Below are 55807 nucleotides of genomic sequence, written 5' to 3'. Positions count from 1 at the left end.
AGGTCGCGCGCGGCACCATCCACGGCATCGTCGGCGAGAACGGTGCCGGCAAGTCGACGCTGATGTCGATCCTCTACGGCTTCTACCAGGCCGACAGCGGCGAGATCCGAGTCGGCGGCCAGCCGGCGTCGATCAAGACGCCGAACGACGCCATCGCGCTCGGCATCGGCATGGTGCACCAGCATTTCATGCTGGTCGACAATTTCTCGGTGCTGGAGAACGTCATCCTTGGCGCCGAGAGCGATGCGCTCTTGAAGCGCAGCATCGCCAAGGCGCGTTCCGAGCTGGAACGGCTGGAGCGCGAATACGGACTGGAGGTCGATCCCGACGCGATCATCGAAGAACTGCCCGTCGGCCTGCAGCAGCGCGTCGAAATCCTCAAGGCGCTCTATCGCGGCGCCGAGATCCTGATCCTCGACGAGCCGACCGGCGTCTTGACGCCAGCGGAGGCCGACCACCTGTTCCGCATCCTCAAGCAGCTGAAGGAGCAGGGCAAGACGGTGGTGCTGATCACCCACAAGCTGCGCGAGATCATGGCCATCACCGACACCGTCTCGGTGATGCGCCAGGGCACGATGGTGGCGACCAGGGTGACGAAGGAGACCACGGTCGGCGAACTCGCCGAACTGATGGTCGGACGCCGCGTGCTGCTCAGGGTCGAGAAGGGCGAAGCGGAAGCCGGCGCCGTGAAGCTCGCGGTCAAGAACCTGACGGTGAAGGACCAGCGCGGCGTCACCATGGTCGACGACATTTCCTTCGACCTGCGCGCCGGCGAGATCGTCGGCATCGCCGGCGTGGCCGGCAATGGCCAATCCGAACTGCTCGAGGCGATTTCCGGCATCCGCCATGCCGTCTCCGGCTCGGTCATGCTCGACGGCAAGCCGATCGATCTCACCGGCAAGGCCGATCCCGGCGAACTGCGCGACCGCGGCCTCGCCCACGTGCCGGAGGACCGCCACCATGTCGGGCTGGTGCTCGCCTTCGAGGAGAACGAGAACTCGATCCTCGGCTACCACGACGACGAACGCTATCTGAAGGGGCCGCTGCTCGACATCGACGCCATCCGCAACGACGCCAAGGACAAGATCGCCAAATACGACATCCGTCCCGCCGACTGCCGGCTGAAGACGGCCAATTTCTCCGGCGGCAACCAGCAGAAGATCGTGCTGGCCAGGGAGATGGAGCAGGATCCGGGCGTGCTGATCGTCGGCCAGCCGACGCGCGGCGTCGATGTCGGCGCCATCGAATTCATCCACAAGCGGCTGATCGCCATGCGCGACCAGGGCAAGGCGGTGCTGGTGGTGTCGGTCGAGCTCGACGAGATCCGTTCGCTGTCCGACCGCATCCTGGTGATGTTCGCCGGCCGCATCGTCGGCGAGCGCGGTCCGGAAGCGACAGAAGGGGAACTCGGCCTGCTGATGGCCGGCGTCGAGCAGCGGGAGGCCGCGCAATGAGCACGCCTTACGCAAAACTTCCGGCCTGGGCCGACTACGGCCTGATCCCGGTGATCAACCTGTTCGTTGCCTTCGTCGTCGCCGGCTTCGTGGTGGTCCTGGTTGGGGAGAATCCGTTCCGCGCCGCGGTCATCCTGGTGCAAGGCGCCTTCGGCAAGGGGACGGGTATCGCGTTCACGCTGTTCTACGCCACCACCTTCATCTTCAGCGGGCTGTCGGTGGCGGTCGCGGCGCATTGCGGCCTGTTCAACATCGGCGGCGAGGGCCAGGGCTACATTGCCGGGCTCGGCATCGGCGTCGTGTGCCTCGCCTTCGACAGCGTGCTGCCATGGTGGCTGACCTTTCCGCTGGCGATCGTTGCCGCCGCGGCGATGGGGGCGCTGTGGGCGCTGATCCCGGCCTATCTGCAGGCCAGGCGCGGCTCGCACATCGTCATCACCACCATCATGTTCAACTTCATCGCCGCCAGCGTCATGGTCTATGCCCTGGTCGGCTTCCTTAAGCCGCTCGGCTCGATGGCGCCGCAGACGCGCACCTTCCTCGACGGCGCGCAATTGCCGAAGCTCAACTGGGTGATCGAGCTGGTCGGCGCCAAGATCCGCTCGGCGCCGCTCAACGTCTGCTTCCTCCTGGCGCTGCTGATGGCATTTTTGGTCTGGCTGCTGATCTGGCGCACCAGGCTCGGCTACGAGATGCGCACCTATGGCCACAGCGCCAAGGCGGCACGCTATGCCGGCATCTCGGAAACGCGCATCGTCATCATCGCGATGATGATCTCGGGCGCGCTGGCCGGCATGATGGCGCTCAACCCGACGATGGGCGACCAGCACAATGTCGCGCTCGATTTCGTCTCCGGCGCCGGTTTCGTCGGCATCGCGGTGGCGCTGATGGGGCGCCTGCATCCGGTCGGCATCGTGCTGGCGGCGATCCTGTTCGGCATGCTCTACCAGGGCGGCGCCGAACTTGCCTTCGAGATGCCGGCGATTTCCCGCGACATGATCGTCATCATCCAGGGCCTGGTCATCCTGTTCGCCGGCGCGCTCGAACACATGTTCCGGCCCTACATCCAGGCGCTGTTCGCGTCGATCAGTCCGAAGACGGTCGGCATCGAAGCGGTCAAGGGGAAGGGCGCCTGAGATGGATTTCTTCATCGCCATTGTGCAGATACTCGACTCGACCATCCGCCTGTCGGTGCCGCTGTTGCTGGCCTGCCTCGCCGGCCTCTATTCGGAGCGCGCCGGCGTCTTCGATATCGGGCTCGAGGGCAAGATGCTGGTCGGCGCCTTCGCTGGTGCTGCCGCCGCCTCGGTGCTGCATTCGGCCCTGCTCGGTCTCGGCACGGCCATCCTGATCTCGGTCGCCTTCGCCATGGTGCACGGCTTTGCCTCGATCACCCATCGCGGCAACCAGATCGTGTCCGGCGTGGCGATCAATTTCATCGCCGCCGGCTCCACCATCATGCTCGGCCAGCACTGGTTCCAGCAGGGCGGGCGGACGCCGGCGCTGGCGCCGGGTGAACGTTTCGAGGCGATCACCTGGCCCGGCGCCGACGCGCTGCGTGACGTGCCGATCATCGGGCCGATCTATTCGGAACTGATCTCCGGCCACTCGATACTGGTCTATTTCGCGTTCCTGATGGTGCCGTTCGCCTGGTGGGTGCTCTACCGCACCCGCTTCGGCCTCAGGCTGCGCGCCGTCGGCGAGAACCCGGCCGCCGTCGACACGGCCGGCATCTCGGTCGCCTGGCTGCGCTACCGGGCGCTGATCTGCACCGGCATCCTCACCGGGGTTGCCGGCGCCTATCTGTCGATGGTGCAGAATGGCGGCTTCGTGAAGGACATGACCGCCGGCAAGGGCTACATCGCCTTGGCGGCATTGATCTTCGCCAAATGGAAGCCGGTCAACGCCATGTTCGCCTGCCTTTTGTTCGGCTTCCTCGATGCGCTGTCGATCCGCCTGCAAGGGACGCCGCTGCCGGTCATCGGCAAGGTGCCGGTGCAATTCATGCAGGCGCTGCCCTATGTGCTCACCGTGATCCTGCTTGCCGGCTTCATCGGCAAGGCGATCCCGCCGCGCGCCGGCGGCGTGCCCTATGTCAAGGAACGCTGAGGCAAACGCGGAAGCGAACCGGCTTTTGGACAAGATCGTGGGAGAGAAGAACTGAATGTCGCATGATCTGTTCGAGGCGGCCAAGGCTGCGATGGCCAAGGCCTATGCGCCCTATTCGAAATTTCCGGTGGGCGCCGCATTGCGCACCGAGGACGGGCGTATCTTTGCCGGCGCCAACATCGAGGTGGCCTCCTATCCCGAGGGCTGGTGCGCCGAAACAACGGCGCTCGGCCACTACATCATGGGCGGCGGCGGCAGGATCACCGAGATCGCAGTCCTTGCCGAGCGGATGGCCAAATGCTCGCCCTGCGGCGGCTGCCGGCAGCGGCTGGCGGAGTTCTGCCGGCCGGAGACGAAACTCTATCTTTGCGACAATGGCGGCGTGGTCGAGACGGTGACCATGGGCGACATGCTGCCTTACGGCTTCAGGGGCGACATACTGAAATGATGGAAAAGGCGCTCGATCATCTCGTCGAACGGCTGGACGGGCTGGCGCCCACGGTCGCGCTGGTGCTGGGTTCGGGCCTTGGCGGCCTCGTCGACAAGGTCGAGGACGCCAGGCGCATTTCCTATGCCGAACTGCCGGGCTTCCCGAGAAGCGGCGTCAGCGGCCATGCGGGTGAGGTGGTGGCGGGGCATTTCGCCGGCACGCCGGTGCTGATGCTGTCCGGCCGCGCGCATTATTACGAGCACGGCGTTGCCGCGGCGATGCGCCCGGCGCTGGAGGTGCTGGCCGGCATCGGCATCTCGCAGCTCATCCTGACCAATGCCGCCGGCTCGGTCGATCCGGAGATGGGGCCGGGTTCGGTGATGCTGATCACCGACCACATCAATTTCTCGGGCTCCAATCCGCTGATCGGAGAGCCCAGCGATCGCCGCTTCGTCGGCCTCACCGAGGCTTATGATGCGGGCCTGCGCAAGGCGATCGAGAAGGCGGCCAAGGCGACCGGCACCAAGCTGCATCAGGGCGTCTATATGTGGTTCTCCGGCCCTTGCTTCGAGACGCCGGCGGAGATCCGCATGGCGCGCATCATGGGCGCCAATGCGGTCGGCATGTCGACGGTGCCGGAGGTCATCCTCGCCCGCTTCCTGGGCTTGCGCGTCGCCGCCTGCTCGGTCGTCACCAACCTCGCCGCCGGCATGACAGGTGCGGAGCTCTCGCATCAGGAGACCAAGGACATGGCGCCCATCGGCGGGGCGCGGCTGGCGGCGATCCTCGAACGCGTGTTCCGCGACGGGCTGCCGGAGAGCTGATGCTTCCGCAGGAAATCATCCGCCGCAAGCGTGACGGCCACCGGCTTTCGGCACCTGAGATCGCGGCCTTCATCGAAGGGCTGACCGCTGGTACCGTCACGGAAGGCCAGGTCGGCGCCTTCGCCATGGCGGTGTTCTTCAACGGCATGAGCCGCGAGGAAGCGGTGGCGCTGACCGTCGCCATGCGCGATTCCGGCGACGTGCTCGACTGGTCCGACCTGCCCGGCCCGGTCACCGACAAGCATTCGACGGGCGGCGTCGGCGACAATGTCTCGCTGATGCTGGCGCCGATCGTCTCCGCCTGCGGCGCCTATGTGCCGATGATCTCCGGCCGCGGCCTCGGCCATACCGGCGGCACGCTGGACAAGATGGACGCCATCCCCGGCTACATCAGCCAGCCGGACGTGGCGCGCCTGCGCAAGACGGTGCTCGAGACCGGCTGCGCCATTATCGGCCAGACCGCCGACCTGGCGCCCGCCGACCGCCGCTTCTACGCCATCCGCGACGTCACCGGCACGGTGGAATCGGTGCCGCTGATCACCGCCTCGATCCTGTCGAAGAAGCTCGCCGCCGGACTTGGCTCGCTGGTGCTCGACGTCAAGGTCGGCAACGGCGCCTTCATGGAGAAGTCGCGCGATGCGACGGCGCTTGCCAGCAGCCTGGTCGAGGTCGCCAACGGCGCCGGGCTGAAGACCTCGGCGCTGGTCACCGGCATGAACGAGCCGCTGGCATCGGCCGCCGGCAACGCCGTCGAGGTGCGCAACGCGGTCGATTTCCTCACCGGTCGTTTCCGCGACAAGCGGCTGGAGGATGTGACGCTGGCGCTCGCCGCCGAGATGCTGCAGTCGGCCGGGCTGGCCGCGTCCAACCAGGACGGTATAAGGCGCGCCACCGAGACGCTTGCCGGCGGCCGCGCGGCTGCCGTCTTCCAGCGCATGGTGGCAGCGCTCGGCGGCCCCGCCGATTTCATCGACAGGCCGGAAAAATATCTGCCGAAAGCGCCGGTAGAACTCGCCGTGAAGGCGTCTGGAAACGGCTTCGTAAGCGGCATCGCGACGCGCGAGATCGGACTTGCGGTGGTCGGCCTCGGCGGCGGACGGACGCGGCCGGACGACAGGATCGACCACGCGGTCGGCATTACCAGGCTGTCGCCGGTCGGCGCGGAAGTGCGGGCGGGCGAGCCGCTGGCGCTGGTCCATGCGCGCACCGACGCGGATGCCGAGGCGGCGGCTGCGGCCGTGCTTGCGGCCTACACGATCGGAACGTCGAAGCCGGCGGCGGAAAAGACCGTCATCCGGCGCGTGCTGCCGCGCTGACCGTTCGGTCCCGCAGCCCTACTGGACCAGCAGCAGCGCCCCGTTCTCGACCTGGTATTTCTGCAGCCGCTGCAGGAAGCTCATGCCGATCAGGTTGGTCTGCAGCGCCCGGTCGTCGAGCACCACCGCCTGGATATTGTCGACCGAGATCTTGCCGATCTGCAAGCGGTCGACCGTCACCACGGCGGCCTTGATCGAGCCATTGGCAGTGTTGACCTCGTGGATGAAATCCGACGGGCTGAGCGAGATGCCGACGCGGCGCGCCGTGGACGTGTTGATGGCGACCAGCGTCGCGCCGGTGTCGATCATGCCGTCGACCTGGCGGCCGTTGACCTTGAACGCGGAGCTGAAGTGGCCGCGCGCGTCGGCGTTGACCACCACCTTGCGGCCGAGCGGCAGCGGCGCGGCGGGCTTGTCCGGGACCGAGGCCAGGTTAAAGGCGGGCTGCGGCTCGGTCGCCGGCCTGGAGGCTGCCGCCGGTTTGAACAGCCCATCGAGCATCTGCGGGTTCGACTGATAGACGATCGGGATCGATGCCGATGTTCCGGCAAAGACGCCAAGGAAGAGGAGCTTGCGCAGCATGGGACCGGCCTGTGTGAAGGCCGATCCTTAACCCCGACATGGTGTTTTCGACTTTAACGTCGGCCGAAACCGCGGCTTTGCGTAAACGAGCGGTAAACGGCGGGCCTATTTGGTGCCGTACATGCGGTCGCCGGCATCGCCGAGGCCGGGCATGATATAGCCCTTGTCGTTCAACTGGCGGTCGATCGAGGCGGTGAAGACGGGCACGTCGGGATGCGCCTTGGTGAAGCGCTCGATGCCCTCGGGCGCCGCCAGCAGGCACAGGAAGCGGATGTTGGTGGCGCCGCGCCCCTTCAGCTTGTCGATCGCCGCGATCGCCGAATTGGCGGTGGCGAGCATCGGATCGACGACGATCACCAGCCGGTCGGCGAGGTCGCTCGGCGCCTTGAAGAAATATTCGACCGCCTCCAGCGTGTCATGGTCGCGGTAGAGCCCGATATGGGCGACACGCGCCGCCGGCACCAGATCTAACAGGCCTTCGAGCAGGCCGTTGCCGGCGCGCAGCACCGAGGCGAAGACCAGCTTCTTGCCCTCCAGTGTCGGCGCCTCCATCGTCTCGATGGGCGTCTCGATCTCGGTCGTCGTCAGCTCGAGATTGCGTGTGACCTCGTAGCCCAGAAGCAGCGAGATCTCGCGCAGCAGCCTGCGGAAGCCGGCGGTCGACGTCTCCTTCTTGCGCATGATGGTCAGCTTGTGCTGGACAAGCGGGTGGTCGACGACGGTGACGCCCTGCATGGTGCTCTCCTGGAATTCCGGCAATCCGAAAGACCCTAGCGACAATGCGGCGGCCAAGGAACCGCTTGGCCGTCACCGATCACAGTTTTTGCCGGAAATTTGCCTGTAAAGCAGTCAGCGCCCGGCGCCGTTCAGCCGGGCGAGAAGCGCTGCTTTCGTCTTGCGGTCGACGAAGGCGGCCTCGATCGCCGTCCTGGTGATGGCGACAAGCGCCTTGTCCTTGATCCCGAAATGCTCGGTGGCGATGTCGTATTCGCGCTTCAGCGAGGTCCAGAAATAGGGCGGATCGTCGGAGTTGAGCGTCACCTTGCAACCCGCCGCCAGCAGCGCCGGGAACGGATGGTCGGCGAAACTGTCGAACACCTTGAGCGCGATGTTGGAGCCCGGGCAGCATTCGAGCACCACGCCTTCGTCGGCGATGCGCCGGACGAGGTCGGGATTCTCGATGGCGCGCACGCCATGGCCGATGCGGGACGGCCGGATGTGGTCGAGCGCGGCCTTGACACTCTCCCAGCCCATCAGTTCGCCTGCATGGATGGTGATGCCGAGGCCGGCCTCGCGGGCGATCTCGAAGGCGCGGACATAGTCCTCGAAATCGCCGATGCGCTCGTCGCCGGCGACGCCGAAGCCGGTCACCAGCGGGTGGCCGCAGCGGGCGGCGAAGCGCGCCGCCTGCTCGATCGACTCGACGCCGACATGGCGCACGCCGGTGACGATCATGCGGCCCTCGATCCCGGTCTTGGCCTTGGCGCGCGCCATGCCTTCGCCGAGCGCGTCGGTATAGGCCTTGGGCGACAGGCCGGCCTTTTTTGCGTGATCCGGCGAGGTGAAGACCTCGGAATAGATGGCGCCGTCGCGGGCGAGGCTGGTGAGATAGTGGTCTGCCAGCCGCGCATAGTCCTCCTCGGTGCGGAACAGGTCGGAGGCGAAATCGTAAGCCGCGAGGAAGGAGGTGAAATCATGCCAGACGAAGGCGCCGTCCTTGATGTAGGGCGACGTGTCCTTGCCGTATTTGCGCGCCTGGCTGATGACGAGCTCGGGCGCTGCTGCCCCTTCGATGTGGCAGTGCAGTTCCGCTTTCAGAGGCATACAGTCATCCCGTCAAGTTCGGTCCAGGTCAATAAGCCCACCACCTGGAAGCGCGGCCGAACACCGCGCCTTAAACAATAGCGCCCGCACCAGTGATCGGCTATGGTCCCGCCGGTTTTATGACGGATCAAAATAATGTCAGGTGAGAGAACCACGGCCGCGGGCGGCATGGAAACCTCCTATGGTTTCAAGCGGGTAGGGGCCGGTGACAAGCAGTCCCTGGTCAACGACGTTTTCCACAAGGTCGCCAATCGCTATGACCTGATGAACGACCTGATGTCGGGCGGGCTGCACCGGTTGTGGAAGGACGCCATGGTGACATGGCTCAACCCGCCGAAACGGCCGGGCTGGAAAGTGCTCGATGTCGCCGGCGGCACCGGCGACATCGCCTTCCGCATCATCGAGGCGAGCGATCGCCACGCGCACGCCACGGTGCTCGACATCAACGGCTCGATGCTCGACGTCGGCCGCGACCGCGCCGAGACGAAAGGCCTCAGCGAAAACGCCGATTTCGTCGAGGCCAATGCCGAGGAACTGCCCTTCGCCGACAATGTTTTCGACGCCTATACGATCGCCTTCGGCATCCGCAACGTGCCGCGTATCGACGTGGCGCTCTCCGAGGCCTTCCGCGTGCTGAAACGAGGCGGGCGTTTGCTGTGTCTCGAATTTTCCGAGGTCGAGATGCCGTTGCTCGACAAGGCCTACGAAGCCTGGTCGTTCAACGCCATCCCGAAGATCGGCCAGGCGGTCACCGGCGACGGCGAACCCTATTCCTACCTGGTCGAATCGATCCGCAAATTTCCGAACCAGGCGAATTTCGCTTCCATGATCACCCGGGCGGGCTTCGACCGCGTCTCCTTCCGCAACTATTCCGGCGGCATCGCCGCACTGCATTCGGGCTGGAAGCTTTGAGGCAGGAAACCTTGAGGCAGGCCAGACGATGAGCAGCGTCCGATGAGCAGCGTCGGCGCCGCCTTTCGGCTCGCAAGGGCCGGCTGGGTGCTGGTCCGCGAGGGCGTCGTCTCGGCGCTGCCGGGCGAGGAGCTTTCCGGCCTGCCGAAATTCGGCTGGCGCATGGCGCGGCTGTTCACCCGCCGCAGCGCGCTTGCCTACAAGCGCGGCGACCGGCTGGCCAAGGCGGTGGTGCGGCTGGGGCCATCCTACGTCAAGCTCGGCCAGTTCCTGGCGACACGGCCAGACGTCGTCGGCAACGACATGGCGCTCGACCTCGCGCTTCTCCAGGACAAGATGCATACGTTCCCGCAGGCCGAGGCGATCGCCGCCATCGAGTCCTCGCTCGGGCGCAAGATCGGCGATCTCTACGCCAGCTTCGACGGCGCCGTCGCCGCCGCCTCGATCGCCCAGGTGCACAACGCCGAGACGGTGAAGGAAGGGGTTGCTACCCGGGTGGCGGTGAAGGTCATCCGGCCTGGTGTGCGGCGGCGCTTCTTCCACGATCTCGAAAGCTATTTCCTCGCCGCCCGCCTGCAGGAAAAATACATCCCCTCGTCGCGCCGCCTGCGGCCGGTCGAGGTGACCGAGACGCTGGCGCAGACCACAAAGATCGAGATGGATCTCAGGCTCGAGGCGGCGGCGCTGTCCGAGCTCGGCGAGAATACCAAGGACGATCCGGGCTTCCGCGTGCCCTCGGTCGACTGGGAGCGGACCGGCCGCGACGTCTTGACCATGGAGTGGGTCGACGGCGTCAAGATGAACGACATTGCCGGCCTCGTGGAGGCAGGTCACGATCTCAAGGCGATCGCCACCAACCTCATCCAGTCGTTCCTGCGCCATACGCTGCGCGACGGCTTCTTCCATGCCGACATGCATCCGGGCAATCTGTTCGTCGAGGCCGACGGCACCATCGTCGCCGTTGATCTCGGTATTGCCGGCCGGCTCGGCAAGAAGGAGCGCCGCTTCCTCGCCGAGATCCTTTACGGCTTCATCGTGCGCGACTACCAGCGTGTCGCCGAGGTGCATTTCGAGGCCGGTTATGTGCCGCGCCAGCACAATGTCTCGGCCTTCGCGCAAGCGATCCGCGCCATCGGCGAGCCGATCCACGGCCAGCCGGCGGAAACCATCTCGATGGCCAAGCTGTTGACGCTGCTGTTCGAGGTCACCGAACTGTTCGACATGGCGACCCGGCCCGAGCTGATCCTGTTGCAGAAGACCATGGTGGTGGTCGAGGGCGTCGCCCGCACGCTCGATCCGGCCTTCAACATGTGGAAGACATCCGAGCCGGTGGTCGGCGACTGGATCGCCGGCAATCTCGGCCCGCGCGGCCTTCTTGTCGATGCGCGCGACGGCACCAAGGCGCTGCTGGCACTGGCCCGCCAGGCTCCAGATATCGCCGCCCGCACCGAGCGGCTGTCCCGCGAGATCGACCTGATGGCCGAGCACGGGCTGCGCTTCGACGAGGCGACGGCACGCGCCATCGGCAAGGCCGAGGCACGCCATACCCGCTCAGGCCGCGTGGCCCTGTGGGTGATCGCGCTGACGCTGCTCTACATCGTGTGGAAGCTCACCTAGCGGTCTGGTTGCCCTCTCTTGATTGCATTGCTATCATTGCAACCAGAGATGCCAAGCAGAGTGCAATCACATGGCCAGCATCACCATTCGCAATCTTGACGACGAAATCAAGGACCTGCTGCGCCGGCTGGCGGCCGAAAACGACCGCTCGATGGAGGAGCAGGCGCGGGTGATGCTTCGGGCCTCGGTCGAAGGTCAAGTCGGATCCGCCGGCCGCCTCGACCAGATCGAGAAGACGCTGCACGAACTGGCAGGCTCGCGCCAGCCGGCGATGCCCGTTGCCGCCGCATCCGGAAGGGCTGCCCTGCGAGGCAGCCTTTCCGGCAAGCGCATCCTGCTCATCATCGGCGGCGGCATCGCGGCCTACAAGGCGCTCGACCTGATCCGCCGCCTCCGCGAGCGCGGTGCGGCGGTGCGGGTGGTGATGACGGCGGCGGCGCAGGAGTTCGTCACCACGCTTTCGGCCGGCGCGCTTTCGGCCGACCATGTCTTCACCGAACTGTTCGACCGCAATGACGAGCATGATGTCGGCCATATCCGCCTGTCGCGCGAGGCCGACCTGCTGGTGGTGGCGCCGGCCACCGCCGATCTGATGGCGAAGCTTGCCAACGGCCATGCCAATGATCTCGCCTCGACGGTGCTTCTTGCCACCGACAAGAAGGTGCTGATGGCCCCGGCGATGAACCCGAAAATGTGGTCGCATCCGGCGACCCGCCGCAACCGGGCGACCCTGCAAAAAGACGGCGTTGTCTTCGTCGGCCCGGCCAAAGGCGAGATGGCCGAGAGCAACGAGGCGGGCGAGGGCCGCATGGCCGAACCGCTGGAGATAGCAGCCGCGATCGAGGCGCTGCTCGACGAGAGGCCGAAGCCGCTGGCGGGCCGCAGGATCATCGTCACCTCGGGGCCGACGCATGAGCCGATCGACCCGGTGCGCTACATCGCCAACCGCTCGTCCGGCAAGCAGGGTCACGCCATTGCGGCGGCGTTGGCGAAGCTCGGCGCCGATGTACGGCTGGTCTCCGGTCCGGTCACCATCGCCGATCCGGCCGGCGTCATCACTACCCATGTCGAGACCGCAGCCGAGATGAAGGGCGCGGTCGAAAGCCTTTTGCCGGCGGATGCGGCGGTGTTCGTCGCCGCCGTCGCGGACTGGCGCACGGCCAATGCTGCCGGCGAGAAGATCAAGAAGGTGGCCGGCGAGGGGCCGCCTTCGCTGCAGATGGTCGAGAATCCGGACATCCTCGCCGGCGTCGGTCATCACCAGCAGCGGCCGGGGCTGGTCGTCGGCTTCGCCGCCGAGACGCAGGATCTAATCAGCAACGCCGAGGCCAAGCTGAAGAAGAAGGGCGCCGATTTCATCGTCGCCAACGACGTCTCGCATGAAAGCGGCATCGGCCCGTCCGGCGTGATGGGCGGCGACCGCAACAAGGTGCGGATCGTCTCGAAGGCAGGCGTCGAGGAATGGCCTGAGATGGGCAAGGACGAGGTGGCGACACGACTCGCCGCGCTCATTGCCGAGCGGCTGAAGACCATCGTTGTCTGAACGCCCCGCCGCCGAAGACGGCCGGCCCGGGTAATTTCACTCGGCGGCTATGCCTGTAAGGCTCGCGTTGGCGGCTAATCCGGCTTCGATGGACTCCGAAATGATCCTCAGGCCGAGATCCAGTTCCTCCTCGGAGATGGTCAAAGGAGGGGCTATGCGGAAGACGCCGCCCATCCCGGGAAGCTTGACGATGTTCATGCTCAGGCCGCGCCGGAACGCTTCCGCCGCGATTGCGGCGCCCAACTCGTGATTGGGCACCTTGCCGTCCTTGACGATCTCGACCCCGAGCAGCAGGCCGCGACCGCGCACGTCGCCGACACATTCATATCGCTGCTTCAGCCGCGACAGCCCTTCGAACAGTTTCGCTCCGAGGCGCTGGGCCCGGTCGACGAGCTTTTCCTCTTCCACCACATCGAGCACCGCAACGCCGACAGCCGCCGGCAGCGGGTCGGAGACATGCGTGGTATAGAACAGGAAGCCCTTGTCGTGCGCTGCTTCCTCGATTTCAGCCGTCGTCATCACCGCCGATAGGGGAAGCCCGGCGCCGATGGTCTTGGACAGCGTAAGGATGTCAGGGGTGACGCCATCCCTTTGGAAAGCGAACATGTCTCCGGTGCGGCCGATGCCGGTCTGCGCTTCATCGAGGATCAGCAGCATTCCGCGCTCGCGGCATTTCTGCTGGAGCGCCGCCAGATAGCCTTGCGGCAATTCCAGAATGCCGCCGCTCGACAGGATCGGCTCGGCGACAAAGGCCGCCAGGCTCCCCGTCGACTGGCTGTCGATCAGATCGAAGGCATCGTTCAGCTCGGTCAGCCAATCCAATGAACCGTCGGCATTCCTGAAGCGCGGCCGGAAGCTGTTGGGCGCGGGAATTGCAAGAGATCCAACCGCCGCGGGCCCATAGCCCTTGCGGCCGGCGCTGTAGGTCGCCGACGCGGCAGCACCGGTCATCCCGTGCCAACTCTTCGAGAAGGCGACGATCTCGTGCTTGCCGGTCACCAGCTTGGCCATCCGGATGGCTGCTTCGTTGGACTCGGCGCCGGTCGAGAGCAGCAGCACCCTGTCGAGGCCGGGCGCCAGCGCGGCGAGACGTTCGGCAAGCTCGACCACCGGGCGAGACAGCATGCCGCTGAAAAGATGCGCGGCTCTTTCCACCTGGCGGCTGACCGTCGAGACGATCCTGGGGTGAGCATGCCCGAGCAGGGCGCTCATCTGTCCGGAGGTGAAGTCGAGGATGGGCCTGTCGTCGGCATCGTAGACGAAGGAGCCAGCGGCGCGCTCGATGATGGCGGGCTCGAAGCTGCCGCCATAGCGGATCAGGTGCTTGCGCGCCGAATCCCAAAACCCAGGCTCCAAGTTTTTCGACATCTCTCAACTCCAGCAAGCGTTGAGCCAACAATCTAGCGGCTGGCGCGGATGCAGTAAAATTGATAGTTGTCGGATTCTGATATCAATGGATTTGATATGCTCGATCTCAAGCTGCTGGCGACATTCGTGCGCGCGGCGCATTCGGGAACCCTCAGTGCGGTGGCGGTACAGGTCGGACGCACGCAGTCGGCCGTGACAATGCAGGTGCAGCGGCTCGAGGAAGCCCTCGGCCAGAGCCTGTTTCATCGCAGCGGCAGCGGGGTGCGGCTCACCGGCAGCGGCGAGCGCTTCCTGGCCTATGCCGAGCGCATCCTCAAAATCCATGACGAGGCGATCTCGGCGCTGTCCGACAAAGGCCTGCACGGTTCGATTATTTTCGGCAGTCCCGAGGACTATCTGAGCGCGTTCTTTCCCGCGCTGCTGAAGGGCTTCGGAACCATATATCCCGATGTCGAAATCAAGGTGGTTTCGGCGCCCACCGTCGAATTGCGGACGCTTCTCAACGCGCGCCAGATCGACCTGGCGCTTGTCTCCAGTCCGAACGCAAGCGACGCGCATGTGCGCACCGAAGCGCTCGTATGGGTGGGCAGCAAGCCGGCGCTGGACCTCTACGATTTTGGCGACGTCGTGCCGCTGGCGTTGTCGGCGTCGAATGCCGTCGACCACAAGGCGGCTTGCGAGGCCATGGCGCGCGCCGGACTGCGCTACAAAATATCCTATGCCAGCAACAGCCTTGCGGGACTGATCGCCGTTGCGCGGTCGGGCCTGGCAATCAGCGTGATGACCGAGGATGCGGTGCCGTCGGACCTCCATGTTCTGGGCGCGCCGCTTCCTCGCTTGCCCCAGCTTGGCATTCTGGTCGCCTTTGCCGACACCGAGCGATCACCCGCGGTCGAGGCCTTCGCCGATCACATCCGAGCCGTTCTGCCGTCTCTGTGAGAACTTCCGCTCTCCGATTGTCTCCCGAGGTCAGCCCGTCGCTTCCTGTGGATGCGCGGCTGGCATAGCGATCCTGATGGCCGCCAGGCAGCCGAGAATGCCGAGCGGCACGAAAGCGAGGAACAGCCAGCCGGCGACGTTCGCCGCCGCGTCGCGGTTCAGGCCTTCGGAAAAGCCGCTGGCATTGGCGATGATGCCGGCGAGCGCCGCCCCCACCGCATAGCCGATGCGCTGCATGGTCGGCACCGCGGCGGAGGCGATGGTCTGCTCGCCGTCACGGGCCGAGGCGACGATGACGCGGGTGAGGAACGGCCAAGACACACCGAAGCCGCCGCCCTGCAGAAGAGCGCAGAGCAGGATCAACGGAATCGAGCCGCTCGGGATTGCATAGGCAAGCCCGGCGAGGCCGACCGCGATCATCAGGGCGCCGATGACGATGATCAGCCGCTCGCGCTCCAGCGGTGCGTTGGCGACGAGGATCGCGAGAATAGACCAGGCGATCGATTCGGCGGCGATGATGTAGCCGGTGGTCAGGATCGGGATGCCGTGCAGCGTGGTCAAGAGCAGCGGACCGTAGATGGCGAAGGAACAGGTCGCCACCGAGAAGGCGGCCACCATGGTCATGCCGCTGCCGACCGGCGAGCGCCATGAAAACAGCCGCGACGGAAACAGCCGCGAGGGTGGCTTCAGCGCATCGATGCGGAAGAATAGCACGAGGCCGATCAACCCCAGCCCAAGCAGCAGCGAGGAGCGCAGCAGGGCGACATCGACGCCGGCGCTGGCGATCAGCACGACGCTGACGGCAAGGCAGCCGAGCGCTGCATAAGGGAAGGGCGGCGCCGTGCCCTTGTCCACCTGCGGCCTGGTCGCCTGCGGCGTGTCGAGCACGATGAAGCTTGCCAGCGCCATGGCGGTGCCGCCGACGGTGAAGATGCCGAAGGCCCAGCGCCAGGACAGAAGCTCGGCCATGACGGCGCCAAGCATCGGGCCGCTGAAGGCGGCAACACCCCAGATCGCCGACATGATGCCGAAAAGCTGCGGCCAGATGTTGCGCGGGAACAGCCGCTCGACCGAGACGAAGGCCAGCGACACCAGCGCGCCGCCGCCCAGCCCCTCGACCAGCCGTCCGGCAAGGAAGAGCGGCATTGAGGGTGCGGTGGCGCAGATCAGCGCGCCGGCCGCATAGAGCAAGGCGGCAACCATCATGTTGGTGCGCAGCGCCACATAACTCACCAGCCTTCCGGCGGCAGCGCCGGCGACGATGGCGCCAAGCTCGTAGATCGCCAGCGACCAGCCGACCAATTGCACGCCGGCCAGCTCGCCGACCATCGCCGGCATCACCGTCGCCACCATCGTCTCGTTGGTGGCGTGCAACAGAATGCCGAGACTGATGAAGCAAAAACGCCCCAGGTCGCCGCTCGCCCACAATGCCCGCCAGTCCACCTTGCCGCCCGCCTTGTTGCCGCTTGCCGCCGTCACGTCGATCTCCTGCTTGCCATTCGCAGCCTCATCCGCAACGCGAAAGGGCGCCAGATCCAGTTCGGCTGAGCTTGTAGAACCTCAAGCGCGGTTGAGCTCAAGAGGCCTTTTCAGGAATGTACGGCGAACGCCGCGACGCTTGAAGACCGGCTTTTGATGAGCTGTCAGTTGGCGGTGCTGCGCAGCTGGAACTGGCTGACGCCGATGGCGATGTTGATGCCGGTCTGCGTCTGCAGGCTGAGAGGCTGCAGCGTGAAGGCCTGTTCGGAGCCGCCGACGAGCAGATTGGCGCCGGCGCCGACCGCCGCCGTCAGCTCGGCGCTGGCGCCGACATAGTCGCCGGCGAGGGCGCCCGGCGCATAGATGTTCTTCAGCGGCGTCAGCACCAGCCACTGCATGACACTCTGTTTGGTGGTGCCGATGTCCAGCCCGTATTTGTTGACGGCGCCGAAATAGGCCTCCGGCGCGAATGTCTTGTCGGCGGGCGTGAAGGTGCAGCTCAGGTCCTTGCTCGAGCCGAAGACAAAGCCGGTGCCGCCGCCGATGGCGCAATCGAGCACGCCAAGCTCGACGCCGCCGCTCTGCGCATCGGCCTGTCCCGCGCAGGCGGCGGCGATCAGAGCAGCGGCAATGATGGTTCTTGGCATGCAGGTCCCCCCAAAAACATGCGGCGCGAAACAGTAACCTGTTCCGCGCCGCGCGTAAGGGAGCAAATGCGCCTTATTTGAAGGAGTGGATCAGCTCCAGCGAGGTGACCGCCACCGCCAGGTTGACGCCAGTCTGCGCCTGAACGCTGAGCGGCTCGAGCATGAAGGCGCCACCCAGCCCGCCGACCAGGAGATTGGCGCCGCCGCCGGTCACGACACTCGCCTCGGCGTTGACGCCGTAATAGCTGCCGGCAAGGTCGCCCTCGTCATGGCTTCGGGTGGCGGCCAGAACCGCCCATGCCAGCTGGCCCTGATGCGTCTGGCCGACATCGATGCCGAGCTTGGAGATCATTCCCGTGTACTGCTCGGCCGGCCCATGATGATACGGGCGGAAGGTGCAGGACACGCCCTTGTTCGAGGTGATCACATAGCCGACGCCGCCGTCGATGGTGCAATCAAGCGTGCCAAGCCGGAGCGTGCCGGCGTTGACGGGGAACGCGAGGACCGTGGTGGCGAGCGCGGCGGCATAGGCAAGTGTCTTGATCATTGGAAAGGTCCTTTCGCAAATTTGGCCCCGGTTAACGGTCGAGGTGCGTGGAGCGTTCCGCCGAAAACTTGGCGCGAACATGGCAAGGGTTAACGCTTTGCCCTCGCTGTCAGCATGGGTGACGGCGGTTCGTCGTCGGATACGGCCGGCGGATTTTCCAAGCATCTCCGACTGAGGATCGGTTCTTTTGGGCGGAAGGCCTCGGTCGCGACCAGGCCTTCCAGCCATGCGGGATCGACCCTAACGACAGGGCGTCGCGCGGTGCGCCGGCTGTATCAGCTGGCGCTGGCGGTGTTGGTGCGCGACAGGCCGTCCTTGGCCGGCTGGTAGTTCGGATCGAGATGAACCGCCTCGCGGTAGGACTTCGCCGCCCGCGCCTTGTCGCCGCGCCGCTCGTAGATCAGCGCCTGGTTGGCCCAGGCCTCGGCGTTCTTGCCGTCGAGCTTGATGGCCATATTGAAGTCGGAAAAGGCGTTGTCCTCGTCGCCCGTCGCCAGATAGGAGAGGCCGCGGCCGTTGTAGGGCTCGGCGGCGTCCGGCGCCAGCGAGATGGCGGTCGAGAAATCCTCGATGGCGAATTTGTGCTGACCCTGGCTCTGATAGATCAGGCCGCGATTGTGGTAGGCGCGGGCATCGGTCGTATCGAGCTGGATCGCCTTCTGGAAATCGTTGAAGGCGTCCTGGGTGCGGCCCGCCTTGCGGTAGAGATTGCCGCGGCCGATAAAGGCGGCGTCGTAATTGGCGTTGATCTGGATCGAACGGTTGTAGTCGGCGAGCGCGGCCTCCTGGTTGCCGAGGAAGCGCTGGATGAGCGCGCGGTTCGAATAGGCCTGGTAGAAATTCGGGTTGAGCTGGATCGCGGTGTCGAAGTCCTTCAGCGCCGCCTGGTACTGGCCGCCGCGGCCATAGGCCGAACCGCGCACATTGTAGCCTTCCGGATCCTGCGGATTGCGCTGGATCACCGCCGACAGCGAGGAGATGTTCTCGGTCGAGCCCTGCGCCTTGTCGATGTTGTTGAATTCGCCGGTCGGGGCCGTCTGGCACGCGGCAAGCGCCAGGCCCGAGAGCAGGGCCGCCGTCAGGGCGAAGCCGCGCATTGCGGTTCTGCGCTCCACGGAAATTGAATTCATCTCTGCTTTGTCCTCACTGCCCGCCGCGCCGTCAGGTCCGTTCCCTCTCCGAACCGGGTCAAACTTCATCACAAGTGTCAGAGCATCCGTTGTGCGTCCAAGCAGGCGCACGTCGCTCTAAACAAAAGGGTGGCGGCGATTCCGCATCGCGCCACCCTTGGGTATCCTTCGAAAAGGACGAAAAATTGGCGGTATCAGCGCGGCGAACGCGCAGCACCCGCAGCGCCAGCCGGAGCCGGACGCGGCGTCATCGGCAGCAGGCCTTCGCGCTGGGCGCGCTTGCGGGCCAGCTTGCGGGCGCGGCGCACGGCTTCCGCCTTTTCGCGGGCGCGCTTCTCGGAAGGCTTCTCGTAGTGACCGCGCATCTTCATTTCGCGGAAAATGCCTTCGCGCTGCATCTTTTTCTTCAGCGCGCGGAGCGCCTGGTCAACATTGTTGTCGCGGACGAGTACCTGCACGTGCAATCCTGTCTTTCGGGTTTGAAATCAACAGGCAAGCGGCCATAGCCACTATGCCTCCGCGGCAGGTTGCACCGCGAATTGTGGCGGCTGATAGCAGAATCAGGCTGTCCTGTCCACTGCCGAATGCAATCGAGCGGCGAAATCGCAACCCGCCGCTGCTGGTCGGGCGTCCGCTACGCGGTCGCCAGGTGCAGGCGGGCGAAATCCTCGAAGAATTCGCCGTAGTCGCAGGTGATCTCCTCGCCCGCCGCGATGTCGCGGGTCGCGGTCGCCCCGCCATATTGCGAGAAATCCGTGTTCGGCCGCTCGGCATGGTTCATGAAGCGGCCGTTGTCGACCTCATAGACCATGAAGCCCGGCCGGTCGGGGCTGGGGTAGGCGTAGCGGTCGAGCAGTTCCTTCAGATGCGGCGGCGCCGCCTCGTATTTCTCCATCGGGATCAGCCGGTCGAAATCCGGATCGAGGCGCCAGATCGAGGCGCCCTTGCGGATCGGCTCGGCGGCGAAAACGCCGACACCTTCGATGGCGCTCTGGGCGACGTAGGTCCTGATCAGCAGCATCTTTTACCGTCCGTTTTCGACGGGAAACGGAATCGTCAAATCGGAGCGAAATGCAAGGCCGCTTCGTGAGATTTCGGCTGGCGGGCAGTGCTGTGGCCGCCTATCCCTTCACGTCCGGTTGATCGAGACGCCGCCATCGGCAAACAGTGCGGTGCCGGTGGTGAAGCTCGATGCGTCCGAGGCGAGATAAAGCGCCGAGCGGGCGATCTCTTCCGGCTGCGCCACACGCTTCAACGCATGAAGGTTTTCGACGAAGGTTCGCGATTCCGGGGTCTTGAACGTCGCCGCCGGCGTGTTGGTGCCGCCCGGCAACAAAGCGTTGACGCGCAAGCCCTGCGGTCCGTATTCGGCGGCCAGCACCTGCGTCAAACCGATCAACCCGGCCTTGCTTGCGGCATAGCTCGTCATGCCGGGCATGCCGATGGTGTGGCCGACAAAGGTGGAGGTGAAGATCAGTGAGCCGCCGCCGCGCTCGATCATCGCCGGCACCTGGTATTTCGCGCCGAGAAACGCGCTGGTCAGGTTGGTATCGAGCGTCTCGCGCCAGCCATCGAGCGACAGCTCGGAGATCGATCCCATCTGCCCGACAGCGCCGACATTGTTGAAGGCAATGTCGAGGCCACCGAACTTTTCGACCGCGAGATCGACGAGGACCTTGGCATAGGCTTCGTCGCGGACGTCGCCGGCAAGCGCAACTGCGCTTCCGCCGGCCTCCTCGATCTCGTCTGCCAAGAGGTCGAGCTCTGCCTTGCGCCGGGCTGCGATGACCAGGCTGGCGCCCTCCGCGGCGAACAGCTTTGCCGTGGCGCGGCCGATGCCGGAACTGGCGCCGGTGACGATGGCGACCTTGTCTGTCAGTGCGAACATCTTCTGAGCATCCTTCTTTCGTGCCGGCCTTGCCAGCGATCGGACGCTTGGTCGCAAATGGCGGCGGTGCGGGCCACCCGAAAGCTGCATTGGGGTTTGTGCCGCGTGGGTTGGTTGCTCGCCTGTGGATGCCACGGCGCAAAACGGCAAGCGCCGTCGCAAACAGCGCAAGGATGGCTGTGCGGTTTCGCTAGTGATACTCCTCGCGTGCCGAGGCGGGGATGCCCGGCCGCAAAATCCGCGAAAGCTACTGGCGCGAGGCCTGGACGTGAAGAAATATTCGGTATTCGCTATCGCCCGCGAGGCCATGCGCGGCCACAAGGGCTGGGAAGAGCAATGGTCTTCGCCGGAGCCGAAGAAGGAATACGACGTCATCATCGTCGGCGCCGGCGGCCATGGTCTGGCGACGGCCTACTATCTGGCCACCGTGCACGGCATCACCAATGTCGCGGTGCTGGAGAAGGGCTGGCTCGGCGGCGGCAACACCGGCCGCAACACCACCATCATCCGCTCCAACTATCTCTATGACGAGAGCGCCGGCATCTATGACCATGCGCTGAAGCTGTGGGATGGGCTCTCGCAGGAGCTCAACTACAACGTGATGTACTCAGCGCGCGGCGTCATGATGCTCGCCCACAATGTGCACGACATCCAGGTGCTGAAGCGCCACGTGCACGCCAACCGTCTCAACGGCATCGACAATGAATGGCTGACGCCGGAGCAGGCGAAGGAATTCTGCCCGCCGCTCAACATCTCGAAGGATGCGCGCTACCCCGTCGTGGGTGCGGCCTTGCAACGGCGCGGCGGCACGGCGCGCCACGACGCGGTCGCCTGGGGCTATGCGCGCGGCGCCTCGGCGCGCGGCGTCCACATCATCCAGAACTGCGAGGTGACCGGCGTCAAGCGTGCGGCCAATGGCGCGGTCACGGGCGTCGACACGACGCGCGGCTTCATCGGCGCCAAGAAGGTCGGCGTGGTTGCGGCAGGCCATTCCTCGGTGATCATGAACATGGCCGGCGTGCGCATGCCGCTGGAGAGCTACCCGCTGCAGGCGCTGGTGTCGGAGCCGGTCAAGCCGGTCGTGCCCTGCGTGATCATGTCGAACACGGTGCATGCCTATATCTCGCAGTCCGACAAGGGCGAGCTGGTCATCGGCGCCGGCACCGACCAGTACGTCTCCTATTCGCAGACCGGCGGCCTGCACATATTGCAGCACACGCTCGACGCCATCTGCGAGATGTTCCCGATCTTCACGCGCATGAAGATGCTGCGCTCCTGGGGCGGCATCGTCGACGTCACGCCCGACCGCTCGCCAATCCTGGCCAAGACCCCGGTCAAGGGACTCTATGTCAATTGCGGCTGGGGCACCGGCGGCTTCAAGGCCACACCGGGCTCGGGTCACGTCTTTGCCCACACCATCGCCAAGGACGATCCGCACCCGATCAACGCGCCCTTCACCATCGAGCGCTTCCGCACCGGCCGCCTGATCGACGAGGCGGCAGCGGCGGCGGTGGCGCATTGATGGCTGCCGAAAGGCTTTGCGACCAACCGGCCACCGGCCACGGCGAATTGTAGGAACCAACAAATGCTTCTCATCCGCTGCCCCTATTGCGAGGAAGAGCGCCCGGAACTCGAGTTCCGCAACGCCGGCGAGGCGCATATCGCGCGCTCGACCAACATTGCCGGCGAGAGCGACGACGATTTCGAGAAGTTCTTCTTCATCCGCTCGAACCCCAAGGGGGTGATCTATGAGCGCTGGCGCCACATGCATGGCTGCGCGCGCTTCTTCAACGCCGTGCGCGACACCGTCACCGACAAGTTCATCATGACCTACAAGGCCGGCGAGCCGAAGCCTGCGAAGCTGCCGGGAGCCTCGAAATGAGCATCTCTTTCCGCATTTCCGGCGCCGGCCGCCTCAAGCAGGCGAAGACCGCCCGCTTCAGCTTCGACGGCCAGGCCTATACCGGCGTCGAGGGCGACACGCTGGCCTCGGCGCTGCTCGCCAACGGCGTCCATCTCGTCGGCCGTTCGTTCAAGTACCATCGGCCGCGCGGCTTCCTGTCGGCCGGCGCGGAGGAGCCCAACGCGCTGGTGCAGATCGTGCGCGACGATGCACGTAAGACGCCGAATGTGCGGGCGACCGTGCAGGAGCTCTATGACGGGCTCACCGCCAACTCGCAGAATCGCTGGCCGTCGCTCGCCTTCGACGTCGGCGCGGTCAACGACATTGCCTCGCCGCTGTTCTCGGCCGGCTTCTACTACAAGACCTTCATGTGGCCGAAGGCGGCCTGGAAGAGCCTCTACGAACCGAAGATCCGCGCCGCGGCAGGCCTCGGCGTGTCGCCGGACAAGCCTGATCCCGACCACTACGGCGCGCGCTATGCCCATTGCGAGGTGCTGGTGCTGGGCGGCGGCGCTGCCGGCATCGCCGCGGCGCTCGCCGCGGCCGAGACCGGCGTCAGGGTGATCCTCGCCGACGAGCAGGCCGAATTCGGCGGCAGCCTGCGCTTCGAGGCCGGCGCCAGGATCGACGGCGAGGACGGCTTTGCCTGGGCGCAAGCTGCGATCGCCAGGCTCAAGGCAATGGACAACGTCCGGTTGCTGACGCGCACGACTGCTTTCGGCTATTACGCGCAGAATTTCGTCGGCCTGGTCGAGCGCGTCAGCGACCATTTGCAGAACCCCGGCCGCGAACTGGCGCGCGAGCGCCTCTGGCAAGTCCGCGCCAGCCGAGTCGTGCTGGCGACCGGCGCCATCGAACGGCACATGGTGTTCGCCGACAACGACCGTCCGGGCGTCATGCTGGCCTCGGCCGCGCGCACCTATCTCAACCATTACGGCGTCGCCGTCGGCAGGAATGTCGGCGTCTACACGGCAAACGATTCCGCCTATGCGGCGGCGATCGACCTGAAGAAGGCCGGCGTCAACATCGCGGCAATCGTCGACCTGCGCGACAACCCGACCGGACCGGTGATCGACGAGGCGAGAGGACTGGGCATCGAGATCAATTTCGGCCGCGCCGTTGTTCGCGCCGGCGGCAAGCTGCGCGTGTCGTCGATGACGGTGCAGCCGAAGAATGGCGGCGGCGAGCGCACCATCCCGGTCGACGCGATCCTGATGTCGGCCGGCTGGACGCCGTCGGTGCATCTGTTCTCGCAGTCGCGCGGCAAGGTCGCCTTCAACGAGGAGACGCGGCGCTTCGTGCCGGGAACCTACGCGCAGGACTGCGTTTCGGTCGGCGCCTGCAACGGCACGGATGGCCTCGACGCGACGGTCGACGAGGCCTATGCGGCGGGCGCCAAGGCGGCGAAGGAGGCCGGCGGCAAGGCGGGTAAAGGCGCCAAGCCGAAGGTCGATGCCAGCGAGAGCTGGTCGCGCGGCATGCTGGGCGCCGCGCCCGGCGCCGGACAGGGCACGACGGTCAAGGCCTTCGTCGATTTCCAGAACGACGTCACCGCCAAGGACATCCGCCAGGCGGTGCACGAAGGCATGCACTCGATCGAGCATGTCAAGCGCTTCACCACCAACGGCATGGCGACCGACCAGGGCAAGACGTCCAACATGCACGGCCTGGCGATCGCCGCCGAGACGCTCGGCAAGCCGATCCCGCAGGTCGGCCTCACCACCTTCCGCGCGCCCTATACGCCGGTCACCTTTGGATCGATCGTCGGCCATGCGCGCGGTGCGTTGTTCGACCCGACGCGTCGGACGGCGATCCATCCCTGGGCCGCGGCGCAAGGGGCGGTGTTCGAGGATGTCGGCCAGTGGAAGCGCGCCTGGTATTTCCCCCGGGGAGCCGAGGACATGCACGCAGCCGTGGACCGCGAATGCGTCACCGTGCGCAAGACGGCCGGCCTGTTCGACGCCTCGACGCTGGGCAAGATCGAGGTGGTCGGGCCGGACGCGGCCAAGTTCATGGAACTGCTCTACACCAATCCGTGGGAGAAGCTGGAGCCCGGCCGCTGCCGCTATGGCATCATGCTGCGCGAGGACGGCTTCATCTATGATGACGGCGTCGTCGGCAGGCTGGCGCCGGACCGCTTCCATGTGACGACGACGACGGGCGGCGCTCCGCGCGTCATGCACCATATGGAGGACTATCTCCAGACCGAGTTCCCGCATCTCAATGTCTGGCTGACCTCGATCACCGAGCAGTGGGCGGTCATCGCCGTGCAAGGGCCGAAGTCGCGCGACATTATCGCGCCGCTGGTCGAAGGCATCGACATGTCGGACGAGGCGCTGCCGCATATGTCGGTGCGCGAAGGCAAGATCTGCGGCGTGCCGACGCGGCTGTTCCGCATGTCGTTCACCGGCGAGCGCGGCTTCGAGGTCAACGTGCCGGCCGACTACGGCCAGGCCGTCTGGGAGGCGCTGTGGGCCGAGGGCCAGAAGCATGGCGCCTGCGCCTACGGCACCGAGTCCATGCACGTGCTGCGCGCCGAGAAGGGCTACATCATCGTCGGCCAGGATACCGACGGCACGGTGACGCCGAACGATGCAGCCCTCGACTGGGCGGTCGGCAAGAAGAAGCCCGACTTCGTCGGGATCCGCGGCATGGCCCGGCCGGATTTGGTCGCCAAGGGTCGCAAGCAGCTTGTCGGCCTCAAGACTAAGGACCCCAAGGTGGTGCTGGAAGAGGGCGCGCAGATCGTCGAGGATCCTGGCCAAGCGATCCCGATGAAGATGATCGGCCACGTCACCTCCAGCTACTGGTCGGAGAATTGCGGCCGTTCGATCGCGCTGGCGCTGGTCGCCGGCGGACGCGACCGCATGGGCAAGACGCTCTATGTGCCGATGCCGAACGGGACGATCGAGGTGGAAGTCACCGGCATGGTGTTCTTCGACGAGAAGGGGGAGCGCCTCAATGGCTAAGGCTGCCGCAAAGACAACCGCTGCCGGCTCGTCGGCCGAGCGCCGTCCGGCGCTGGCCGGGCGCACGATAGAGGCGAAGGGCGTCACGCTCGCCGTGCTGGCGCCGGCCGAGCGCATTTCGGTACGCGCGCCGGAGGCTTCGCTGACCGCGCTTTCGAAGGCGCTCGGCGTGAGCTTGCCGACAAAGCCGAAGACCTCGGCGGCCAAGGCCGGGCGCACGGCGCTCTGGCTCGGACCGGACGAATGGCTGGTGATCGACGAGGCGGGCAAGGATCCGCTCGCCGACTGCGCCAAGGTGACGGCGCTGCATTCGGCGGTTGGCATCTCGCACCGCAACGTCGCGTTTTCCGTCACCGGCCCGGCGGCCGCCGTGACCGTCAACTCCGGCTGCCCGCAGGATCTCTCTCTTGACGCGTTCCCGGTCGGGGCGGCTTCGCGCACCATCCTCGGCAAGGCCGAGATCGTGCTGCTGCGCACGGCGGCGGATGCCTTCCGGGTCGAATGCTGGCGTTCGTTCTCGGACTATGTCTTTACTCTGCTGTCGGAAGCGGCGAGCGACGCGGCGGCGTGAGGACAGGAACCATCGCCACGCCACGCCGTTTTGCGGCAGCGTGTCGAGGGAGAATGCCGATGCCGTCGAAATCCGCGCCGAAGCCACCGCCAAGGAAGACGGCGGCCGTCCGCTCGCTCGAGCACGAACGAACACACGAGGTCGAGGAAGAGGAACTCGAGGAAGGTCTCGAGGACACGTTCCCGGCCAGCGATCCGGTGTCGATCACCTCGACCTCCATTCCGGGCGGCCCCGCAAGACCTGGCAAGGCCAAGACGGTGCCGGGGCGCAAGCCACGCAGGTAAGAAGGCCAGCAAAAAGGGCGGTCAGGATATCCTGCCGCCCTTTGAGTATTTCGTGGCGTTCGAACCGCCTTAGAACGTGCTGGGCACGATCCACGGATCGATTTCGATGCCCAGACGCTGGCCCTTGGCGGCGTCGGTCTTGGTCGTCGCGCCGGTCTTTTCGACCGAGCCGGTCGTGCCGCAATCGAGCTTCACATTGGCGTTGGTCTGGACGCAAGCCGCGGCAGGAGCCTGCTTGGCCTGATGGCTGGTGCCGGCGAAAGCGGCGCCCGAGAAAGCCAGGACGGTAGCGAGAGCGAGGATTGTCTTTTTCATCATCTTTCTCCGGTCAACCTTTTTCGTACATGTACGATACGACGTACATATACGTCCGGAGGAGTGGGAGTTCAAGTGAGAAATTGTACATGTACGGTCAAATTTTCTGAAAATACAAAAATGTCGCACGGCGCGACGCTCGGCCAGATCGGACGGTAAAAACCGGGGGTTCGCTCCTGCGCAATGCCGGCCCAAAACCGCTGGGCGGAATTGCTCCAGTCAGCAGTTGACTGGCGTCTCGGTCAGCGGCGGCACGTCCTGCGTCGAAAGCGAGGCAAGCGTGAAATCGCACATCCGCTTCACGAAAGCCTCCGGGTCGCCGAACGGATAGAACGGAAAGGTGATCAAGAGCGAGATCGTGCCGTGGCCGACCGCCCACAGCATGGTGGCGATGGCGCGCGGGTCGCCCTTGAGCTTGCCGGCGGCGACGCAGGCCTCGACCCTGCTGATCAGCACCTTCATCGCCGGATTGCCCTCTTCCATGTCCTCGTAGCTGCGGCCTTCCGGCAGCCGGGTCTTTTCGGTCATGAAAACGGTGCGGTATTCGTTGGGATTGCCGAGGCCGAAGGCGGCGTACTCGGTCATCACCGCCTGCAGGGCCTCGATCGGATCGTCGGCGGGGTGCGCCTCGATGCGCCGCGCCAGCGTCTCGAAGGCGTCCTCGGCCAGCGCGAACAGGATGTCCTGCTTGTCGGCGAAGTAGGAATAGACCGACATCGGCGCGTAGCCGACCCGCTTGGCCAGCTTGCGGATGGTCAGGCCCTCATAGCCTTCTTCCTGAACGAGCTTGTGGGCCGCTTCGACGAGTTCGGAGCGCAGCTCTGCTTTCTGTTTTTCGCGGCGTGTCTGGACGCTCAACGGCAAGGTTTGCCTGCCTTCGTTGGTTGGTTGCCTTGTTAAATTATATACGCTGTACGGAAACGAACAAGTGCGTGGCAGGTTCCCCAACGTCCGCCCTAACCCTTTGTTCCAACGCAATTCCGGACGGAAAATCGCTTTGGGCGGCCTGCCCTAGATGGCGCCGATGCCGCCGTCGAGCGCCAGCGCATGGCCGGTCATGAAGGAGTTGGCGGGATCGGCAAGAAACAGGATCCCCGTTGTGATCTCGTCAACCTCGCCGGCCCGCTTCATCGGCACGCCGCGCGTGAGTTCGGCAATCGCCTCGGCTTCCGGGGAGCCACTGGCGCGGACGAAGCCGTCCACCATCGCGGTCCTGGTATGCGCGGGACAGACTGCGTTGATGCGCACGCCCTTGGTGGCATATTCGGCAGCGGCCGAGCGCGTCAGGCCGACAACGCCATGCTTGGCGGCGGCATAGACCGACAGCTTGGGCGCGCCGGACAGGCCGGCGACAGAGGCGACGTTGACGATGACGCCGCCCTTGCCGCTTGCCTTGAACTGCCGCTCCATTTGCGGGATCTGATGCTTCATGGCGTAGAAAACGCCGAGCAGGTCGACCTCCAGCACCCGGCGCGCCTCGTCCGACACCACCTGCGGCAGGCGCACGAAGGAATGGACGATGCCGGCATTGTTGACGGCAATGTCGAGCCGGCCGTACTTCTCCACCGCCAGCGCGACGAGATCCTCGGAGAGTTTCTCGTCGGCGATGTTGCCGGCGAGGATTGTCGACTCGACATCAAGCGTCGCGGCGAAATCGCGTAGCGCAGCCTCGTCGAGATCCGATAGGACCAGCCGCGCACCTTCGGCGGCGAAGGCGTTTGCCGCGCCGCGGCCGAGGCCGCCGGTCGCACCGGTGATCAGCACGGTCGCTCCATCGAAACGGCCCATCGCTCAGTTCTCCCAATGTCAAACCTTGTTGTCGATCAGGTCTACCGCGAGCGCGGCAAGCAGTTTTACCGCCTCGCCATAGGTCCTGGCCTTTTCCGGATTGGAGGCGTTGCCGTCCAGCGCGCGGCGGTAGACGCCCTGGCAAATCGCTGCCAGGCGGAAGAAGGAGAAGGCGAGGAAGAAACTCCAGTTGCCGATGCCGGCAATCTCGCGCCGCTGGCAATAGGCGTCGACATAGGCTTCCTCGGATGGCAGGCCAAGCCTAGCGCGGTCGACGCCACCGAGGCCGCGAAAGCCCGATGCATGCGGCAGGCGCCATTGCATGCATTGATAGGCGATGTCGGCGAAGGGGTGGCCGAGCGTCGACAGCTCCCAGTCGAGCACCGCAATCACTTGCGGCTCGCTGGCCGCGAAGATCATGTTGTCCAGCCGGTAGTCGCCATGCACCAGCGAGACGCGGCCATCATCGGCCGGCATGTGCGTCTCCAGCCAGGCGATCAGCCGGTCCATATCCGCCACCTTGCCGGTTTCGGAGGCGCGGTATTGGCTGGTCCAGCGGCCGAACTGGCGTTCGAAATAGCTGCCGGACTTGCCGAAATCCACAAGCCCGACAGCTTCGACGTCGACATCGTGCAAGGCGGCCAGCGTTGCGTTCATGGCATCGTAGATGGCGGCGCGATCCTCGTTCCCGGATGCCTCCGGCAGCGACGGGTCCCAGAAGATGCGGCCGTCGAGGAACTCCATGACATAGAACATGCGGCCGATGGGCGAGTCCTCGCCGGACAGGTGCAGCATGCGCGGCACCGGCACGGCGGTGGCGGCAAGCGCCTTCATCACCCGGAACTCGCGATCGACCTGATGCGCGGATTTCAGCAACTGGCCCGGCGGCTTGGCGCGCAGCACGTAGCGGCCGCTTGCCGCGGTCAGAAGATAGGTCGGGTTCGATTGTCCGGACTTGAACTTCTCGATGGCGGAAAGCCCGCCAAAACCCGGGATATGCGCCTCGAGATAGGGCGCAAGCGCCGCCTGATCGAGCGCGTTCAGGTCGTTCATGCGGTCTCGGGCTGGCGCTCGATCAGCGTCAGGGTCAGCCAGCGCGCGGTCAGCGCCGGCTTCTTCGAGCCCTCGATCTCGATGGTCACGTCATGCGCCGTCTGCACCCAGCCCGAGGGCCTGACCTTGACGTCGGCGAGCACGAAACGGGTGCGGATGCGCGCGCCGGTCTTTACCGGCGCCAAAAAGCGCAGCGAATCGAAGCCGTGGTTGACGCCCATCTTGCTGTTTTCGAGCGGCGGCATGGTCTCGAAGGTCATCGCCGAGAGCAGCGACAGCGACAGGAAGCCATGCGCGATGGTGCCGCCGAACGGCGTCTCGCGGCTGGCGCGGTCCGGATCGCAGTGGATGAACTGGTGGTCGTCGGTGGCGTCGGCGAACTGATCGATCATTCGCTGCGTGACCACGCGCCAGGGCGACACGCCGACTTCCTTGCCGACGCTGGCCAGAAGCACATCGAGACTGATCGGTTCCACGCTGATGTCCTCCACTTCACCCCCGCCGGCGTTCCGGTCGGACATTCATTCCTTGAACAGGGTCAGCCCATGCTGCACCGACTGGCCGCCGTCGATCGGCAGGATGGCGCCGGTGACATAGCTGCCCGCACGGCTGCACAAATAGAGCGTTGCGCCGGCAATGTCATCCGGCATGCCGATGCGGCCGATCGGAACATGGCCGCCGACATGTTTCGCCTGTTCCTCGGTTCCGGTCGCAAAGGCGGTCATCCGGCTCTGGAAGGGGCCGGGGGCGAAGGCGTTGACGGTGATGCGGCGGGCGGCGAACTCGATCGCCAGCGTGCGCGTCAGGTGATGAACCGCGGCCTTGGAGGCGGTGTAGGAATAGGCATCATCGGCAAGCGGCTGCGTGCCCATCACCGAACCCAGATTGATCACCCGGGCCGGATCCGCCTCGCTGGCGGCGGCGTCGAGCAGCGGCAGCAGCTCGCGCGTCAGATGGAAGACAGCGGTGACGTTGACGCCGAACACCTTGGCCCAGGCGTGGTAGGGGAACTCTTCCAGCGGCGCCCCCCAGGAGATGCCCGCATTGTTGACCAGAATGTGCAGCCGCTCCGTCCGCGCCTTTACCTCGGCGACGAGCGCGGCGATGCCGGCTTCGCTGGAGACGTCGCCGGCAAAGCCCTCGGCATGCCCCGGGCCGCCGAGGGCGTTGATTTCGTCCGCGACCTTGATGCAGTCCTCGCCCTTGCGGGAGGCGATCATGACGCTGGCGCCGGCCCTGACCAGGGCGGTCGCCGCCATGCGGCCGATGCCGGTCGCGGCACCCGTGACCAGCGCGGTCTTGCCGGCGACCGAGAACAGCTCGTCCAGATAGCTCATGGCGCTCCTCCGCAATCTCGCCGCAGGCCGAGGCCAGGGGACTCGCCTGGGGACTCGCGTTGACAAGGCTAGCCGAAGTACGGTCATCCTTGCCACGGGTAAAGAGGCATCTCCGAAAGGATCGGAAGCGATGGCGGACATGAATCTCGGCATGACCGAGCGGCTGAAGCCGATCCACGCACGCGTCGCGGCGATGGTGCGCGACGAAATCGCGCCGCTCGGCGAGGAGTTCCTGGCCGAGATCGGCAAGGGGGGCGACCGCTGGGTCTACACGGCGCGGCAGACCGAAATCCTCGAGGGCCTGAAGAAGACCGCCCGGGAACGCGGGCTGTGGAACTTCTGGCTGACCGGTTCGGAGCGCGGCTATGGCCTCTCAACCGTCGAATACGCCTATCTGGCGGAGGAGATGGGCAAGGCGCATCTGGGAGCCGAGACCTTCAACTGCTCGGCGCCCGACACCGGCAATATGGAGGTGCTGGAGCGCTACGGCTCGGCGGAGCACAAGCAACAATGGCTGGAGCCGCTGCTCGACGGCAGGATCCGCTCGGCCTATCTGATGACCGAGCCGGACGTCGCCTCCTCCGACGCCACCAACATTTCGATGCGCTGCGAGCGGCGCCGCGACGATTATGTGCTGAACGGTGAGAAATGGTGGGCGTCCGGCGCCGGCGATCCGCGCTGCGCCATCTACATCGTGATGGTCAGGACAGGCTCCGGCGACGATCCGCGTCATCGCCAGCATTCGATGATCCTGGTGCCTTCCGATGCGAAGGGCGCGACCAAGCTCAGGGCCATGCAGGTCTATGGCGACGACGATGCGCCGCACGGCCACATGCATCTCAGGTTCGACAATGTGGTCGTGCCGGCGTCGAACCTGATCCTCGGCGAGGGCAGGGGCTTCGAGATCGCGCAGGGGCGGCTGGGACCGGGCCGCATCCATCACTGCATGCGCGCCATCGGCCAGGCCGAGATGGCGCTGGAGATGCTGTGCCAGCGCTCGGTGCGCCGCGAGGCCTTCGGCCAGCCCCTGGCGAAACTCGGCGCCAATTTCGACACCATCGCCGAATGCCGCATGGAGATCGAGATGGCGAGGCTGCTCTGCCTCAAGGCGGCATGGATGATCGACCAGGGCGACGCGCGCGCCGCCGCGCCTTGGATCAGCCAGATCAAGGTCGTGGCGCCGCGCGTCGCGCTCAAGGTCACCGACGAGGCGGTGCAGATGTTCGGCGCGCAAGGCATCAGCCAGGACACGCCGCTGGCGCGCTCGTGGACGCATTTGCGCACGCTGCGCCTCGCCGACGGGCCCGACGCCGTGCACCGCCGGCAGGTGGCGCGAACCGAGCTGAAGAAATACACGCAGGAGAAGGTCTGAGCGCGAGGCTTGGCCAGTCACTGCTCTGCGACAAGCAAGGAGTATCCCTGATGACCCTCCCATCCGAAATGAAGGCGCTGCTGCTGACCGGCGACGGCTATACCAAGACGCCATCCGGCAGCGCGCTTGAGGCGATGGACCCCTATCTCGAGCAAGGCACGATCGCGGTGCCGACACCCGGACCGAGCCAGGTGCTGATCAAGGTCAGCCTGGCCTCGATCAACCCGTCCGACGTCGCCTTCATCAAGGGCCAGTACGGCCAGGCGCGGGTCAAGGGTCGGCCGGCCGGCTTCGAGGGCGTCGGCATCGTGGCCGCGACCGGCGGCGAGCCCTACGCAACGGGTCTGGCCGGCAAGCGCGTCGCCTTCGCCACCGGCCTGTCGAACTGGGGCGCCTGGGCCGACTATGCGGTCGCGGAAGCGGCGTCCTGCATCCCGCTGCTCAACACGGTGCGCGACGTGGATGCGGCGGCGATGATCGTCAACCCGCTCACTGCGCTCGCCATGTTCGACATCGTCAAGCAGGACGGCGAGAAGGCCTTCATCATGACAGCCGGCGCCAGCCAGCTCTGCAAGCTGATAGCCGGCCTCGCCAAGGAAGAGGGCTACAAGCCGATCGTCACCGTGCGCCGCGACGAGCAGATCGCGCTGCTCAAGGACGTCGGCGCCGCCCATGTGCTCAACGAGAAGGCGCCGGATTTCGAGGCCAGGCTGCGCGAAGTGATAAAGGCAGAGCAGCCGCGCATCTTCCTCGACGCGGTCACGGGGCCGCTGGCCTCGGCCATCTTCAACGCCATGCCGAAGCGCTCGCGCTGGATCGTCTATGGCCGGCTCGACGCGGAGCCGACGGTCATCCGCGAGCCGGGCCAGCTGATCTTCCAGCACAAGCATATCGAAGGCTTCTGGCTCGCCGAATGGATGCGCGAACACCGCGACCGGATGGGTCCGGCGGTCATGGAGGCGCAGAAGCGCTTTTCCGACGGCCGCTGGTCGACCGACGTGACGGCGGTGGTGCCGCTGGAAGAGGCGATCGGCCGCGCGGCGGGGGAGCTCGTCAAACCGAACGGCAAGGTGTTCATCAAGCCGTAGGTTTTCCCTTCACCCCGTTCACGGGGAGAAGGTGCCCCAAGGGCGGATGAGGGGCGGCGCTGACGGCCGTGATTGGCCGTGCTGCTGGCGTTCGTCGTCATCGATACCAGGCGGCAATCTCGCAAGCTTGGTGCTGCCCCTCACCTGCCTGCCGGCATCCTCTCCCCGTATAGTGACGGGGAGAGGAGAGCTAGACCTACTCCGCCGGCTCGACGTTGGTGTAGGCGGCTTCCTCGAGCTCGCGCTTCAGCCGTGCTTCCTCGTGCGTCTTCGGCGTAACGAAGCGGCCGAGCAGCAGATAGGCGACCGGGGTCAGGAACAGGGTCGAGACGGTGGCGAGGCCAAGCCCGCCGACGATCACCCAGCCGAGCGCAATGCGCGCCTCGGCGCCGGCGCCGACGGCCAGCACCAGCGGCACGCCGCCGAGCACGGTGCAGATCATCGTCATCATCACCGGGCGCAGGCGGATGATGGAGGCCTGCTCGATCGCCTCGCGCACCCCGAGCCCGCGGTCCCGCAGCTGGTTGGCGAACTCGACGATCAGGATGCCGTTCTTGGCCATGACGCCGACGAGCAGCACCAGGCCGATCTGGCTGTAGGCATTGAGGCTGGTCCCTGAGAGCAGGAGCGCGAAGATCGCGCATGCCAAACCCAATGGCACCGTCGCCATGATGATGATGGCGCTGACGAAGCTTTCGAACTGCGCGGCAAGCACCAGCAGGATGATGACCAGCGCGAAGCCGAAGATGGTGATCATGGCGCTGTTGGTCTCGCCCAGCGTCGCCGCCTCGGCGAGCGGCAGGATGCGACTGCCCGGCGGCAAGAGCGGCGTCGCGATCTCCTCGGCGCGGCTCAGCGCGTCGCCGAGCGCGAAGTCGCCTGACAGGTTCGAGGTGATGGCGACCGACGGCTGCTGCTGCTCGCGCGTCAGCGACGGCGGCACGGCGCGTTCGGTCAGCGTGGCGATAGTCGACATCGGCAGGAAGCGACCGTCGCCGGTCTTCAGGAAGATGTTCTCGAGGTCGGTCGGGTCGTTGATCGGGTTGGTCGTCGACACCAGCTTCACGCCATAGCTGCGGTCGGCGATATAGACGTCGACGACGTCGTTGCCGTCGAGCATGGCCTGCAGCGTGTCGGCCAGCCCGGTGATGTCGATGCCGAGGTCGGAGGCGCGTTCGCGGTCGATGGCGACGGCAAGCTGGGGCTGGGTCGGGTCGACGGTGAGCCGTGGCGTCTGGAAGCGCTGATCCTTCTGCATCTCGGCAATGACCTTGCCGGCCGCCTCGCCGAGCGCCTTGCGGTCGTTGCCGACCAGCGCGAACTGCAGGCCGTTGCCGGCGCCGCGGATGCCAAGGCTGTTGGGCTGTACGGGGAAGACGCGCACGCTCGGCACCTGCCTCGTCAAACGGCTGATCTCGGCCACGATCTGCTGCTGGCTGCGCGCGCGCTCGCTCCACGGCGCCAGCGTCATCACCATGAAGCCTGAGTTGTAGGCGCCGTTCTGGCCGGCGTTTTCGAAGGTGCTGCGGATCTCGCCGGAATCGCGTAGCGGCTGGATCAACCTCTCGATCTTCTGCATCTGCTCGGTCGTGTAGTCGAGGCTGACGCCTTGCGGCGCGCTGATGCGCAACAAGACGACGGCACGGTCCTCGCTCGGCGTCAGCTCCTGGCGGATGGTGCCGAAAAGCGTGAAGGCGATGCCGGCAAAGAGCACCGCCACCAGCACCACCAGCCACGGCGCGCCGAGGCAGGCGTGCAGGCAGCGCCGGTAGGTCGCGTTCAGCGCGCCGCCGATGCGGGCGCCGAGGCCCTTGCCGCCTTCATGGTGGAGCGAGGCGCTGGACAGCATGCGCGAGGCGAGCATCGGGCAAAGGGTGAGCGCGACCACGCAGGACAGAAGCACCGACATCGCCAGCACGAAGCCGAATTCGCGGAACAGGCCGCCGGTCTGGCCGGGCAGGAAGGAGATCGGCACGAAGACGGCGACCAGCGTCAGCGTGGTGGCGATGACGGCGAAGAAGACCTCCTGCGCGCCGAGCACGGCCGCCGCGCGCGGCCCCATGCCTTCGTTGCGCCGGCGCACGATGTTTTCGAGCACGACGATGGCGTCGTCGACGACGAGGCCGGTCGCCAGCACCAGCGCCAGCAGCGTCAGGATGTTGACCGAGAAGCCGGCAAGATAGATCGCGGCGATGGTGCCGATCATGGCGACCGGCATCGACAGGCCGGGGATCAGCGTCGCGCGCCAGTCGAGCAGGAAGGCGTAGATGACGATCAGCACGATCGAGACCGAGAGCGCTAGCGCGATCTCGACCTCGTGCACGGCGCCGTTGACGAAGACCGCGTCGTCGCTGGTGACCTTGATCGACATGCCCTGGGGCAGGTTCTCCTGCAGCTTGGCGACCGCCGCCCTGACGCCGGTCGAGATGTCCAGCGTGTTCGATTCCGCCTGGCGGATGATGCCGAGGCCGATGCCGGTCTTGCCGTCCGAACGCAGCGCCGTCTGGCCGACGTCGGGGCCGAGCGTGACGGTGGCGACATCGCGGATGCGCGTCTTGCCGCCGACGGTGATGTTCTCGAACTCCTCCGGCGTCGTCACGTCCGCCGTCGTGCGCACGATCAGGTCCTGGTTGGTGGTGGTGATCGAGCCGGCCGGCGAATCGAAGGCGACCGAGGCAAGGGCTGTCCGGAGATCGGCGACGGTGAAGCCGTGGCTGGCGAGCTTGTTCTGATCGACGTCGATGCGGAAGATCTTGTCGCGGTCACCGGAGACCTGGACGTCGGCGACGCCCGGGACGGCGGCGAGTTCGTCCTCGATCTGGTCCTGGACGATCACCGTCATGTCCTGCACCGACATGGTGTCGGAGGTGACCGCCAGTCGCATCACCGGCTCGGAATTGGCATCGGCCTTGACGATGCGCGGCGTGTCGGCCGTGTCCGGTATTTGGTTGGAGATGCGGCTGACGGCGTCGCGCACATCGGAGGCGGCGACGTCGAGATCGACACCGTCGTTGAACTCGATGGTGACGCGGCTGTTGCCGAAGGAGGAGGTCGACGAGATCGACTTGACGCCGGAGACGCGCGCGACCGCACCCTCGATCGTGTCGGTAAGCTCGCGATCGACGGTCTCGGCTGCCGCGCCCTCGAAGGTGGTGCTGACGGTGATGACGGGGCGGTCGACATCTGGCAGTTCGCGGATCTCGACGCCATAGAAGGCGGCAAGGCCGGCGACCGCGATCAGCGTGTTCAGCACCAGGGCCATGACCGGCCGGCGGATGAACAGCGCGGTGAAGCCGCTCTCGCTGGCGGTGTTGGCCCCGCCGCTCATGGGCTGGCGGCTTCGGCGGCGCGCTGCTCCTCGCCGGCGATGCGGACCTCGCCACCATCGCTGACGCTCTGGGTGCCTTCGGTCACCACCATGTCGCCGCTGACGATCGGCGCGTCGATCAGCACTGTCTCGGTGTTGCGCTGGATGATGCGCACCGGAACGCGTTTGGCCTTGCCGTCGGCGACCGCCCAGACATAGGCGCCGTCGGACCCCCACAGGATGGCCAGCGGACTGACCGCCGGATAGGAGTCGCCCGGGAATTTCATGCTGATCTGGAACGACATGCCGGCGCGCAGCGAGTCCGCCGGGTTGGCGATCGTCGCCTTGACCAGCAGCGTGCGGCTGACCTCGTCGATATGGTTGTCGATTGCCGAGACCGTGCCGGTATAGACCTGGCTGGGGTTGGCGATCGGCGTCGCCGACAGTTGCGCACCGACCTTGACGGCGGCGGCGAAGCGCTCGGGCACCAGGAAGTCGACCAGTATCGAGGAGCGGTCGTCGAGCGTGGCGATGGCCGACTGGCTGGTCACGTAATTGCCGGCGGAGATCGGCAGGATGCCGACCGTACCCGCTATGGGCGCCACGATCGAACGGCGCTGCAGGGCTAGCTCGGCGTCGCGCAACGACAGCTTGGCGTTGGCCAGCGCCACCTCGGCATCGGCGACGGCGACCGGCGTCGCGGCGTTCGAGGCCCGCAGCGACTTGACCCGGTCGAGCTTGTCCTGCGCGTCCTGCAGGCCGACCTTGGCGCGGTCCTCGGCAATCACCTCGGTGTCGGAATCGAGCGTGGCGATGACCTGGCCCTTGTCGACATGGGTTCCGGAGGCGACCAGGAATTGCACGAGACGTCCGGAACTGTAAGGGTTGACCGTCACCGAGGCGTTGGCTCGGCCGGTGCCGATCGCTTGCAGGCGGTCGTTGATGGTGGCGGTGCTCGCCGGCAGGGCGACGACATTGGCCGGTCGCCGGGTGCTGTCGCGACCGCTCGCCTGCCTTGCCGGGTCGACGGCGCCGGTCGTCTGCGCCGATGTCGCGGCATCGGCCCATTCGATGCCCCAGCGTGCCAGCACCTCATGCGCGCCGGGGAAAAAGCGTACCCAGGCGGCCGCGGCGGCCACCAGGATCACAAGCGCAAAAACGATCTGTTTCCAGGCGGCCATCGGCACTCCGGTCGGCAAAACGCCTACAGTTTCCCCAAGCAAAAAACGCAGCGACGCACCCCGGCAATGTGCGAAGCCACGCGATATCATGGCTTTATGGCAATTCTGCCGCTGCCGTGCACATTAAATCTGCGTAACGTTGGCCGGCCGCCGGACCAAATGTTGCCTAGCGCAGGCCTTCCAGTTCGCGGATGCGCTTGGCGCCGTCGGCCTCGAGCTGCCTCGTGACGGCTCCGATCAGTGTCTCGGCGACGACGAAGAGGGCGGCCGAGGAATCCCAGGCCGAGGGCACGGCGGTGCGCCCGGCGATGACATGGCGGGCGAAACGGGCGATCGGCGACAGCCACTGGTCGGTGAACAGCACGATCTGGACGCCGCGCTGATGCGCCGTCTCGGCAAAGCGCACCAGGCTGTCCTGGTAGCGCCTGATGTCGAAGATCACCAGCACGTCGCGCTTGCCCATGTCGATCAGCCGGTCGCGCCAGATGCTCTCCTGTCCGGCGAGGTGGTAGACGTCCGGCTGGACGATGGCGAGGTGGGCGGCCATGTAGCGCGCCAGCGGATCGGTGAAGCGGCCGCCGATCAGGAAGGTCTTGCCGCGCCGCTCGGCAAGTTTCGCGGCGATGTCGGCCAGCTGCTTGTCGGACAGGTGCCTGAAGGTCTCGCGCATGTTCTCGAGCGTCGCCTCGAGCATTGGCGACACCGCGCCGCCGCCTGGCGAGGCCGGGTTGAGCGTGCGCGATGCCGGCGACTGCAATTGCGCCGCCAGCTCGTCCTGAAGCGCCGACTGGAATTCCGGATAGTTCTGGAAGCCGAGACGGGCAACGAAACGCAGGATCGTCGGCGAGGACACGCCGGCGGCGGCCGAAAATTCGGCGACGGTCTTAAGCCCGATCAGCGGATAGTTGGCGATCAGCGTCTGCGCCGCGCGCCGCTCGCCGGCCGGCATGGCGCCGATGCGGTCGGAAATCAGTTCGGCGATGCTGGAGATCATGGTTTTTCCCCCACCTATTGGCCCGGTCGACGCTGTTCCCCGAAATCGCGTTTGACAAAGCCGGACAAACTGTATGAAATCATCCGCAGGGACGCAATGAGACAAAATACGTAACATACGATACAGCGCTCCCGAGGGGACGACTGACTATGGAGACAGCACGGCCCGCCAGCCCTGCATCGCCTGAAACCGTAAGGGTGACCAACCCTGGCGGGGCGAGCCCATTTGTTCTGACTTGCGACCACGCCTCCAACTTCCTGCCGCCTGAATTCGGCACGCTCGGCCTGCCGACGGAGGACCTCTCCCGCCACATCGCCTGGGATCCCGGCGCACTGCCCGTCGCCCATCGCATGGCCGCCGCGCTCGATGCCACGCTGGTCGAAACCCGCATCTCGCGCCTCGTCATCGACTGCAACCGGCCGCTCGATGCGCCGGACCTCGTGCCTCCGGTCAGCGAGACCACGGTCATTCCCGGCAATGCCGGTCTGTCGGACAATCAGCGCGCCGCGCGTATCGATCTGTCGTGGCGGCCGTTCCATGACTCGATCGCAGGCATCATCGACGAGCGGCTGGCGCGCGGACAGGAAACGCGGCTGGTGTCGGTGCATTCCTTCACGCCGGTCTACAAGGGCAAGAGCCGGCCCTGGCACATCGGCATCATCCATGACGAGGACCGCCGGCTGGCAGCGCCCCTGATCGCAGCGCTCAAGCGGCTCGCCGGCGTCACTGTCGGCGTCAACGAACCCTATTCGCCGGCCGACCGCGTCTATTTCACGCTGGAACGCCATGCGCGCTCGCGCGGCCTTGCCTGCGCGATGATCGAAATCCGCAACGATGAAATCTCCGGCGAGGCCGGGCAGCGGAGATGGGCGGATCTGCTCACCGGCATTTTTTCTGATCTGGAGCCCGAGGAGGCCAGCGGCTCCCGACAACGCGCAGTGGGATAGTCAGTACAATCGGCCAGCTAAGAACTAAAGGGGACTTCAAATGGCAGCACCGGGTTATACCGAAGTTGATAAGGCGGAGGACGTAAAGCACCTCCACAGCATGGGCTACGCCCAGGAACTGGAGCGGCGCCTCAGCCGCTTTTCGAATTTCGCGGTTTCGTTCTCCATCATCTGCATCCTGTCCGGCGGCATCAATTCGCTGGCGCAGGCCACCTCCGGCGCCGGCGGCATCGGCATCGGCATCGGCTGGCTGGTCGGCTGCTTCGTCTCGCTGACCTTCGCGGTCGCCATGTCGCAGATCAGTTCGGCCTATCCGACGGCCGGCGGCCTCTATCACTGGGGTTCGATCCTCGGCAATCGCGGCACCGGCTGGGTGACGGCCTGGCTCAACCTGCTCGGCCTGATCACCGTGCTCGGCGCCATCAATGTCGGCACCTGGACCTTCTTCGTCGGCGCCTTCGGACCGGCGCTCGGCATCGAGGGCAATCTGACCAACCAGATGATCTTCCTGATCATCATCACCGGCGCCCAGGCGCTGATCAACCATCTCGGCATCAAGCTGACGGCGAAGCTCACCGACTTCTCGGGCTATCTCATCTTCTTAGGCTCGATCCTGATCGCGATCGTCTGCCTTGCCGCCGCCGAGACCTGGGATTTCAGCCGTCTCTTCACGTTCCACAACTACTCGGGCGAGGCCGGCGCCAATGTTTGGCCGTCGGTGTCGAATGCCTGGGTGTTCGCGCTCGGCCTGCTGCTGCCGATCTACACCATCACCGGCTACGACGCCTCGGCACACACCTCCGAGGAAACCATCAAGGCGGCCAGTTCCGTGCCGCGCGCCATGGTCATGTCGGTCATCTGGTCGGCCGTCTTCGGCTACCTGTTCCTGGCCGCCTTCATCCTGATGATCCCGAACATGGACGATGCCGCCAAGCAGGGCTGGAACGTGTTCTTCTGGGCCTTCGACCAGCGTGTCAGCCCCGGCATCAAGGAGTTCGTCTACCTCGTCGTGTTCGTTGCCCAGCTGCTGTGCGGCCTGGCGACGGTGACTTCGGCCTCGCGCATGATCTTCGCCTTCTCGCGTGACGGCGGCCTGCCGGGTTCGGCAGCGCTCGCCAAGGTCAGCCCGACCTATCGCACGCCGGTGGCGGCGATCTGGACGGCGTCGATCCTGTCGGTGCTGTTCGTCTGGGGTTCGACCCTGGTTTCGGTCGCCGGTACCTCGGCCTACACGATCGTGGTGTCCTGCACGGTCATCTTCCTGTTCCTGTCCTTCACCGTGCCGATCGTGCTCGGCATGCTGGCCTGGGGCACGCCGAAGTGGGACAAGATGGGCCCGTGGAACATGGGGCGTGCGATCTTCATGCTTTTCGGCGTCCTCTCCATTCTGTCGATGATCCTGATCTTCGTCATCGGCATCCAGCCGCCGAACGACTGGGCGCTCTACATCACCGTCGGCTTCTTCATCCTGACGGCGATCGTGTGGTTCGCGTTCGAACGCAACCGCTTCCAGGGCCCGCCGCTCGGCGACATCATCGCGGCGCGCCAGGCGGCGATCCAGGCGGCCGAACAGGCGGTCGGCGAAACCGGCCACTGACGTCCATAACCCTGGCCATGGCCGGCCTCGCGCCGGCCATGGCTGCGTTTATCCCTCTCAACGACCAAGCGCTGGAGTGCCAAAGGAATGGCCGGAAATTTCTCGTTCGATCAGTTGAAGAAAGCGGTCTCCAATGGCGAGATCGACACGGTTCTGGCCTGCATCGTCGACATGCAGGGCCGGCTCGCCGGAAAGCGGTTCCTTGCCCAGTATTTCGTCGATTCCGCGCATGGCGAGACGCATGGCTGCAACTATCTGCTTGCCTGCGACATCGATATGGAGCCGGTGCCCGGCTACAAGGCGGCGAGCTGGTCGAAGGGCTATGGCGACTTCGTCATGAAGCCCGACCTTGCGACGCTGCGGCGGCTGCCGTGGCTGGAAAAGACGGCGCTGGTGATTTGCGACGTGCTCGACCACCACGACCATGCGGATTTGGCGCACTCACCCCGCGCGATCCTGAAGAAGCAGGTCAAGCGACTGAGCGAGCGCGGCTATATCGGCTACTTTGCCTCCGAGCTCGAATTCTACCTCTTCAACGAGACCTACGATTCCGCCCGCAAGAAGCACTGGCAGGGCCTCGACTCGGCCTCGCCCTACATCGGCGACTACCAGATCGGCATCACCACCAAGGAAGAAGGCGTCATGCGCCGGCTTCGCAACGAGATGGAAGCTGCCGGCATTCCGATCGAGAACTCCAAGGGCGAATGGGGCCCGGGCCAGGAAGAGATCAACGTGCGCTACGCCGAAGCGCTCGACATGGCCGACCGCCACGTCATCCTGAAGAACGGCGCCAAGGAGATCGCCGATTCCGAAGGCAAGTCGATCTCCTTCATGGCCAAGTACAATTACGGGCTCGCCGGCAACTCCAGCCACATCCACAATTCGCTGTGGAGCGCCGACGGCAAGACGCCGCTGTTCTTCGACAAAAACGCCGAATGGACGCTGTCGACGCTCGGCCAGCAATGGGCCGCGGGCCAGCTCAAATACGCCAAGGAGTTCACCTGGTTCCTGGCGCCCTACATCAACTCCTACAAGCGCTTCCAGGCCGGCACCTTCGCGCCGACCAAGATCATGTGGAGCGAGGACAACCGCACCGCCGGTTTCCGCCTGTGCGGCGAGGGCACCAAGGGCATCCGCATGGAATGCCGGATCGGCGGCGCTGACTTGAACCCCTACCTCGCCTTCGCGGCGCTGATCGCGTCCGGCCTTGCCGGCATCGACGAGAAGCTGGAACTGCAGAAGCCGTTCGTCGGTGACGCCTACCAGGCCTCGCGCCTGCCGGAGATCCCGAAGACGCTGCGCGATGCCACCGAGACGCTGTCGAAGTCGAAGATGCTGAAGCAGGCCTTCGGCGAGGATGTTGTCGAACACTATGTGCATACGGCCCGCTGGGAGCAGTTCGAGTACGACCGCCGCATCACCGATTGGGAACTGCACAGGGGTTTCGAGCGGTACTAAGGTGCCGGGTTAGCGTCGGCGTTGCCCCTCGCCCTTACCCTCTGCCGGCGAAGAAAGGGGGAGGGGCGTCAGCGCAGGAGTTTCGCCCTTCTCCCGTATGGGGGAGGGTGCCGGCAGGCGGATGAGGGGCGGCGCCACGCCACATGATTTTCGATTGTTGTAAAACTGCGAGGAAGACATGACCGAGACGGTCAAACTCAAATCACCCATCGACGGCTCGATCTATGCCGAGCGGCCGGTCGCGACGGACCAGGCGATCAATGCCGCGGTCGAGCGCGCCAAGGCGGCGCAGGAGAAGTGGGCGGAGACGCCGGTCGTCGAGCGCGGCAAGTACATGCTGGCGATGCTCGAAGCGCTGGTCGCCATGACCGACGAGATCGTGCCGGAGATCGCCTGGCAGATGGGCCGCCCGGTGCGCTATGGCGGCGAGTTCGGCGGCGTCAAGGAACGCGTCAACTACATGGTCGAGATCGCCGAACAGGCGTTGAAGCCGGTCCTGGCCTCCAACCCGAAGGACGGCTTCCGCCGTTATGTGAAGAAGGTGCCGCACGGCGTGGTCATGGTCATCGCGCCGTGGAACTACCCCTATCTCACCGCCGTCAACACCATCGTGCCGGCGCTGATGGCCGGCAGCGCGGTCATCCTCAAGCATGCGGCGCAGACGCTTCTGGTCGGCGAACGATTCCAGCAGGCCTTCGACAAAGCCGGCCTGCCCAAGGGCCTGTTCCAAAACCTCGTCCTGAACCACGGCCAGACCGAGAGGCTGCTCGGTTCCGGCAAGATCGACCATGTCAACTTTACCGGCTCGGTCGCCGGCGGCCGCGCAATCGAGAAGGCGGCGGCCGGCACCTTCATGAGCCTCGGCCTCGAGCTCGGCGGCAAGGATCCGGCCTATGTGCTGCCCGACGCCAAGATGGACCATGCGGTCGCCAATCTGGTCGACGGCGCCTTCTTCAATTCCGGCCAGTGCTGCTGCGGTATCGAGCGCGTCTATGTTCACGAGAAGGTCTATGACGAGTTTGTCGAGGGCTTCATCGCCGAGACGAAGAACTATGTCGTCGGCAATCCGCTGGAGCAGGCGACGACGCTGGGGCCGATGGCGCAGGCACGCTTCGCCGACCTGATCCGCGAGCAGAAGGCCGAGGCGCTGCGCAAGGGTGCCACCGCGCATGTCAACATGAAGGTCGCCAATGACAAGCCTGGCTCGCCCTATCTGGCGCCTGAAGTGCTCACCAATGTCGACCACCAGATGAGCGTCATGCGCGAGGAGAGTTTTGGTCCGATCGTCGGCATCATGAAGGTGCGCAACGACGAGGAGGCGATCGCTTTGATGAATGACAGTCCCTACGGGCTGACGGCATCTATCTGGACGCGCGACACCGAGCATGCGGCGGCGATCGGCGACCGCGTCGAGACCGGCACCGTGTTCATGAACCGTTGCGACTATCTCGATCCGGCGCTCGTGTGGACCGGCGTCAAGGACACCGGCAAGGGCGCAGCACTTTCGGCGATCGGCTACGACAATCTGACCCGGCCGAAATCATTCCACCTGCGTGAAGCGATCTGATTTTTTTCGAAAGACAAGCAATGTCCAAGCTCATCTCCAAATGGAACTACCCGACCACCGTCCGCTTCGGCGCCGGCCGCATCAAGGAACTGCCAGACGTGCTGGCAGCCACAGGCATCAAGCGGCCGCTCTTCGTCACCGATCCTGGGCTGGCGAAACTGCCGGTCGTCGCCTCGACGCTGAAGATCCTCGACGACGCCAAAGTTCCGTATGGCGTGTTTTCCGAGGTCAAGCCGAACCCGGTCGATTCCAACCTGACCGCCGGCATCGCGGTGTTCAAGAAGGGCAAGCATGACGGCGTTATCGCCTTCGGCGGCGGCTCGGCGCTCGACCTCGGTAAGCTGATCGCCTTCCAGGCAGGGCAGACGCGGCCGGTGTGGGACTTCGAGGATGTCGGCGACTGGTGGACGAGAGCCGATTCCGACGCGATCGCGCCGATCATCGCGGTGCCGACCACCGCCGGCACCGGGTCGGAAGTCGGCCGCGCCGGCGTCATCACCAATGAGGCGACGCACACCAAGAAGGTCATCTTCCATCCGAAGCTCCTGCCGGCGATCGTGATCGCCGATCCGGAGCTGTCGGTCGGCATGCCGGGCTTCATCACCGCCGGCACCGGCATGGACGCGCTGGCGCACTGCCTCGAGGCCTATTGCGCGCCGGGCTATCATCCGATGGCTGACGGCATCGCGGTGGAAGGCATTCGGCTGGTGTTCGAGAACCTGCCCAAGGCCTTCGCCAACGGCAAGGACCTGGTTGCCCGCGCCCATATGATGAGCGCCGCGGCGATGGGGGCGGCCGCCTTCCAGAAGGGGCTGGGCGCCATCCACTCGCTGTCGCATCCGATCGGCGCGCTCTACGACACCCATCACGGCATGACCAACGCCGTGTTCATGCCCTACGTGCTGGCCTTCAACCGCGACGCCATCGACGAGCGCATCGGCCGGCTCGCCGCCTATTGCGGCATCAAGGGCGGCTTCGACGGTTTCGCCAAGGCGATCATCAAGCTGCGCAAGGAGCTCAAGGTGCCGCATGCGCTGCCCGGCCTGATCAAGGGCCTCGACATGGACAAGAAGCGCAAGGGGCTGATCGCCGACATGGCGGTGGTCGATCCGACCGCCGGCGGCAACCCGGTCAAGCTGACCAAGAAGGCGGCACTGACGCTGCTGGAAAACGCCATCGCCGGCGCCGTCTGAGATCGATTTCAGGCGCCGGAATTTGATCCGGAAAACGAGGGGAAAGGAAGGGAGTAGGGCGAAAGACAAGGCGGGAAATAATTAGCCGGAAAAATAATCGCGAGGCGATTGCTACACCCGGTTAAAAAGAGTTTACTTTTTCGTACTGCGGGGTGCCGGTTTCACAAAGCTTTCATCTGGCTGTCACACGAAAACGATACCGCATCGCAGGCGTCCAACGGCGTCAGTTCAACGGAGAGAACACATGTTCAAATTCACGGGGAAAGTGCTTTCCCTTTCGGCCGCGACCCTGATGGTGTCGTCGGTGATTTCGTCCGCGGCTTCGCTGGATGAACTCGTCAAGGCGGCCAAGGCGGAGGGCGAGCTCACCACGATCGCGCTGCCGCATGACTGGTGCGGTTACGGCGCCGTCATCGATGGCTTCAAGGCGAAGTATCCGGAGATCAAGATCAACGAACTCAACCCGGATGCCGGCTCGGGCGACGAGATCGAGGCGATCAAGGCCAACAAGGACAACAAGGGCCCGCAGGCGCCTGACGTCATCGACGTCGGCCTGTCCTTCGGCCCGTCGGCAAAGGCCGACGGCCTGATCCAACCCTACAAGGTGTCGACCTGGGACTCGATCCCGGACAGCGCCAAGGATGCGGATGGCTTCTGGACCGGCGACTATTACGGCGTGCTGTCCTTCCTGGTGAACAAGGATCTGGTCAAGGAAGCGCCGGCTGACTGGGCCGACCTCTTGAAGGCAGACTATGCCAACACGGTTGCGCTCGCCGGTGACCCGCGCGCCTCGAACCAGGCCATCCAGGCCGTCTACGCCGCCGGCCTTTCCGGTGGCGCGGCCGCTGGCGAAGCCGCCGGCACCGCCGGTCTCGACTTCTTCAAGAAGCTCAACGCCGCCGGCAATTTCGTGCCGGTCATCGGCAAGCCGGCGACGCTCGCCCAGGGCCAGACGCCGATCCTGGTCACCTGGGATTACAACGCGCTTGCCGGCCGCGACACGCTGAAGGGCAACCCGCCCGTCGATGTCGTCGTGCCGAAGACCGGCGTCGTCGCCGGCGTCTACGTGCAGGCGATCAGCGCCTACGCGCCGCACCCGAATGCTGCCAAGCTGTGGCTCGAGTATCTCTACTCCGACGAAGGCCAGATCGGCTGGCTGAAGGGCTATTGCCACCCGATCCGCTTCAACGACCTCGCCAAGAACGGCAAGCTCCCGGCCGACGTGATGGCCAAGCTGCCGCCGGCCGAGGCCTATGCATCAGCTGTCTTCCCGACCCTCGATGAACAGGGCAAGGCCAAGGAAGCCATCACCAAGAACTGGGATGCCGTTGTCGGCGCCAACGTGAAGTAACACAATGTAAGGGCCGGGCGGCTTTGGCCGCCCGGCTCCTCTCCAAGACGGTAGCCGGCGCATGACCGATCTCTCCCTCTCCAATCAAGCCATTGCGGGGAAGACCGCGCCGCCCGCCGAGGCGCGAAGGCTGCGGCTGCCGACGCAGTGGCTCGGCGTCACGCCGTTCTTCGTCTTCGCGATCATGTTCCTGATCCTGCCCACGCTCTACCTGATGCTGGGCGCCTTCCAGAACGACGCAGGCGAGTTCACGTTCGAAAACATCGCGGCCCTGGCGCAGCCGTCGATCGTTGCCGCCTACTGGATTTCCATCAAGGTCAGCCTTGCCTCGGCTCTGATCGGCGCCTTCGCCGGGCTCGCCATCGCCATTGCCATCGTGCGTGGCGGCCTGCCGGACTGGATACGCTCGGCGACGCTGACATTTTCCGGTGTCGCTTCCAATTTCGCCGGCGTGCCGCTGGCCTTCGCCTTCCTTGCCACGCTGGGCCGGCTCGGGCTCGCCACCGTCATCCTGAACACCGTGTTTGGGCTGAACATTTACGCGCACGGCTTCAACATCCTGTCCTTCTGGGGCCTGACGCTGACTTATGTCTACTTCCAGATCCCGCTGATGGTGGTCATCATCACGCCGGCTATCGACGGGCTGAAGAAGGAATGGGGTGAAGCCGCCGCGACGCTCGGCGCGACCACGGCGCAGTATTGGCGCATGGTGGTCATTCCGGTGATCTGGCCGAGCTTCCTCGGCACCGTGATCCTGCTCTTCGCCAACGCCTTCGGGGCGATCGCCACCGCCTATGCGCTGACTGGTTCCTCGCTCAACATCGTGCCGATCCTGCTCTACGCGCAGATCCGTGGCGACGTATTGCACAACGCGCATCTCGGCTATGCGATCGCCTTCGGCATGATCGTCATCACCGGTCTCGCCAATGTCTTCTACATCTGGTTCCGGACCCGCTCGGAGAGGTGGCTCAAATGAAGTCCGGTAGATTCTGGGCCTGGGTCGTCTTCGCGCTGGGCGCGGCCTATTTCTTCATTCCGCTGATCGCGACCGTCGAATTCTCGATGCGCATGCGGCGCGGCGCCTATTCGTTCGACGCCTATCAGATCGTGCTGGGGGACGAGCGCTTCCAGGCCACATTCATGTATTCGGTAGTCGCGGCGATCTTCACCATCATCCTCGGCGTGCTGATCGTGGTGCCCGCGGCCTACTGGATCCGGCTGCGTCTGCCGCAGATCAGGCCGGTGGTCGAGTTCATCACGCTGTTGCCACTGGTCATTCCGGCCATCGTCATCGTCTTCGGCTACATCCGGATGTACGGCTCCAACTCGCCGCTGCCGTTCCTCGCCAGCGACACGGGCACCAACGCCCTGCTGGTCATCGGCTATGCGACGCTGGCGCTGCCCTACATGTACCGGGCGGTCGATACCGGGCTGCGCACCATCGATGTCAGGACGCTGACGGAAGCGGCGCAGATCCTCGGCGCCGGCTGGGGGACGATCATCACCCGTGTCATCCTGCCCAATGTGCTGATCGCGGTGTTGTCGGGCGCCTTCCTGACCTTCGCCATCGTCATCGGCGAATTCACCATGGCGAGCCTGCTCAATCGGCCGGCCTTCGGACCGTATCTGCAGAATATCGGCGCCAACCGCGCCTATGAGCCGGCGGCGCTTGCCATCATCGCCTTCGCCATCACCTGGGGCTGCATGTCGCTGATCCAGATCCTTTCCCGCTTCGCGCCGAAATCGGCGAACCGCCCGAACTGAAAGTCAAAGCCATGGCCGAGCCGTTCCTCTCCATCCAGCATGTGCGAAAGTCCTTCGGTGCCACGACTGTGGTCGAGGATTTCAACCTCGACGTTGCGCCGGGCGAGTTCGTGTCCTTCCTTGGCCCATCGGGCTGCGGCAAGACGACGGTGCTGCGCATGGTCGCCGGTTTCGAGGAGCCGAGCGCCGGCAAGATCGTGGTGGCTGGCAAGGACATCACGCGGCTGAAGCCCAACCAGCGCAATGTCGGCATGGTGTTCCAGGCCTACGCGCTGTTTCCCAATCTGACGGTGGCGCAGAACATCGGCTTCGGGCTGAAGGTGGCGGGCATGGCCAAGGCCGCCATCGATTCCCGCGTCGCCGAGATGCTCGACATCATCAAGCTGCCGCAGATGGCCGACCGCTATCCCTACCAGCTTTCCGGCGGCCAGCAGCAGCGCATCGCGCTGGCGCGCGCGATCGCGCCGAAGCCGAAGCTCCTGCTGCTCGACGAGCCGCTGTCGGCGCTCGATGCAAAGGTGCGCGTGTCGCTGCGCGAGGAGATCCGTTCGATCCAGAAGAAGCTCGGCATAACCACCATCTTCGTCACCCACGACCAGGAAGAGGCGCTGTCGATCTCCGACCGCATCGCCGTCATGTATGGCGGCAAGGCCGAGCAGGTCGGCACGCCGTTCGAGATCTACAACCGGCCGGCGACGAAGTTCGTCGCCAATTTCGTCGGCACACTCAACGTGCTGGAAGGCACGGTCACCGACGCTGCCGCCGGCAAGGTGCGTGTCAATGCGCAGGAGGTCGCGCTCGAGGGCAAGCTCAATGGCTCGAAGTCCGGCGATACGCTGTCGCTGGCGCTCAGGCCCGAGGCGATTTCGCTGGGGTGGCAACCCGGCCATGACACCAGCCTTTCCGGCGAGATCGCCGAAGTGCACTTCCTCGGCTCGGTCATCCGGGTGCGCGTCGGCATTGGCGGCAACACGGTGTCGCTCGACACGTTCAACAACTCGACGACGCCACCGCCCGTGGTCGGCGAGAAGGCCGACATCTCGTTCTCGTCCGGCGACATGCTGGTGCTGCACTGACCTCGCTGCAGCGAGTTCTGTCAGGACTTCAAAGCAAGCGTTGCCAGGAACTGGCGATGCTGTTCCAGCCAGCCGGGATTTTGTGTTGCGACGATCTCGACGCATAGCTGGACGCATTCGTTGCAAATGAAGGCGTCCGGGCCGGCAATTATCTGCAGCACGTCTGCCTCGGATTTTCCACAGAACGAGCAACTCGGTTCCGATGCCATGGCGCCCCCCTTCAAATCGTTGCGGAAATAGGAACGTCCTGGTAGGCGTCAAGGCCCTACTGGTCGACCGACGCTTACGGCCTGCCTTGAGGCCTGCATATTGCCAGGCAAGCAACACCCGCTGGACAATCAACGGCATCCTGTCACCTTGTCCCGGTCCACCGACCTTCCAGCCGCTACGACATTTTCATGGCCCTGTTCGAACTGACCCTTGTCCTGCTTTTGATCGCCGTCGCGCTGGCGGCGCTGTCGCGGCGGCTGGAGGTACCTTATCCTTCGCTGCTGGCCTTGGCCGGGGTGGGGATCGCCTTCGTGCCCGGCGCACCGACCATCGAGATCGATCCGGAACTGGCGCTTGCGCTGTTCATCGCGCCGGTGCTCCTCGACGCCGCCTATGACACCTCGCTGCGCGACCTGAAGCGCTACAGGCTGTCGCTGGCGCTGCTGGCGCTTGGCGCCGTCGTCTTCACCACCGTGGTCGTTGCCTTCGTTGGCTGGAAGATGGCCGGGCTGCCGATCGCGGCGGCGATCGCGCTCGGCGCTATCGTCGCGCCGCCCGATGCGGTGGCCGCGAGCGCCGTGCTCGGTCAGTTCAAGGTGCCGCACCGCATCACCGCCATCCTGCAGGGCGAGAGCCTGCTCAACGATGCGACCGCGCTGCTGATCTACAGGATCGCGGTTTCGGCCGCCATCGGCTCGGTCATGCTGAAGGACGCGGTGCCGGTGATCCTATTGTCGACGGTTGGCAGCGTCGTCGCCGGCTATCTGTTCGGCCGCTTCTCGCTGCTGACACTGACGCGCATCGAGGATGCGGCAAGCAGCACCGTGGTGCAGTTCGCCGGTACATTCGGTGTCTGGATAGTTGCCGACAGGCTCGGGCTGTCGGCCATCATCACCATCGTCGTCTATGCCATGACCATTGCGCGCACCGCGCCGCGCCTGATGTCGGCGCGCAGGCGCGTCAGCACCTATTCGGTCTGGGAATCGGCGGTGTTCGTGCTGAACGTGTTGGCTTTCGTGCTGATGGGCCTGCAGGCACGCTCGATCGTCGGCCGGCTCTCCGGCGACGGGCAAGGCGATGCCTTTCTCTTCGCCGCGACGGTGCTGGCCGTCGTCATCGCGGCGCGCCTCGTCTGGGTCGCGAGCTACGTTGCGGTCATGCGATGGGTTGCCCGCGTCGACAGCGAAGACAAAAAGCGCGATGCGCCGACATTTCGCGGCGCCGTGCTCGTCGGCTGGTGCGGCATGCGGGGACTGGTGACGCTGGTGGTGGCGATTGCGCTGCCGGCTGGCTTCCCGGGGCGTGACCCGATCGTGCTTGCCGCCTTCGCGGTCGTTCTCGGCACGCTGGTGCTGCAAGGCATGAGCCTGAAGCCTCTGCTCAGGGTACTCGACTTCGAACCGGATACGACGATAGACCGCGAGGTGGCCGAGGCGCGCGTCGCCGTCATGCAGGCCGCGCTCGACGTCCTGAACCACAAGACGTCGGCCGCGGCGGCAGTGGTGCGCGAGCAGTATGAGGCGCAGCGCCGGGTCGCCGAGAACCCTGAGGACGCCCAGGCGGCGACCGAATACGACCGGCTGCGCCTCTATGCCATCAAGCGCCAGCGCGACGCGCTGGAGGAATTGCGCCGCAACGGCACAATCGGCGACGAGGCCTATCACCGGCTGGAGGAGGAAATCGACTGGTCGGAACTAGCGGCGTCGCCGGCGGGGCGGTTCCAGCCGCTGACGACCTAGGCGGTTTGCTCCTCCTGGCCTAGCCCCGTCGCCATTGCGGTCCATTGCAACACCATCACGGAACCGCTAGTGCCATCGCCGAAAGTTGAGCCGGATAATCAATGAAGCTCGTCAGCTACAACATCCAGTACGGGTTCGGCAGCGACGGCCGCTACGATCTGGCGCGCGCCGCGCGCGTCGTCGACGGCGCCGACATCATCGCCTTGCAGGAGGTCGAGCGGCATTGGCAGCGGACCAACGAGGACGACCAGCCGGAAATTCTGTCGCGACTGCTGCCCCATTACCACTGGGTCTACGGCCCGGCTTTCGACATGGATGCCAGCGAGCGGCGCGACGGCCGCATCGTCAACCGCCGCCGGCAGTTCGGCACCATGGTGCTGTCGAAGCTGCCGATCGTCTGGTCCAGGTTGCATACGCTGCCGCTGCGCCGCACCGTGCGCCCGCTCAACACGCGCAACGCCGCGCTCGAATGCATGATCCGCGCGCCGTCAGGGCCGGTGCGGGTCGTCTCGCTGCATCTCGCGCACATTGCCGCCGAGGAGCGGCTGGAGCAGATCGACTATCTGCTGGCCGAGCATCGCCGGGCGCCGTCCGAGGGCGGCCCGTGGAGCGGCGCCGACGACGAACCGCAGCGCAACTGGAGCAATGGCGGGCCGGAGCCGGAGAACCCGCTGGCGGCAATCTGGCTGGGCGACTTCAACATGGAGCCTGATAGCGCCGAGTACCGGCGCATCGTCGGCGGCACACCGTACCACCGGGGGGCGGCCTATCGCGACGGTTTCGTCGATGCCGCCGCCGTCGCCAGCGAGCCGGTGGCCGATTTCCACACCCATGAAAAGATCATCGACGGCAGGCTGGCAAAGCGCCGGCTCGACCATTGCTTCGTCGGCGGCATGCTTGCCACGCGCGTGCGCTCGGTCGGCGCCGACATCGGCGAGATCGCGTCCGACCATTTTCCGCTGAGGATCGATATCGACCTCGAGACGCCAGGCCTCGCTACGACTTCCGGAGGCGGATGACCAAGGCATGACGCTTTTCGTCTTCTTCGCGGTGCTTGCCGCCGCCGCCATGCACGCGATCTGGAACGCGCTGGTCAAAGTGCATCTCGACCGCTTCCTGTCGATCACGCTGATGACGCTCGGCATGGGTTTCGCCGCGCTGCTCGTGCTGCCCTTCGTCGAGGTGCCTAAGGCCGAGGTGTGGCCATTCATCCTCGCCTCGGTCTTCTTCCACATGGGCTACCGGACCTTCCTGATCGGCGCCTACAAGGCCGGCGATTTCGCCCAGACCTATCCGCTGGCGCGCGGCACGGCGCCGCTGCTCGCGGCACTCGGCGGCATGGTGGTCGTGCGGGAGTTCCCCGCGCCGCTGGCCATTCTCGGTATCCTGCTGCTGTCGGCCGGCACGCTGGTGATGTCGTTTCGCGGCGGCGTGCATCTGGAGCGCTTCAACCTGCGCGCGGTCTGCTTCGCGTTGGGCACCTCGATCTTCATCGCCAGCTACACGCTGTCCGACGGCAGCGGCGCGCGGCTGGCGGCGACCGCGACAAGCTATGCCGCTTGGCTGTTCATCTGCGATGCTCTCTGGGCGCTGGTGCTGTGCATCGTCTTCCGTGGGTCGCAGTCGCTTCCGCTGCTGGCGCGCGACTGGAAGGCGGGGCTGTTCACCGGCGTGCTCAGCGGCGCCGCCTACTGGATCGTCATGTGGGCAATGACCAAGGCGCCGATCGCCTCGGTGGCTTCGCTGCGCGAGACCTCGATCCTGTTCGCCATGATGATCTCGGTCTTCGCACTGGGCGAGAATATGACGCGCTGGCGGGGTGCGGCGGCGCTCAGCATCGTCGCCGGCGTCGTCGCATTGCGTCTGGGGTAATTTCTCGGCCGGTCAGCCGAGAATGTCCAGATCGACAACCATCAGCCCGTCGGTGCCGCCTTCGAGGGCGGCGACCAGCCTGGCGCCGGCACGCTGATGAGCCTCGTGCACCAGATAGGCGTCGCGGGCGGCGGCATCGCGGAAGTCGATGGTGAAGCCGTGGCTGAAGCCGCGCGCAAAGGGTTCCGGACTGACATTGGCGCTGAAATGGACCTTGTCCATGCCTTCGATCGCCCAGCGCAAAGCTTCCAGATCGGCGTGGATCGCCGCGCGTTCGGCCGGGCTGACGTCGCTGCGGAATTTGACGAAGACGCAATGCCTGATCATGACTCTCTCCTCAAGCGGCGCGGTTGCCGGAGAAAACGGCCGGCGGCAAAGGTTCGCGGCCGAGGATCAGGTCGGCGCCCTTTTCGCCGACCATGATGGTCGGCGCGTTGGTGTTGGAGGAGGGGACGCGCGGCATCACCGAGGCGTCGCATACCCGCAATCCTTCGATGCCGCGCAGCTTGAGGTCAGGCGTCACCACGGCCATGTCGTCATGGCCCATGCGGCAGGTGCCGACCGGATGATGGTCGGTCTTGGAACTGCGGCAGGCATAGTCGAACAGTTCGTCATCGCTCTGCAGGGCAGGGCCCGGCAGGACCTCGCGCAGCACGTAAGGGGCAAGCGCCTTCTGCCGCATGATGTCGCGCGCCAGCCGGAGGCCCTTGATCGACATGTCGCGATCGTAGGGCTCAGACCAGTAGTTCGGGTCGATCAGCGGATGGTCGGCGGGGTCGGCGCTCTTCAGCCGCACCGTGCCGCGCGAGCGTGGGCGCAGGAAGGCGGAGTTCAGGGTGACGCCGGGGTTCTTCAACTTCTCGACGCCGGCTTCGATGCCGGAGCCGAGGCCAAGGTGGAACTGGATGTCGGGCGAAGCGGCGGTCGGGTCGGCGTACCAGAAGCCGCCGGTCTCGAACAGGCTGGAGGCCACCGGCCCTTTCTTCAAAAGCAGATACTGCAGGCCGGCCCACATCGTGCGGTGCAGCTTGGCGTAGTTGTCGTAGGTGTGGTCGCCGGTGCATTCGGCGATGACGAACAGGTCGAGATGGTCCTGCATGTTGGAGCCGACGCCCGGCAGGTCGTGGACCGGCGTCACGCCGACCGATCTCAGATGGTCGGCCGGGCCGATGCCGGACTGCATCAAAAGCTTGGGCGAACCGATGGCGCCGGAGGAGACGATCACCTCGCGCCCGGCACGCAGGATCGTCTTTTCGCCGCCCGGCCTGTCGACGACCTCGACACCAACGGCGCGGCCCTTCTCGACGACGATGCGGGTGACCAGCACGTCTGTCCTGACGCTCAGGTTCTTGCGGGCGCGGATCGGCTTCAGATAGGCGACCGATGCGGACGAGCGCCGCGCGTCCTTCTGGGTCAGTTGGTAGTAGCCGACGCCCTCCTGGCTGGCGCCATTGAAGTCCGGGTTGAAGGGGATGCCCATCTCCTGGCCGGCGCGGAAATAGGCTTCGCAGATCGGCAGCGGCGAGATCGGGTTGGAGACGCCGAGCGGCCCCTGGTCGCCATGGAAGTCGTTGGCGTAGCGCTGGTTGTTCTCGGCGCGCTTGAAATAGGGCAGCACGTCGCGATAGGCCCATCCGGCGAGGCCCTCTTCCTTCTCCCACGCGTCGTAGTCGCGGGCATTGCCGCGCGTGTAGATCTGGGCGTTGATCGAGGAGCCGCCGCCGACCACCTTGGCCTGCGTGTACCAGAAGACGCGGTCCTTCATGTGCTTCTGCGGCACAGTCGACCAGCCCCACGAGGCGATGCCCTTGGTCATCTTGGCGAAGCCGGCCGGCATGTGGATCAGCGGATGCCAGTCCTTGCCGCCGGCTTCCAGCAGCAGCACCGAATTCGAGGGATCCTCGCTCAGCCGGTTGGCCAGAACGCAGCCGGCCGGGCCGGCGCCAACGATGATGTAATCCGTCATTGTCTCATCCGTTCAGAGCCGCGGTATGGAGAGCGCACCGTCGACATTGATGATCGAGCCGGTCGAAAAGCCGAACTTGCCGCTGGCAAGCGCGGCCACCACGGCGCCGATATCCGATGCCTCGCCCCAGCGTTTGGCTGGCACCAGACCGCCTTCGATCAGCGCGTCATATTTGGCGGCAACGCCTGATGTCATGTCGGTGCGGATGATGCCAGGCCGCACCTCGAACACGCCGATCCCTTCTGCAGCGAGTCGCAGCGCCAGTGTTTTCACCCACATCGACAGGCCGGCTTTCG

General features: G+C 65.5%; 53 protein-coding genes (2 of these 53 only partly in view). 29 read left to right on the top strand and 24 right to left on the bottom strand.

The window, feature by feature from the left end; translation table 11 throughout:
- The 6 genes in view from EN786_RS02930 to deoA are tightly spaced (at most 55 nt apart) and all read left to right on the top strand, a layout consistent with a single transcriptional unit that may run on beyond the window.
- Positions 1-1454: the 3' portion of an ABC transporter ATP-binding protein gene (locus tag EN786_RS02930; RefSeq protein ID WP_127283528.1), read on the top strand. 79 nt of this gene lie to the left of the window's left edge; 1454 of the gene's 1533 nt are visible here — the last part of the coding sequence; its start codon lies off the left edge, out of view; the stop codon is at positions 1452-1454.
- Entirely contained in the window at positions 1451-2590 is a 1140-nt protein-coding gene (locus tag EN786_RS02925) for an ABC transporter permease (RefSeq protein WP_135907956.1), read from the top strand. Before EN786_RS02930 ends, EN786_RS02925 begins: the two co-directional genes overlap by 4 nt.
- Before the next feature lies 1 nt (position 2591).
- A complete protein-coding gene (locus tag EN786_RS02920; RefSeq protein WP_127312239.1) occupies positions 2592-3563 on the top strand; it encodes an ABC transporter permease in 972 nt (323 codons plus the stop codon).
- Positions 3564-3618: 55 nt separating this feature from the next.
- A complete protein-coding gene (cdd, locus tag EN786_RS02915; protein WP_127286137.1) occupies positions 3619-4011 on the top strand; it encodes a cytidine deaminase in 393 nt (130 codons plus the stop codon).
- Positions 4008-4817, top strand: coding sequence for a purine-nucleoside phosphorylase (locus EN786_RS02910; protein WP_127308931.1), 810 nt, complete (start codon positions 4008-4010; stop codon positions 4815-4817). Before cdd ends, EN786_RS02910 begins: the two co-directional genes overlap by 4 nt.
- Complete coding sequence (gene deoA / locus EN786_RS02905) at positions 4817-6133, top strand: thymidine phosphorylase (protein ID WP_127308932.1); 1317 nt, start codon at positions 4817-4819, stop codon at positions 6131-6133. Before EN786_RS02910 ends, deoA begins: the two co-directional genes overlap by 1 nt.
- An 18-nt stretch (positions 6134-6151) precedes the next feature.
- Here deoA and EN786_RS02900 read toward each other — a convergent pair whose 3' ends face one another.
- From EN786_RS02900 to EN786_RS02890, 3 genes are all read right to left on the bottom strand, one after another.
- The gene (locus tag EN786_RS02900) at positions 6152-6715 is read right to left on the bottom strand and encodes a TIGR02281 family clan AA aspartic protease (protein ID WP_127308933.1); all 564 of its coding nucleotides are present in this window, start codon (positions 6713-6715) and stop codon (positions 6152-6154) included.
- 105 nt (positions 6716-6820) lie between these two features.
- The gene (gene upp, locus EN786_RS02895; protein WP_126058358.1) at positions 6821-7450 is read right to left on the bottom strand and encodes a uracil phosphoribosyltransferase; all 630 of its coding nucleotides are present in this window, start codon (positions 7448-7450) and stop codon (positions 6821-6823) included.
- A gap of 114 nt (positions 7451-7564) precedes the next feature.
- On the bottom strand, positions 7565-8539 hold the full coding sequence (locus EN786_RS02890; protein ID WP_127308934.1) for an adenosine deaminase: 975 nt from the start codon (positions 8537-8539) through the stop codon (positions 7565-7567).
- A 135-nt stretch (positions 8540-8674) separates the two neighbouring features.
- Here EN786_RS02890 and ubiE point away from each other — a divergent pair, with 135 nt between their 5' ends.
- From ubiE to coaBC, 3 genes are all read left to right on the top strand, one after another.
- Positions 8675-9451 (top strand): bifunctional demethylmenaquinone methyltransferase/2-methoxy-6-polyprenyl-1,4-benzoquinol methylase UbiE, encoded by a 777-nt coding sequence (gene ubiE, locus EN786_RS02885; protein WP_127308935.1) that lies wholly within the window; start codon positions 8675-8677, stop codon positions 9449-9451.
- Positions 9452-9493: 42 nt separating this feature from the next.
- Positions 9494-11068 carry a 2-polyprenylphenol 6-hydroxylase gene (gene ubiB / locus EN786_RS02880; protein WP_127308936.1) on the top strand — a complete coding sequence of 525 codons (1575 nt, stop codon included), beginning with the start codon at positions 9494-9496 and terminating at the stop codon, positions 11066-11068.
- Positions 11069-11138: 70 nt separating this feature from the next.
- Positions 11139-12611: a bifunctional phosphopantothenoylcysteine decarboxylase/phosphopantothenate--cysteine ligase CoaBC gene (coaBC, locus tag EN786_RS02875; RefSeq protein ID WP_210212278.1), complete on the top strand. Its 1473-nt coding sequence runs from the start codon at positions 11139-11141 to the stop codon at positions 12609-12611.
- A gap of 36 nt (positions 12612-12647) precedes the next feature.
- On the opposite strand, the gene EN786_RS02870 is transcribed toward coaBC, so the two are convergent.
- Entirely contained in the window at positions 12648-13979 is a 1332-nt protein-coding gene (locus EN786_RS02870) for an aspartate aminotransferase family protein (RefSeq protein WP_127308937.1), read from the bottom strand.
- 96 nt (positions 13980-14075) lie between these two features.
- Here EN786_RS02870 and EN786_RS02865 point away from each other — a divergent pair, with 96 nt between their 5' ends.
- Positions 14076-14918, top strand: coding sequence for a LysR family transcriptional regulator (locus EN786_RS02865; RefSeq protein WP_127308938.1), 843 nt, complete (start codon positions 14076-14078; stop codon positions 14916-14918).
- 30 nt (positions 14919-14948) lie between these two features.
- On the opposite strand, the gene EN786_RS02860 is transcribed toward EN786_RS02865, so the two are convergent.
- The 7 genes from EN786_RS02860 to EN786_RS02830 all read right to left on the bottom strand — a co-directional run bounded on the left by EN786_RS02860 (position 14949) and on the right by EN786_RS02830 (position 20609).
- Positions 14949-16397: an MFS transporter gene (locus EN786_RS02860; protein ID WP_127308939.1), complete on the bottom strand. Its 1449-nt coding sequence runs from the start codon at positions 16395-16397 to the stop codon at positions 14949-14951.
- A gap of 164 nt (positions 16398-16561) precedes the next feature.
- Positions 16562-17044, bottom strand: coding sequence for a DUF992 domain-containing protein (locus EN786_RS02855; RefSeq protein WP_127308940.1), 483 nt, complete (start codon positions 17042-17044; stop codon positions 16562-16564).
- 73 nt (positions 17045-17117) lie between these two features.
- Complete coding sequence (locus EN786_RS02850; protein ID WP_127287195.1) at positions 17118-17591, bottom strand: DUF992 domain-containing protein; 474 nt, start codon at positions 17589-17591, stop codon at positions 17118-17120.
- 275 nt (positions 17592-17866) lie between these two features.
- Positions 17867-18721, bottom strand: coding sequence for a tetratricopeptide repeat protein (locus EN786_RS02845; protein ID WP_127287196.1), 855 nt, complete (start codon positions 18719-18721; stop codon positions 17867-17869).
- Between the two features lie 194 nt (positions 18722-18915).
- Positions 18916-19179, bottom strand: a complete 264-nt coding sequence (gene rpsU / locus EN786_RS02840; protein ID WP_126058367.1) for a 30S ribosomal protein S21 — start codon at positions 19177-19179, stop codon at positions 18916-18918.
- Positions 19180-19355: 176 nt separating this feature from the next.
- Positions 19356-19742, bottom strand: coding sequence for an SET domain-containing protein-lysine N-methyltransferase (locus tag EN786_RS02835; protein WP_127308941.1), 387 nt, complete (start codon positions 19740-19742; stop codon positions 19356-19358).
- A gap of 108 nt (positions 19743-19850) precedes the next feature.
- Positions 19851-20609 carry an SDR family oxidoreductase gene (locus EN786_RS02830; protein ID WP_127308942.1) on the bottom strand — a complete coding sequence of 253 codons (759 nt, stop codon included), beginning with the start codon at positions 20607-20609 and terminating at the stop codon, positions 19851-19853.
- A gap of 268 nt (positions 20610-20877) precedes the next feature.
- Between EN786_RS02830 and EN786_RS02825 the strand changes: the two genes are divergently transcribed.
- The 5 genes from EN786_RS02825 to EN786_RS02805 all read left to right on the top strand — a co-directional run bounded on the left by EN786_RS02825 (position 20878) and on the right by EN786_RS02805 (position 26336).
- A complete protein-coding gene (locus tag EN786_RS02825) occupies positions 20878-22131 on the top strand; it encodes a sarcosine oxidase subunit beta (RefSeq protein WP_127286937.1) in 1254 nt (417 codons plus the stop codon).
- 63 nt (positions 22132-22194) lie between these two features.
- Positions 22195-22491, top strand: coding sequence for a sarcosine oxidase subunit delta (locus tag EN786_RS02820; RefSeq protein WP_127286935.1), 297 nt, complete (start codon positions 22195-22197; stop codon positions 22489-22491).
- On the top strand, positions 22488-25481 hold the full coding sequence (locus EN786_RS02815; RefSeq protein WP_127308943.1) for a sarcosine oxidase subunit alpha: 2994 nt from the start codon (positions 22488-22490) through the stop codon (positions 25479-25481). The genes EN786_RS02820 and EN786_RS02815 overlap by 4 nt, the downstream gene beginning before the upstream one ends.
- Positions 25474-26052 carry a sarcosine oxidase subunit gamma gene (locus EN786_RS02810; protein WP_127308944.1) on the top strand — a complete coding sequence of 193 codons (579 nt, stop codon included), beginning with the start codon at positions 25474-25476 and terminating at the stop codon, positions 26050-26052. The genes EN786_RS02815 and EN786_RS02810 overlap by 8 nt, the downstream gene beginning before the upstream one ends.
- A 59-nt stretch (positions 26053-26111) precedes the next feature.
- Entirely contained in the window at positions 26112-26336 is a 225-nt protein-coding gene (locus EN786_RS02805; protein WP_127308945.1) for a hypothetical protein, read from the top strand.
- A 69-nt stretch (positions 26337-26405) separates the two neighbouring features.
- On the opposite strand, the gene EN786_RS02800 is transcribed toward EN786_RS02805, so the two are convergent.
- From EN786_RS02800 to EN786_RS02775, 6 genes are all read right to left on the bottom strand, one after another.
- Complete coding sequence (locus EN786_RS02800; RefSeq protein ID WP_127286101.1) at positions 26406-26651, bottom strand: DUF680 domain-containing protein; 246 nt, start codon at positions 26649-26651, stop codon at positions 26406-26408.
- Between the two features lie 219 nt (positions 26652-26870).
- Entirely contained in the window at positions 26871-27515 is a 645-nt protein-coding gene (locus EN786_RS02795) for a TetR/AcrR family transcriptional regulator (RefSeq protein WP_127286102.1), read from the bottom strand.
- Positions 27516-27662: 147 nt separating this feature from the next.
- On the bottom strand, positions 27663-28439 hold the full coding sequence (locus EN786_RS02790) for an SDR family oxidoreductase (RefSeq protein WP_127308946.1): 777 nt from the start codon (positions 28437-28439) through the stop codon (positions 27663-27665).
- 18 nt (positions 28440-28457) lie between these two features.
- Complete coding sequence (locus EN786_RS02785; RefSeq protein ID WP_127286104.1) at positions 28458-29492, bottom strand: phosphotransferase; 1035 nt, start codon at positions 29490-29492, stop codon at positions 28458-28460.
- Positions 29489-30013: a MaoC family dehydratase gene (locus EN786_RS02780; RefSeq protein WP_281015710.1), complete on the bottom strand. Its 525-nt coding sequence runs from the start codon at positions 30011-30013 to the stop codon at positions 29489-29491. Before EN786_RS02780 ends, EN786_RS02785 begins: the two co-directional genes overlap by 4 nt.
- Entirely contained in the window at positions 30014-30829 is an 816-nt protein-coding gene (locus EN786_RS02775) for an SDR family oxidoreductase (RefSeq protein ID WP_127308947.1), read from the bottom strand. It abuts the gene before it with no gap.
- Between the two features lie 130 nt (positions 30830-30959).
- On the opposite strand from EN786_RS02775, the gene EN786_RS02770 reads away from it, so the two are divergent.
- Together EN786_RS02770 and EN786_RS02765 are read left to right on the top strand one after the other, a co-directional pair.
- On the top strand, positions 30960-32201 hold the full coding sequence (locus tag EN786_RS02770; RefSeq protein ID WP_127308948.1) for an acyl-CoA dehydrogenase family protein: 1242 nt from the start codon (positions 30960-30962) through the stop codon (positions 32199-32201).
- A gap of 50 nt (positions 32202-32251) precedes the next feature.
- Positions 32252-33289, top strand: a complete 1038-nt coding sequence (locus EN786_RS02765) for a zinc-binding dehydrogenase (protein ID WP_127308949.1) — start codon at positions 32252-32254, stop codon at positions 33287-33289.
- A 196-nt stretch (positions 33290-33485) separates the two neighbouring features.
- On the opposite strand, the gene EN786_RS02755 is transcribed toward EN786_RS02765, so the two are convergent.
- From EN786_RS02755 to EN786_RS02745, 3 genes are all read right to left on the bottom strand, one after another.
- Positions 33486-36617, bottom strand: a complete 3132-nt coding sequence (locus EN786_RS02755) for an efflux RND transporter permease subunit (RefSeq protein WP_127308951.1) — start codon at positions 36615-36617, stop codon at positions 33486-33488.
- Positions 36614-37777: an efflux RND transporter periplasmic adaptor subunit gene (locus EN786_RS02750; RefSeq protein ID WP_135907955.1), complete on the bottom strand. Its 1164-nt coding sequence runs from the start codon at positions 37775-37777 to the stop codon at positions 36614-36616. Before EN786_RS02750 ends, EN786_RS02755 begins: the two co-directional genes overlap by 4 nt.
- Positions 37778-37943: 166 nt before the next feature.
- Positions 37944-38771, bottom strand: a complete 828-nt coding sequence (locus EN786_RS02745) for a MurR/RpiR family transcriptional regulator (protein ID WP_127284149.1) — start codon at positions 38769-38771, stop codon at positions 37944-37946.
- Between the two features lie 149 nt (positions 38772-38920).
- Between EN786_RS02745 and EN786_RS02740 the strand changes: the two genes are divergently transcribed.
- The 9 genes from EN786_RS02740 (at position 38921) to EN786_RS02695 (ending at position 49724) form a co-directional block, all read left to right on the top strand.
- Positions 38921-39718: an N-formylglutamate amidohydrolase gene (locus tag EN786_RS02740; RefSeq protein WP_127308953.1), complete on the top strand. Its 798-nt coding sequence runs from the start codon at positions 38921-38923 to the stop codon at positions 39716-39718.
- A 40-nt stretch (positions 39719-39758) separates the two neighbouring features.
- Positions 39759-41315, top strand: a complete 1557-nt coding sequence (locus EN786_RS02735; RefSeq protein WP_127284147.1) for an amino acid permease — start codon at positions 39759-39761, stop codon at positions 41313-41315.
- An 87-nt stretch (positions 41316-41402) separates the two neighbouring features.
- Positions 41403-42773 (top strand): glutamine synthetase family protein, encoded by a 1371-nt coding sequence (locus EN786_RS02730; protein WP_127308954.1) that lies wholly within the window; start codon positions 41403-41405, stop codon positions 42771-42773.
- 178 nt (positions 42774-42951) lie between these two features.
- A complete protein-coding gene (locus EN786_RS02720) occupies positions 42952-44340 on the top strand; it encodes an aldehyde dehydrogenase family protein (protein ID WP_127308955.1) in 1389 nt (462 codons plus the stop codon).
- Positions 44341-44360: 20 nt separating this feature from the next.
- The gene (locus tag EN786_RS02715; protein ID WP_127308956.1) at positions 44361-45533 is read left to right on the top strand and encodes an iron-containing alcohol dehydrogenase; all 1173 of its coding nucleotides are present in this window, start codon (positions 44361-44363) and stop codon (positions 45531-45533) included.
- A gap of 244 nt (positions 45534-45777) precedes the next feature.
- Positions 45778-46884 (top strand): ABC transporter substrate-binding protein, encoded by a 1107-nt coding sequence (locus EN786_RS02710; RefSeq protein WP_127308957.1) that lies wholly within the window; start codon positions 45778-45780, stop codon positions 46882-46884.
- A 61-nt stretch (positions 46885-46945) separates the two neighbouring features.
- The gene (locus EN786_RS02705; protein ID WP_127308958.1) at positions 46946-47860 is read left to right on the top strand and encodes an ABC transporter permease subunit; all 915 of its coding nucleotides are present in this window, start codon (positions 46946-46948) and stop codon (positions 47858-47860) included.
- Positions 47857-48648: an ABC transporter permease gene (locus EN786_RS02700; RefSeq protein WP_126058391.1), complete on the top strand. Its 792-nt coding sequence runs from the start codon at positions 47857-47859 to the stop codon at positions 48646-48648. Before EN786_RS02705 ends, EN786_RS02700 begins: the two co-directional genes overlap by 4 nt.
- An 11-nt stretch (positions 48649-48659) precedes the next feature.
- Positions 48660-49724, top strand: coding sequence for an ABC transporter ATP-binding protein (locus tag EN786_RS02695; RefSeq protein WP_127284141.1), 1065 nt, complete (start codon positions 48660-48662; stop codon positions 49722-49724).
- 20 nt (positions 49725-49744) lie between these two features.
- On the opposite strand, the gene EN786_RS02690 is transcribed toward EN786_RS02695, so the two are convergent.
- Positions 49745-49933 (bottom strand): ClpX C4-type zinc finger protein, encoded by a 189-nt coding sequence (locus EN786_RS02690; RefSeq protein WP_127284140.1) that lies wholly within the window; start codon positions 49931-49933, stop codon positions 49745-49747.
- A 189-nt stretch (positions 49934-50122) separates the two neighbouring features.
- Between EN786_RS02690 and EN786_RS02685 the strand changes: the two genes are divergently transcribed.
- The 3 genes from EN786_RS02685 to EN786_RS02675 all read left to right on the top strand — a co-directional run bounded on the left by EN786_RS02685 (position 50123) and on the right by EN786_RS02675 (position 53545).
- Entirely contained in the window at positions 50123-51673 is a 1551-nt protein-coding gene (locus tag EN786_RS02685; protein ID WP_127311459.1) for a sodium:proton antiporter, read from the top strand.
- A gap of 101 nt (positions 51674-51774) precedes the next feature.
- Positions 51775-52692, top strand: a complete 918-nt coding sequence (locus EN786_RS02680) for an endonuclease/exonuclease/phosphatase family protein (protein WP_127311458.1) — start codon at positions 51775-51777, stop codon at positions 52690-52692.
- Positions 52693-52699: 7 nt separating this feature from the next.
- Positions 52700-53545, top strand: a complete 846-nt coding sequence (locus EN786_RS02675; protein WP_127311457.1) for an EamA family transporter — start codon at positions 52700-52702, stop codon at positions 53543-53545.
- A 12-nt stretch (positions 53546-53557) separates the two neighbouring features.
- Here the strand turns inward: EN786_RS02675 and EN786_RS02670 are convergent, their stop codons facing one another.
- The 3 genes in view from EN786_RS02670 to EN786_RS02660 are tightly spaced (at most 12 nt apart) and all read right to left on the bottom strand, a layout consistent with a single transcriptional unit that may run on beyond the window.
- A complete protein-coding gene (locus EN786_RS02670; RefSeq protein WP_127311456.1) occupies positions 53558-53872 on the bottom strand; it encodes a Dabb family protein in 315 nt (104 codons plus the stop codon).
- Positions 53873-53882: 10 nt separating this feature from the next.
- On the bottom strand, positions 53883-55511 hold the full coding sequence (locus EN786_RS02665) for a choline dehydrogenase (protein ID WP_127286728.1): 1629 nt from the start codon (positions 55509-55511) through the stop codon (positions 53883-53885).
- A 12-nt stretch (positions 55512-55523) separates the two neighbouring features.
- Positions 55524-55807 carry the end of a 3-ketoacyl-ACP reductase gene (locus EN786_RS02660; protein WP_127286727.1) on the bottom strand. Its footprint extends 478 nt past the window's final position, so only the last 284 of its 762 coding nucleotides appear in the window; its start codon lies beyond the right edge, outside the window; the stop codon is at positions 55524-55526.

The sequence above is a fragment of the Mesorhizobium sp. M4B.F.Ca.ET.143.01.1.1 genome (assembly GCF_004792275.1).
Classification (GTDB): Bacteria; Pseudomonadota; Alphaproteobacteria; order Rhizobiales; family Rhizobiaceae; genus Mesorhizobium; species Mesorhizobium abyssinicae.
The sequence above is the reverse complement of the archived record's forward strand: the minus strand, read 5'-3'. Positions and strand labels throughout refer to the sequence as shown.

What these genes read in the sequence shown, in the direction of transcription:
- EN786_RS02925 (WP_135907956.1), top strand. Translation starts at nt 1,451, where the DNA reads ATGAGCACGCCTTACGCAAAACTTCCGGCCTGGGCCGACTACGGCCTG.
- EN786_RS02920 (WP_127312239.1), top strand. Translation starts at nt 2,592, where the DNA reads ATGGATTTCTTCATCGCCATTGTGCAGATACTCGACTCGACCATCCGC.
- cdd (WP_127286137.1), top strand. Translation starts at nt 3,619, where the DNA reads ATGTCGCATGATCTGTTCGAGGCGGCCAAGGCTGCGATGGCCAAGGCC.
- EN786_RS02910 (WP_127308931.1), top strand. Translation starts at nt 4,008, where the DNA reads ATGATGGAAAAGGCGCTCGATCATCTCGTCGAACGGCTGGACGGGCTG.
- deoA (WP_127308932.1), top strand. Translation starts at nt 4,817, where the DNA reads ATGCTTCCGCAGGAAATCATCCGCCGCAAGCGTGACGGCCACCGGCTT.
- EN786_RS02900 (WP_127308933.1), bottom strand. Translation starts at nt 6,715, where the DNA reads ATGCTGCGCAAGCTCCTCTTCCTTGGCGTCTTTGCCGGAACATCGGCA.
- upp (WP_126058358.1), bottom strand. Translation starts at nt 7,450, where the DNA reads ATGCAGGGCGTCACCGTCGTCGACCACCCGCTTGTCCAGCACAAGCTG.
- EN786_RS02890 (WP_127308934.1), bottom strand. Translation starts at nt 8,539, where the DNA reads ATGCCTCTGAAAGCGGAACTGCACTGCCACATCGAAGGGGCAGCAGCG.
- ubiE (WP_127308935.1), top strand. Translation starts at nt 8,675, where the DNA reads ATGTCAGGTGAGAGAACCACGGCCGCGGGCGGCATGGAAACCTCCTAT.
- ubiB (WP_127308936.1), top strand. Translation starts at nt 9,494, where the DNA reads ATGAGCAGCGTCGGCGCCGCCTTTCGGCTCGCAAGGGCCGGCTGGGTG.
- coaBC (WP_210212278.1), top strand. Translation starts at nt 11,139, where the DNA reads ATGGCCAGCATCACCATTCGCAATCTTGACGACGAAATCAAGGACCTG.
- EN786_RS02870 (WP_127308937.1), bottom strand. Translation starts at nt 13,979, where the DNA reads ATGTCGAAAAACTTGGAGCCTGGGTTTTGGGATTCGGCGCGCAAGCAC.
- EN786_RS02865 (WP_127308938.1), top strand. Translation starts at nt 14,076, where the DNA reads ATGCTCGATCTCAAGCTGCTGGCGACATTCGTGCGCGCGGCGCATTCG.
- EN786_RS02855 (WP_127308940.1), bottom strand. Translation starts at nt 17,044, where the DNA reads ATGCCAAGAACCATCATTGCCGCTGCTCTGATCGCCGCCGCCTGCGCG.
- EN786_RS02850 (WP_127287195.1), bottom strand. Translation starts at nt 17,591, where the DNA reads ATGATCAAGACACTTGCCTATGCCGCCGCGCTCGCCACCACGGTCCTC.
- EN786_RS02845 (WP_127287196.1), bottom strand. Translation starts at nt 18,721, where the DNA reads ATGAATTCAATTTCCGTGGAGCGCAGAACCGCAATGCGCGGCTTCGCC.
- EN786_RS02835 (WP_127308941.1), bottom strand. Translation starts at nt 19,742, where the DNA reads ATGCTGCTGATCAGGACCTACGTCGCCCAGAGCGCCATCGAAGGTGTC.
- EN786_RS02830 (WP_127308942.1), bottom strand. Translation starts at nt 20,609, where the DNA reads ATGTTCGCACTGACAGACAAGGTCGCCATCGTCACCGGCGCCAGTTCC.
- EN786_RS02820 (WP_127286935.1), top strand. Translation starts at nt 22,195, where the DNA reads ATGCTTCTCATCCGCTGCCCCTATTGCGAGGAAGAGCGCCCGGAACTC.
- EN786_RS02815 (WP_127308943.1), top strand. Translation starts at nt 22,488, where the DNA reads ATGAGCATCTCTTTCCGCATTTCCGGCGCCGGCCGCCTCAAGCAGGCG.
- EN786_RS02810 (WP_127308944.1), top strand. Translation starts at nt 25,474, where the DNA reads ATGGCTAAGGCTGCCGCAAAGACAACCGCTGCCGGCTCGTCGGCCGAG.
- EN786_RS02805 (WP_127308945.1), top strand. Translation starts at nt 26,112, where the DNA reads ATGCCGTCGAAATCCGCGCCGAAGCCACCGCCAAGGAAGACGGCGGCC.
- EN786_RS02800 (WP_127286101.1), bottom strand. Translation starts at nt 26,651, where the DNA reads ATGAAAAAGACAATCCTCGCTCTCGCTACCGTCCTGGCTTTCTCGGGC.
- EN786_RS02790 (WP_127308946.1), bottom strand. Translation starts at nt 28,439, where the DNA reads ATGGGCCGTTTCGATGGAGCGACCGTGCTGATCACCGGTGCGACCGGC.
- EN786_RS02785 (WP_127286104.1), bottom strand. Translation starts at nt 29,492, where the DNA reads ATGAACGACCTGAACGCGCTCGATCAGGCGGCGCTTGCGCCCTATCTC.
- EN786_RS02780 (WP_281015710.1), bottom strand. Translation starts at nt 30,013, where the DNA reads ATGTCCGACCGGAACGCCGGCGGGGGTGAAGTGGAGGACATCAGCGTG.
- EN786_RS02775 (WP_127308947.1), bottom strand. Translation starts at nt 30,829, where the DNA reads ATGAGCTATCTGGACGAGCTGTTCTCGGTCGCCGGCAAGACCGCGCTG.
- EN786_RS02770 (WP_127308948.1), top strand. Translation starts at nt 30,960, where the DNA reads ATGGCGGACATGAATCTCGGCATGACCGAGCGGCTGAAGCCGATCCAC.
- EN786_RS02765 (WP_127308949.1), top strand. Translation starts at nt 32,252, where the DNA reads ATGACCCTCCCATCCGAAATGAAGGCGCTGCTGCTGACCGGCGACGGC.
- EN786_RS02755 (WP_127308951.1), bottom strand. Translation starts at nt 36,617, where the DNA reads ATGAGCGGCGGGGCCAACACCGCCAGCGAGAGCGGCTTCACCGCGCTG.
- EN786_RS02750 (WP_135907955.1), bottom strand. Translation starts at nt 37,777, where the DNA reads ATGGCCGCCTGGAAACAGATCGTTTTTGCGCTTGTGATCCTGGTGGCC.
- EN786_RS02745 (WP_127284149.1), bottom strand. Translation starts at nt 38,771, where the DNA reads ATGATCTCCAGCATCGCCGAACTGATTTCCGACCGCATCGGCGCCATG.
- EN786_RS02740 (WP_127308953.1), top strand. Translation starts at nt 38,921, where the DNA reads ATGGAGACAGCACGGCCCGCCAGCCCTGCATCGCCTGAAACCGTAAGG.
- EN786_RS02735 (WP_127284147.1), top strand. Translation starts at nt 39,759, where the DNA reads ATGGCAGCACCGGGTTATACCGAAGTTGATAAGGCGGAGGACGTAAAG.
- EN786_RS02730 (WP_127308954.1), top strand. Translation starts at nt 41,403, where the DNA reads ATGGCCGGAAATTTCTCGTTCGATCAGTTGAAGAAAGCGGTCTCCAAT.
- EN786_RS02720 (WP_127308955.1), top strand. Translation starts at nt 42,952, where the DNA reads ATGACCGAGACGGTCAAACTCAAATCACCCATCGACGGCTCGATCTAT.
- EN786_RS02715 (WP_127308956.1), top strand. Translation starts at nt 44,361, where the DNA reads ATGTCCAAGCTCATCTCCAAATGGAACTACCCGACCACCGTCCGCTTC.
- EN786_RS02710 (WP_127308957.1), top strand. Translation starts at nt 45,778, where the DNA reads ATGTTCAAATTCACGGGGAAAGTGCTTTCCCTTTCGGCCGCGACCCTG.
- EN786_RS02705 (WP_127308958.1), top strand. Translation starts at nt 46,946, where the DNA reads ATGACCGATCTCTCCCTCTCCAATCAAGCCATTGCGGGGAAGACCGCG.
- EN786_RS02700 (WP_126058391.1), top strand. Translation starts at nt 47,857, where the DNA reads ATGAAGTCCGGTAGATTCTGGGCCTGGGTCGTCTTCGCGCTGGGCGCG.
- EN786_RS02695 (WP_127284141.1), top strand. Translation starts at nt 48,660, where the DNA reads ATGGCCGAGCCGTTCCTCTCCATCCAGCATGTGCGAAAGTCCTTCGGT.
- EN786_RS02690 (WP_127284140.1), bottom strand. Translation starts at nt 49,933, where the DNA reads ATGGCATCGGAACCGAGTTGCTCGTTCTGTGGAAAATCCGAGGCAGAC.
- EN786_RS02685 (WP_127311459.1), top strand. Translation starts at nt 50,123, where the DNA reads ATGGCCCTGTTCGAACTGACCCTTGTCCTGCTTTTGATCGCCGTCGCG.
- EN786_RS02680 (WP_127311458.1), top strand. Translation starts at nt 51,775, where the DNA reads ATGAAGCTCGTCAGCTACAACATCCAGTACGGGTTCGGCAGCGACGGC.
- EN786_RS02675 (WP_127311457.1), top strand. Translation starts at nt 52,700, where the DNA reads ATGACGCTTTTCGTCTTCTTCGCGGTGCTTGCCGCCGCCGCCATGCAC.
- EN786_RS02670 (WP_127311456.1), bottom strand. Translation starts at nt 53,872, where the DNA reads ATGATCAGGCATTGCGTCTTCGTCAAATTCCGCAGCGACGTCAGCCCG.
- EN786_RS02665 (WP_127286728.1), bottom strand. Translation starts at nt 55,511, where the DNA reads ATGACGGATTACATCATCGTTGGCGCCGGCCCGGCCGGCTGCGTTCTG.